Consider the following 57671-nt stretch of genomic DNA (forward strand, 5'->3'; position numbering starts at 1 on the left):
GGGGTGGGTCAGGGGGTGTCGGAGGAGTGGCCCGGGAAGAGGTGGGCCGACGGGTCGATCGCGACGGCGGCGTTGTTGACCGCCGTGGCGGCCTCCCCGAAGCCCGTGGCGATCAGCCGGACCTTGCCCGGGTACTCGGTGATGTCCCCGGCGGCGAAGACCCGGGGCAGGTTCGTCGCCATCGCGCTGTCCACAACGATGTGCCGGCGGTCCAGCCGCAGCCCCCACTCGGCGATCGGGCCGAGGTCGGCGGTGAAGCCGAGGGCCGCCACCACCGTGTCCACGGGCAGCGTCTCGGGCGGTGCCCCCTTGACGGTGATCTCCGCGCCGGTCACCGCGCTGTCGCCGTACAGGCGGGTGACCTCGGCGTTGACGACGATCCGGACGGTCGACCGCTGCACCCGGGCGACGGTGGCGGCGTGCGCGCGGAACCGTTCCCGCCGGTGCACCATGGTCACCGAGCGGGCCAGCGGTTGCAGCGCCAGCGCCCAGTCGAAGGCGGAGTCGCCGCCGCCGACGATCAGCACGTCCCGGTCGGCCAGCGCGGTCGGCTCCGGCACGAAGTAGATGATCCCCGTGCCGGTGAAGCTGTCGGCCACCGGCAGCGGGCGCGGGGTGAAGCTGCCCAGGCCACCGGTGATGATCACGGCACCGCAGGCGAGCTGCTCGCCACCGGCGAGGCCGAGCACCGGCTTCCCATCGACGTGCGACAGCTTCTCGGCCCGGGTACCGAGTAGGTACCGCGGGTGGAACGGCGCGGCCTGGGCGACCAGGTTGGCCACCAGATCGCGCCCCTTGACCGCCGGGAACCCGGCCACGTCGAGGATCAGCTTCTCCGGGTACATCGCGGTGATCTGGCCACCGGCCTCGGGCAGCGCGTCGACCACCGCGACGGAGAGCCCCCGGAACCCGGCATAGTACGCGGCGAAGAGCCCGGTCGGACCCGCCCCGACCACTGCGACATCGACCTCGGGCATGGCGTACCGTCGCTTTCCGCTCACAGATCAACGCGTGCTGATGCCGACCGTAGGCGCGCGCCGGGGCGGGATCAAGCACCGTCCCACGTCGGGCGTGGGCCGGGCGCGGCTCGGCGACGGGTGAGAGGGGCGCCCTTCTCTACCGCAGGCGTTAACAGGGGGCTCCTCCTCACACCTGCAACGAGGGGAAGTCCATGTCGTACGGATCGTCCTCGGACCGGCGTCGCCGGAAGAGGATCGCGGCGACCACTCCCCCGACCAGCCCGAACAGGTGCCCCTGCCAGGAGACCCGCTCGTCGGTGGGGAGGACGCCGAGTAGTTGCCAACCGTAGAGCAGGCCGACCAGCAGCACGACCCCGAAGTTCCACCAGCTCCGCTCGACCACGCCTCGGGTGAGCAGGACACCGAGGTAGCCGAAGATGACGCCGCTGGCCCCGACCACGACCGAGTTCGGTGAGCCGGTGAACCAGACGCCCAGCCCGCTGACCAGCACGATGACCAGGGTGGACCACAGGAACCGCCGGAAGCCGGCGGCGAGCACGAATGTGCCGAGCAGGATCAGCGGCACGCTGTTGCTGTAGAGGTGGTTGAAGTCGGCGTGCAGGAACGGCGAGAAGAGCACTCCGTCCAGCCCGTCGATGTGGCGGGGGACGATGCCGCCGGCCAGGTCGAAGTCGATGCCGAGACCGACGTCGAGAGCCTCGACCAGGAAGAGCACCGGCACGACGGCGCACATGGCGACGAAGGCGCGGCCGATCGAGGCGTAGAAGGCCTCGGTGCCGAAACGTCGCGGGTCGCCGCCCGCGCGGCCGTCGTGCAGGGTCATGCCCAAACAGCTATCAGCATTCCCGCCCGACCGCCACTCGGGAGACGGAGTCAGTACGGAAACGGTGACGGCGGGGCGGGCGCCGGAAACGCGCCCGCCCCGCCGTCACCGTGCTCAGGGGGTCAGTACCAGCCCTCGCTCTGCGACTGGCTCCACGCGGCGCACGGCGTGTTGTACCGGCCCTCGATGTAGCCGAGGCCCCACTTGATCTGGGTGGCCGGGTTGGTCTCCCAGTCGTCGCCGACCGAGGCCATCTTGCTGCCCGGCACCGCCTGCGGGATACCGTGCGCCCCGGAGGAGGAGTTGTGGGCCCTGGGGTTCCAGCCGCTCTCCTTCGTCCAGAGCTTGTCCAGGCACGGGAACTGGTCGATGCCGAAGCCGGAGTCGATCATCAGCGCGCAGCCGATCTTCCGGTTGCCGCCGTACTCGTTGCAGGACGCGGGGATCGGGCCGTCGTACGGCTTGCTCGCCTTGGCCGCCGCCTTCTCCGCGGCCTTCTTCGCCGCCGCCTCGCGCTCCCGCTTGCGGGACGCCGCCTCGGCCTCGCGGGCCCGCTCGGCGGCCTCCTTCGCAGCCTCGGTGGCGCGCTGCTCGGCCTCGTATTCGGCGGCCCGCTGCTTGGCGGAGCTGATCCGGTGCTGGGCCTGCCGCTCGCGCTGGTAGTCGAACTCGGCCTGGTCCACCTGGAGGCCGACCTGCGCGATCAGGCCCTGTTGCTGGGTTTCCCGGTCTTCGCCCAGATAGAAGCCGCCGGCAACGCCCACGGAGAGCAGTGCGACGGCGGCGGTACGGGCGCCGAACCGGCTCCACAGCCGACTCACGAAGTGATCCCTTCGTCGGGGGCAAGGACACGGCGCGACCCTGACCCGAGGAGGAACCCGGTTCGCGCCGTGAGCGCCCCGACCCTGCCGGTCGCAGCCGACGCACTCGCCGCCACCGATCCCCGCCGTCGGGTGACGAACGACGAAAGACGATCTTTGCGGTGCGTGGACGCTCGAGGGACACCATTGCGCACAGTGAGGCCGATGGGAAACCACCGGCCCCATTTGTGAGCTGGGCCACAGGCAGAATCATCCTAAAGGTGGACTAGAAAGGCATGATCTCGGTCAGAGCGGGATCTCCTCCAACAGATCCGTCACCATCGCTGCGATCGGCGACCGCTCCGACCTGGTCAGCGTGACGTGCGCGAACAGGGGGTGCCCCTTCAGGGTCTCGATCACCGCGGTCACGCCGTCGTGCCGGCCCACCCGCAGGTTGTCCCGTTGGGCGACGTCGTGGGTGAGCACCACCCGCGACCCCTGGCCGATCCGGGAGAGCACGGTGAGCAGCACGCCCCGCTCCAGCGACTGGGCCTCGTCGACGATGACGAAGGCGTCGTGCAGGCTGCGGCCCCGGATGTGGGTGAGCGGCAGGACCTCCAGGATCCCCCGGGCCATGACCTCTTCCAGCACGTTCTCGTGCACCACCGCGCCGAGGGTGTCGAAGACGGCCTGCGCCCAGGGCGACATCTTCTCCGTCTCGGAGCCGGGGAGGTAGCCCAGCTCCTGGCCGCCGACGGCGTACAGGGGGCGGAAGACGACCACCTTCTTGTGCCGGCGGCGCTCCATCACCGCCTCCAGCCCCGCGCACAGCGCCAGCGCCGACTTGCCGGTGCCGGCCCGGCCACCAAGCGAGATGATGCCGATCGACTCGTCCAGCAGCAGGTCGAGGGCGACCCGCTGCTCGGCCGAGCGGCCGTGCACACCGAACGCCTCCCGGTCGCCCCGGACCAGCCGGACCGTCTTGTCGGGCAGCACCCGGCCGAGCGCGGAGCCACGCCCGGAGTGCAGCACCAGGCCGGTGTGGCAGGGCAGCCCGGCAGCCCCCTCCAGGTCGAGGGTCTCGCCCGCGTAGAGCGCGGCGATCTCGTCGTCGGCCAGCGCCAACTCGGCCATGCCCATCCAGGTGGGGTCGCTGGCCTGGCCGTGCCGGTACTCGTCGGCGCGCAGCCCGACCGAAGCCGCCTTCACCCGCAGCGGCATGTCCTTGCTCACCAGGGTCACGTCCCGCCCCTCGGCGGCCAGGTTGAGCGCCACCGAGAGGATCCGGGCGTCGTTGGACTCGTTGCGGAATCCGGGCGGCAGCACGCCGTCGTCGGTGTGGTTCAGCTCCACCCGCAGGGTGCCGCCGGCATCGTTCGCGGGCACCGGCCGGTCCAGCCGGCCGTGGCGCACACGCAGCTCGTCCAGCATGCGTAGGGACTGTCGGGCGAACCAGCCCAGCTCCGGATGGTGCCGCTTGCCCTCCAACTCGGAGATGACCACGAGGGGCAGGACCACCTCGTGCTCGGCGAACCGGTGGAACGCCGCCGGGTCCGAGAGCAGGACCGACGTGTCCAGGACGAATGCCTGGCCGGCTGGTCGGGGCTCCTCGGACTCGACCGGGGCCGCCGCGCGGCGGCTCCGGGTGGCGCGGCGGGTCGTGGCAGTCGCGGCCGGGGTCCGGTCGGCACCGGCGGGGGTACGGCGAGTCGTCACAGGCCTGCTCCGACGGATGGGCACCCGGCCACCCGCGTTCCGCCTCGTCCGGTGCCCGGGGACACGGGGTCGGATGCGGGCCCCATGCGCGAGGTCGCAGATCCGGGCTGGCCGGCTGGCCCGGGAGAACCCCGTGCCATGACTAGACGCTAGCCGCGCCGCGGCGTCCCGGCTAGAGGCTGATCCGTGGATCTGGGGAAGACAGGCAGTGTACGGGCGGCGGACCGGCCGGGATGCATGCCCCCTGCGCGCATCCCGGCCGGCGGGGCCACCTCACCGGTCTGATGTGGCCCCGACGGTGCGCGTCCGCCGCGGACGGCGCACCGGGTTCGTGCCGCTCCGGCCCGCAGGCGAGGCCGACCGGCCGGGAACCGGGCCCACCCACCGGCCCTGGACCGCGCCCGCCGACCAACCGGGGACCGGACCCGCCGACCAACCGGGGACCTGGTACGGCGGCCGGGTCAGCTCTGCCATCGGACCAGGGCGGCGGGGTGCCGACCGTTGACCGTGGCCGTGGCGCCGACCGTGGCCGTGGCGCCGACCGCGACAGCGCCGGCCGGGCCCGCCAGGGAGGACCCCGCAGGCGGGGATGGCACGGCGCGTGGGGCGGAGGCGGCGAAGGCGGAGCCGGTGTACGTGGTGCCCTGCCGCGCGGCCGGGCCACGTGCAACGGCCGGCGGTGGGCCGGCGAGGGCCGAGGCGATGGCGGCCTGCGCCTCCCGGCGGCGGCGGTTCCAGGCGCCCCGGTCGCCGTCGAAGTAGCCCTGCCGGTACCCGAACCGGTACCCGATGCGGTAGCTGAGCTGGCCGTGCAGCCGTCCGGCGGCGTAACTGGCCGAGCCGAGGACGAGGACGAGGACGACCGCGACGAAGGGGCTCACCGCTCCTCCGGTTCGGTGCCGTTGGGGTCGGCGACCAGCAGCCGCTCCAGGTCGTCGGTGCTGATTTCCTCGACCAGTTCGACGCTGATCCGGCAGCCGTCCAGCACGATCTCGGCGAGGGAGCAGCGTCGGATCTCGCCGCCGGCGTCGTAGACCCGGACGCTGAGCTCCGGGCAGTTGAGGTGGGTACGCCAGGCGTCCCACTCCGCCCGGTCCCCCACGTTGAGCGACAAGTAACGGCAGCCCCGGGCGAGATAGAGGCGCCACGGCGCGCTCAACCCGGCGGCCACCCCCTGCGCGACCAGGCCGAACGCCTGCTCGCGGGTGGCGAGTTCGGTCACCGCGCCCCCCTCGCGACAGGGAAGGGACGCCTGCGAGCACCAGTCGTCTCGTGCACGTGACACACGGTAAACTGTCCCATGAGCGTGACAGTATCAGCTTTTCGTCCGATTACCCGACCACTCACCCACTCCTATCTTCGCCCAGGTTAGGACTACTTGAATGGCCTTCGGCCGGGCATTCGGCGGCGATTAGGTGTGTCACATTCACGTGACATGAGCGCGCCCGGCACCACCGGCGGGGCCGACTGGCCGTACCGTCACGGGGTGACCGAGAGCGCTCACGCCCGGAAAATCGCCTTCGCCGCCTTCATCCGCCGGGCCCTCGACGACGCGCGGGCCATGCGTGCCTGGAGCGGCACCGAGGTCTCCCGGCGCACCGGGGTTTCCCGGCAGACCATCAACCGTTGGGTCCGCGGCGACTGGGCCAGCGACCCCGAGGCCGAGCGGGTGGTCGCCTTCTGCGAGGGGCTCGGCCTCAATCCGACGGCCGCCTTCACGGCGTTGGGCTGGGACCGGGCCGCCACTTTCCGGGCGGCCGCCGCCCCGCCCCCGATGGACCCGGACGTCGAGGCGCTGCTGCGCCGGCTGGTCGACCCGAACGTCTCCGACGCGGAGAAGTTCCACATCCGAGAAACCATTCGTTATCTCGCGTATCGCCCAAGCCTCCCGATAGATGTCCGAAAAAGGGGTAAACGGGCTGGCTAGTTCCTCAGATGGCGAAAGAACGGAAGCACGTACCCAATCGTTTCGCTCCGGGGCCGGAACGGGCACGCTAGCGTCCTGTTCGTACTGCTTGGGCTCGTCGTCGGCGGGGGGACGGGACAAGGCCGAACCCAGCCCTGCGGGACAGAAGGAGGGGTCTGTCCATGACCCTGAAGTGGTTGGCAGTCGTGGTCGCGGTGGCGGCACTGACCTCGGCCGTGACCGGCAACGTGGTGATCGGCGTGGTCGGCGGCGGGGAACTACCCCTGGTCGCCAACCTCCTCGCCCTCACCATCGCCGGCACCGCGGTCGTCCTGGCCGTCGTCGCCGAGCTGCACGAACGGCTCAACGAGCGGATCAGCGCGCTCACCGAGTTCCTGGTGGCCCGGCTCACCGAGATCGAGACGCGCACCGGGGACCGGAACACCGGCTTCGTGGAGGGGTACCTGCTCAGCCACGGCCAGGACGCCGAGATCGTTCCGTTCGGACGCCGGGGCCGGGGAGCCGCCGAACGCTGACCCCGATCCTGGCGGTAGAGCCACGTCTCGGCCACGAATGAGTGGCCCGAGCCGGGGTACGCTGTCGCGCGTGCCGCCGTTGAATCTGGGCAACCAACCGCCGACGACCCCGCTGGACGCCGAACAGGCCTGGCGGGCGACCGCCGGCCGGGCGTCCGACACCGTTTTCTTCTTCGACTTCGACGGCACACTGGCGCCCGTCGACGACGACCCGACGGCGGTGCAGCTCGCGCCGAAGGTCCTGGCCGCGATCGAGGCCCTCGCGCCGCTGGTGCGCCGGGTCGCGATCGTCTCCGCCCGCCCGGTGGAGTTCCTCCGCGACCACCTCGGCGGGTTGGCCGGCGTCGACCTCTACGGCCTCTACGGGCTGGAGCACAGCCACTCCGGCGGCGAGACCGTCACCGAGCCGGCGGCGCTGCCCTGGGTGCCGACCATGCGGGAGCTGGCCGACCTCGCCCGCGCCGAGCTGCCGGCCGGCGCGCTGGTGGAGTTCAAGCGGCTCTCCGTGGCGCTGCACTGGCGCACCGCCCCCCAGCTCGGCGCGATCGTGCAGGAGTGGGGCCAGGCCCAGGCCGTGCGGCTCGGGCTGCGCGTGCAGGCCGGCCGGATGGTGCTGGAGATCAAGCCCCCGGTCGACCGGGACAAGGGCATGGTGATCGGCGAGGTGGTCCGGGACGCCGGCGGCGCGTGGTACTTCGGCGACGACGTCTCCGACATCAAGGCCTTCGCGGCGCTGCGCGCCCGCGCCGCGGCGGACCCGGAGTTCCTCGGGGTCTGCGTGGCCGTGGCCAACCCGGAGACCGGCCACGAGGTCGCCGAGGCCGCCGACATGACGATCGACTCCCCCGCCGCCCTCGGCGATTTCCTCACCGAGGCGGTCCCCCGCCTCAGCTGAGCCGGGGCCCGGGAGTCAGGTGCCGAAACGTCGCTGCCGGTTGGCGTACGAGCGCAGCGCGCGGAGGAAGTCGACCCGGCGGAAGTCGGGCCAGTTCAGCTCGCAGAAGTAGAACTCCGAGTGGGCCGACTGCCAGAGCATGAAACCCGACAGGCGCTGCTCGCCGCTGGTCCGGATGATCAGATCCGGGTCCGGCAGGCCCCGGGTGTAGAGGTGCTCGGAGATGTCGTCGACGTCCAGCGTCTCGGCCAGCTCCTCGATGGTGCCGCCGGCCCCCGCGTGCTCGTGCAGCAGCGAGCGGACCGCGTCGGCGATCTCGCGCCGGCCGCCGTACCCGACGGCGATGTTGACCTGGGCGCCGCCGGCACGTTCCCGGGTGCGTTCCTCGGCCGCCTTGAGCGCCGCCGCGTGGTGCGCCGGGAGCACGTCGAGCGCCCCGACCATCCGCAGCCGCCAGGGGTTGCCCTCCTCGGCCAGCTCGGTCGACAGGTCCTCGATGATCTGTAGCAGCGGGTCGAGCTCCTCCGCCGGGCGGGAGAGGTTGTCCGTGGAGAGCAGCCACAACGTCACGTGCCCGACGCCGGCGGCGTCGCACCAGCGCAGCAGTTCCTTGATCCGCTCCGCGCCCATGCGATGCCCGTCGTTGGGGTCGACGAAGCCCATCTCCCGCGCCCAGCGCCGGTTCCCGTCGCACATGACGCCCACGTGCCGGGGCACCGGCTTGCCCGCGAGCGTGGCCGTCAGCCGCCGCTCGTACACGGAGTAGAGGAGTTTCCGCAGAGTCATCACCTTGCAGAGTAGCGACCCCCCGCGCGTTTCAGTCCCGCGGTGGCCGATGCCGCGCCGAGAGACCGACGCCGATCATCGCGAGGGTGCGGGCGTCCAGCCGACCGTCACCGAGGCCCAGCTCGACGACGGTGCCGAAGACCCGGTCGTCGCGCCGGGCCGCCCGGACGGCGGCGTCGACGACCCGCCTGCGGCGCGCCAGCCAGGCCGCGACCGAACTGTGCCGCAGGTGTACGCCGAGGCGGCGGCGCAGCGCGTCGGCGTACCGCCGGGCGGCGTGGGCGGGGTCGCCGGCCGCCGCCGCGCCGGCCAGCGCGCCGGAGAGCAGTGCGTAGAAGATCCCCTCCCCGGTGAACGGGTTGATCAACGACAGCGCGTCCCCGGCGAGCACCAGCCGGCCCCGTCCGGGTGGCAGGCGGTGGGTGGACAGCGGCAGGTGGTGGGCGCGCAGCGCGGTCACCAGCGCCGGGTCTGTGCCGGGCAGCAGCGCGGCCAGCCGGTCCAGCAGGTGCGCTCGGGTCAGCGGCTCACCCTGCAACACCTCCCCGTACCCGACGTTGGCCCGCCCGTCGCCGATCGGGAACGACCAGGCGTACGCCGGCCAGCGCGACGCCGAGGTGACGATGAGCTGCTCGGGCGGAACGGGCCGGGCCGGCGCGTACCCCCGGATGGCCAGGGCGAGGTGACGGTTCGGGTTCACCGGATGGCCGAGCGCCCGCCGGACCACCGATCCCGCGCCGTCCGCGCCGACCACCGCCCGCGCGGCGACCTCGCCGTCGAGCACGACCCGCCCGTCGCGCGCCTCGACCCGCCGCACGGTGTGCCGGCGCAGCTCCGCGCCCGCCGCTACCGCCGCCGCCACCAGCCGGGCGTCGAACACCTCCCGGGGCACCGTGTACGCGGGCCGGGGCAGCGCCCGTGCCACCGTGTCACCGCCGGGGCCGACCAGTCGGATCCGGGGCAGCGGGGCGTACCCGTCGACGGCCCCGGCGACGCCCAGCCCGGCGAGGACGTCCAGCGCGTGCGCGGCGACGCCGTCCCCGCACGCCTTGTCCCGGGGGAAGTCGGCCCGGTCCAGCAGCAGCACCCGGGCCCCGGCCCGGCGGGCGGCCAGCGCAGCGGCCGACCCGGCCGGACCCGCCCCGACCACCGCCACGTCGTACTCGTCTCCCATGGCACCTCCCGTGTCCCGCACGCGTTCAGCTCGGCGTCGTCGGGGCCTGCGTCCGGCCGGCACGCCACAACCCGTACAACGCCAGGACGGCGGCGGCGAGCAACGGGGCGCCGTCGCGGACCAGGCCGTCGACGCCGAGCAGCCACCAGCACAGCGGCAGGTCCACGGCGAGCACGCCGAGGGTGGTCGCCACCAGCAGGCGGCGGGCCCAGCGCCGGCCACGCACGAGGAAGGCGGTACAGAACAGCACGACGTAGCTGGTCGCGACCCCGGCGGCGAACCAGAACAGCAGCGCGGGCACGGCGGCCGGCCGGCCGTCGAGCACGGCACCGGTGGCCACCAGCGCCGGGACGAGCATCAACGGGCTGTACGTGAACGCGGCGGCCCGGCTGGTCAGCAGCCAGCCGGCGACCGGTGGCCGCTTCGGGGCGACCTCCCGCCAGGCGATCGTCCCGCGCTCGACGACCAGGCCCTTGCGGTGCCTGACCAGGTGGCCGGCGACCGCGTCGGAACGGTACAGCAGCCAGACCACGGCCACGCAGAGCGCGGCGAGCAGGGCGAAACCGAGCAGCCCCGGCAACGGCGGCACGCCCTGCCTCGGCACGACCAGCCGGCCGACGGCGAAGACGGTGGTGACGGCGAGGATCAGCCCGAACGGCCGGGCCACGGTGCGGCCCCGGTCGACGTGCCCGATCAGCAGCAGGAAGCCCAGCGAGCGGAGCATCGCCCAGCCGGTGCGTACCGCCAGCCCGAAGCCCTGCTCCGGGGCGTACCACCAGTTGAGCAGCTCGACCACGACGGTGGCCGCCGCCGTGACGGCCAGCAGGGTGGTCAGGGCCCGGACGGCGGACGGCCGCCGGACCTCGGTGGTCGCGGCGGCCGGCCTCATGGGATCCGATGGTGCCCGGTACGGGCAACCGATACACCTACCGGCGCGGCTGTTCCTGGTCGAGCCGCGCGCGCAGCGCGTCGAGCTCGGCCCAGAGGACGCCGGGCAGCTTGTCGCCGAACTTCTCGAACCACTCGGTGACCAGCGGCAGCTCCGCGCGCCACTCGTCCGGGTCGACCTTCAGCGCGATCCGGACGTCCTCCGGGGTCATGTCGAGGCCGTCGACGTCCAGCGCGTCCTGCGCCGGGACCATGCCGATCGGGGTCTCGACGGCGTCGGCTCGACCCTCGATCCGCTCGATGATCCACTTGAGCACCCGGGCGTTCTCGCCGAAGCCCGGCCAGAGGAAGTCGCCCTCGGCGTCCTTGCGGAACCAGTTGACGTAGTAGATCTTGGGCAGCTTGGCCTCGTCGCCGTTGGCGCCCTTGCCCATCTCGATCCAGTGCCGGAAGTAGTCACCGGCGTGGTAGCCGATGAACGGCAGCATCGCCATCGGGTCGCGGCGCACCACGCCGACCGCGCCGGACGCGGCGGCCGTGGTCTCCGAAGACAGCGTCGCGCCCAGGTAGACGCCGTGCACCCAGTCCCGGGCCTCGGTGACCAGCGGAATGGTGTCCCGGCGCCGGCCGCCGAACAGGATCGCGTCGATCGGCACCCCGTTGGGGTCGTAGTAGTCGTCGGCCAGGATCGGGCACTGCGTGATCGGGGTGCAGAACCGGCTGTTCGCGTGCGAGGAGAGACTGTCGCTCTGCGGCGTCCAGTCGTTCCCCTTCCAGTCGCGCAGGTGCGCCGGCGGCTCGCCCATGCCCTCCCACCAGATGTCGCCGTCGTCGGTGAGGGCGACGTTGGTGAAGATGGAGTTGCCGCGCTCCAGCGTCCGCATCGCGTTCGCGTTGGTCTTCCAGTCAGTGCCCGGGGCGACTCCGAACAGGCCGTACTCGGGGTTGACCGCGTAGAGCCGGCCGTCCGGGCCGAAGCGCATCCAGGCGATGTCGTCGCCGATCGTCTCGACCTTCCAGCCCGGGATGGTCGGCTCCAGCATGGCCAGGTTGGTCTTGCCGCAGGCGGACGGGAACGCCCCGGCGACGTGGTAGACCCTCCCCTCCGGGGAGGTGATCTTGAGGATCAGCATGTGCTCGGCGAGCCAGCCCTCGTCCCGGCCCATCACGCTGGCGATGCGCAGCGAGTAGCACTTCTTGCCGAGCAGCGAGTTGCCGCCGTAGCCGGAGCCGAAGGACCAGATCTCCCGGGTCTCCGGGAAGTGCGAGATGTACTTCGTCTCGTTGCACGGCCAGGCGACGTCGGACTGCCCGGGGGCCAGCGGGACGCCGATGGAGTGCAGCGCGTGCACGAAGTCCGCGTCGTCGTCCATCGCCGCCAGGACCATCGCGCCCATCCGGGTCATGATGCGCATCGAGACCACCACGTACGGGCTGTCGGTGATCTCGACGCCGAACATGGGGTTCTCGGCCTCGACGGGGCCCATGCAGAACGGGATGACGTACATGGTGCGACCGCGCATGCAGCCGCGGTAGAGCTGCGTCATCGTCCGCTTCATCTCGGCCGGCGCCATCCAGTTGTTGGTGGGGCCGGCGTCCGCCGCGTCGCTGGAGCAGATGAACGTGCGCTCCTCGACCCGGGCGACGTCGGAGGGGTCGGTGCGGGAGTAGAACGAGTTGGGTCGCTTCTCCGGATTCAGCCGGATCAGGGTGCCGTTGTCCACGAGCTCGTCGGTGAGGCGGCGCCACTCCTCGTCGGACCCGTCGACCCAGACGACCCGGTCGGGAGTGGTCAGTTCCGCTACCTCTCGGACCCAGGCAAGCAGTTTGGGGTGGGATGTCGGGGCCTGATCGATACCCCGAACGGTGGCCGGAGCAACCATGACACATCTCCTTGTGGTCGACGCTGACCGGTTTGTGGGATGCACGAGTTGTGACGGCGCGAGGCGTCGTCTTCGTGGAAACCTGGGAGTGGCCTCAGCGTAAACCGGGCGACGTCGCGAGTCAGTGGGACTGGTTGTGAAGAACTGCACAAGGTGTGGTCACGCTGCGGCATCGCGATCTCATACCCGCTTTCCCGAGCACTTTCACGCAAATTCTTCCGTGGCCCTCCGTCGAACTCTTCTGCGGCCTCCGCCGAGGTCCAAGCCGCGCGGGAACGTACGGGCCAGGTGCGACGGGTGGTGCGGAAGGGCGAACGGGTGACACCGGCGAAGCGTGGGGGAACGCGCGAAGCTGTGCACGAATGCGCATTCCCGAAAGGATCCACGAACTGCCGTACGGCCGGTTAGGCTCCACCCACCAGCACCCGGCGACGGCACGAGGGCCGCAGCGGGCGACGGGCACAGCGCTCAACCGGCGGCGCTCGGCCCGGCGCGCCCGCGCGCGGCCGGTCGTTGCTTCCCGCCGCCGCAGCGCGCAACCGGTACGCTCAGCGGGTGGCCGTGACGATGACCGGGGACCAGCCAGGACCCCCGCCGACCCGCCCCGGCGTGGTCCGTGCCCTGATCGACCGCTTCGGTCACCTGGTCCGCGAGTTGAGCAAGTTCGCCACCGTGGGCAGCGTCGCGTTCCTGGTCGACTTCGCCCTGTTCAATTATCTGGCCAACGCGCGCGGCGTCGAGCAGGTCACCGCGAAGACGATCTCCACGGTGATCGCCGCGACCGTGGCCTTCCTCGGCAACCGGTTCTGGACGTGGCGGCACCGCCAGCGCTCCAACCCCGCGCGCGAGTACGCGCTCTTCTTCTTCTTCAACGGCGTGGGCCTGGGCATCGCGGTGGGCTGCCTCGCCATCAGCCGGTACGGCCTGGGCGCCATCTGGCCCGAGATCTTCCAGACCGCCCTCGCCGACAACATCGCCAGCTTCATCGTGGGCACCGGCCTCGGCACGCTGTTCCGGTTCTGGTCGTACCGACGGTTCGTCTTCGTCGAAGCGGGAACCCGGACGGTCACGGAGGCGGCTCCCGACCGGGAACCTTCGGCGTGACCCGCCGCCCATCTCGTCCGGCCGGCCGGCCCGGCCCGGCCAACTCGCCTAAGGTGTTGCGCATGCGTCTTGTCCGTCTGCTGCCTGAACGCTGGCAGAAGTTCGTCCGCGAGGCGCTCAAATTCGGCGTCGTCGGCGGCATCAACACCGCCCTCAATTACGCGGTGTTCAATGCGCTGGCACTCACGGTCTTCCGGGACGGCCAACTGAAGGCCACGGTCATCGCCACCGTCGTGGCGACGATCACGTCGTACCTGATGAATCGGCACTGGACGTACCGGGATCGCCCAAAATCGGCCATGCGTCGGGAGTATGCCCTTTTCTTCCTCTTCAACGCGACCGGCCTGCTCATCGAGCTCGGCGTCCTGGCGGCGGCCAAGTACGGCCTCGGCGTAACCAGCCTGCTCGCCCTCAACGTCGCGAAAACCGGCGGCGTGCTGCTCGGCACCCTCTTCCGCTTCTGGTCGTACCGGACATTCGTCTTCCAGCCCGCCCCCGCCCAGCCGGCGGCCGACACCTGGCACACCATCCCGCGCGACGAATGGGACACGATGGCCGGGATGGACCCTGTGGCCGAGCTGGCCGAGTCCGTCACCGAGCTGGAGGAGTCCGAGCCGAGGCCGGGCACCAGACGGGAGCCGGGACGGGACACGACACGGCCGGCGGCCCGCCGCGACGAGCCCGGCAGCGGGTACGGGGTCACGACGCCCGCACAGGGCCGGCCCGCCCCGGCCGACGCGACGCTCGGCAACGCGCTCGACGGTGAGCTGGCGGCGGAACTCGCCGAGGAACTACACGCCGGCACCCGCCGGCGCCGGCGGTGAGCGTGCAGGAGACCGGCGCGTCTTCCGCGACCGGCACGCCGGCAACCGAGGCTTCCCCGAACGGCGCACCGGCGAACGGCGCACCGGCAAGCCGGGTCCCGGCGAACGAGGCACCAGCGAACGGGGCGACTTCCGCTACCGGGGCGGCTACCGCTACCAAGGCGACCAGCGCGCCCGAAGCGGTCGGCACGGCCCAGGTCGGCACGGCCCAGGTCGGCACGGCCCAGGTCGGCACGGCGGGGTCCGGGGCCGGTGCCACGGCGCCCGGGGGCAGCGGCGGGGGCCCGGCGTCGGGCACCGGAGCGCCGGACGAGCTCTTCTTCGAGGACCTGACGCCCGGGCGCACCTTCGACCTCGGCGTGGTGCGGATCGACGGCGCAGAGATGGTCGCCTTCGCCCGCCGGTTCGACCCGCAGTGGTACCACGTCGACGCCGAGCGCGCCGCCGCGAGTCACCACGGCGGGCTGATCGCCAGCGGGTTCTACACGGTCAGCCTATTCATGCGCGCGTACGTCGACCACGTGCTGGCCCGGGCCGCGGCGGACGCCTCCCCCGGCCTGGAGGAGCTGCGCTGGCTGGCCCCGGTCCGTGCCGGCGACCACCTGGCGGCACGCCTGGACGTGATGGGCAGCCGCCCCTCCACCGCCCGCCCGGGGCTCGGCACGGTCAGCCTCACCGGCACCATGTTCCGCCTCGGCACCGACGGCCGGCCGGAACAGGAGGTGCTGCGCACCCGCTTCCGCGGCTGGTTCACCCTCCGTCCCGGCTGACCGGGTCAGACCGAGGGATCGCGCAGGGGCTTGCCCTCGCGCATGTCCGCGAGGATCTCGCGCATCTCGCCGTCACCGAGGGAGTGCCGGTCGTGGTGCGCCTCGACCAGCTCGTACAGCTTGGTCTGGACCTTGCCGACGTGCGGGACGTCGGCGAGCACCGACTGCCCCCGCTCGCCGGCCGACTCGATGGTCAGGGTGCCGCAGCCGAGCAACCGCTCGACGAAACGCTGGCTCATCGCGTGGTCGTTGATCCGGGTCAGCGGGATGTCCCGCCGGTCCCGGGAGAGGACGCCCTGCTGGAGCAGCACCCGCTCGTTGGTGAACAGGTAGTGGGTGCTGCGCCACACCAGGAACGGCCAGAGCCCGAACCAGAGCACCAGCAGCACCGCCAGCCCCGCGAGGAGGTACAGCGCGGTGGTCGCGGCACCGCCGTCCGGGAGCAGTATCCAGCCCGCCACCACCGCCGCGACGGCGAGCGCCAGCACCAGGACCGGACGCACCATGGCCTTCCAGTGCGGGTGCAGGTGCAGCACGACGTGCTCGTCCTCGGTGAGCACGTCTTCGGGGAACGCCACGGGAACCTCCTCGCCAGAACCGGACGAGCTGACCGTAGCCGGTGGGCACCCGCGCGCGGATCAACCGGTGCGGTGGTTCCCAGGTTTCCGGCCGCGCGGCCCCGACGCACCGTTCCGGCGCGCGGCCCCGACGCACCGCCCCCGGTGTGGGAAGGGAACCCCTCCCTACCGTAGGCGTTAACAGGGGGCCCTTCCTTTCACCGCAGGTGCAGCACGTCTCCTGCGGCGAGGGTGCGCGGGCCCGCCGGGGTGTCGACCAGCAGCCGGCCGTCGGCGTCCACGCCGGTCGCCACGCCGGTCACCTGCGCACCGCCGGGCAGCAGCACCCGCACCGATCTGCCGACCGTCGCGCAGGCCGCCAGGTACGCGTCGCGCAGCCCGCTGGCCACCGCGTCGCCGCCGGCGTGGCGCCAGCGGTCGTACCAGTCGGCGACGGAGCGGAGCAGTGCACGCAGCAGCGGATCCCGGTCGGTGGCGGCGGCCCCGGCGAGCTGGAGCGAGGTGGCCGGCAGGCCGGTCGGGTTCGCCGGCAGCTCGTCGGCGCGCAGGGTGACGTTGAGGCCGATGCCGAGGACGATCGCCGGGGGCTGGTCCGGGGCCGGGCCGGGCACCGCCTCGGCCAGGATGCCCGCGCACTTGGCGTCGCCGATCAGCACGTCGTTGGGCCACTTGAGGGCGGCGTCCAGCTCGGCCAGCCGGACCACCGCCTCGACCAGCGCGAGGCCGGCGAGCAGGGGCAGCCAGCCGTACCCGGTGGCGGGGGCCGGCGGCCAGTCGCGCTCCGCGACAGCCTCGCCCGGCCGCAGCAGCACGCTGGTCGCGATTCCGGCGCGGGGCGGCGACTGCCAGACCCGGCCGCGCCGGCCCCGGCCGGCGGTCTGCCGCTCGGCGATCACCACGAGGCCCTCCGGCTCGCCGGATCGGGCCGCCTCCGCCACGTCCGCGTTGGTCGATCCGGTCTCGGCGCGTAGCTCCAGCCGGGCCCAGGGGCCGTGCGGGGCGGTCAGCGCCCGGCGCAGCCGGGCCGCCGACAGCGGCGGGCGATCCAGGTCGGTGTACGGCGAGCCGGGCATCCCGCCAGCCTACGGCCCGCCCGGACGCGGCGGCAGGTGCCGGCGGTGCCCCGGCCCGGTGAGGTTGCTGAGGCGTACTGCACACCGTCGGCCACCTGAACCATCGTTATATTCCGTGGGTGACTACCGAGACCGGGATCAACATCCACAGCACGGCGGGCAAGCTGGCGGACCTGGAGCGACGGGTCGACGAGGCGGTGCACGCCGGGTCGGCGCGTGCGGTGTCCAAACAGCACGCCCGGGGCAAGAAGACGGCGCGGGAGCGGATCGGACTGCTGCTCGACGAGGGGTCCTTCGTCGAACTGGACGGGTTCGCCCGGCACCGGTCCACCAACTTCGGCCTGGACCGCACCCGCCCGTACGGCGACGGGGTGATCACCGGCTACGGCACGGTCGACGGGCGGCAGGTCTGCGTCTTCGCGCAGGACTTCACGGTCTTCGGCGGCTCCCTCGGCGAGGTGTTCGGCGAGAAGATCGTCAAGGTGATGGACCTGGCCATGAAGATCGGCTGCCCGGTCGTCGGCATCAACGACTCCGGCGGCGCCCGCATCCAGGAGGGCGTGGCGTCCCTCGGGCTCTACGGCGAGATCTTCTTCCGCAACGTGCGGGCCAGCGGCGTCATCCCGCAGATCTCCCTGATCATGGGCCCGTGCGCGGGCGGCGCGGTCTATTCTCCGGCGGTCACCGACTTCACCGTGATGGTCGACCAGACCTCGCACATGTTCATCACCGGCCCCGACGTGATCAAGACGGTCACCGGCGAGGACGTCGGGATGGAGGAACTGGGCGGTGCCCGCACCCACAACGCGCTCAGCGGCAACGCGCACTACCTCGGCATCGACGAGGACGACGCGATCGAGTACGTCAAGGCGCTGCTGTCGTACCTGCCGTCGAACAACCTGGACGAGCCGCCGGTCTTCGACGCCCCGGCCGACGTGGCGATCAGCGACGCCGACCGGGAGCTGGACAGTCTCGTCCCGGACTCGGCGAACCAGCCGTACGACATGCACCGGGTCATCGAGCACGTGCTGGACGACGGGGAGTTCCTGGAGGTCCAGCCGCTGTACGCGCAGAATATGGTGATCGGCTTCGGCCGGGTCGAGGGACGCCCGGTCGGCGTGGTGGCCAACCAGCCGATGCACCTCGCCGGCACGCTGGACATCGCCGCGTCGGAGAAGGCCGCCCGGTTCGTGCGCACCTGCGACGCGTTCAACATCCCCGTGCTGACCTTCGTGGACGTGCCCGGGTTCCTGCCCGGCACCGGCCAGGAGTGGGACGGCATCATCCGGCGCGGCGCGAAGCTCATCTACGCGTACGCCGAGGCGACCGTACCGAAGGTCACCGTGATCACGCGCAAGGCGTACGGCGGGGCGTACGACGTGATGGGCTCCAAGCACCTGGGCGCGGATCTGAACTTCGCCTGGCCGACCGCGCAGATCGCGGTGATGGGCGCGCAGGGCGCGGTGAACATCCTGTACCGGCAGGAGCTGGCCGCCGCCGAGGACCCGGCCGCCGTGCGCGCCGAGAAGATCGCCGAGTACGAGGACACCCTGGCCAACCCGTACGTCGCCGCCGAGCGCGGGTACGTCGACTCGGTGATCCCGCCGCACGAGACGCGTACCCAGATCGTCCGGGCGCTGCGGGTGCTGCGCACCAAGCGCGAGACGCTCCCGGCGAAGAAGCACGGCAACATCCCGCTCTAGGCACGGTGCAAGGAGGTGCCCCTGTCAACGCGATCCGTGTAGCAGGGCCCCCTCCCGATGCCCCGACGCCGGAGGAGCCGGCGGGCCCGGCAGCCGGGCGCCGGTCAGCACGCCGGGTTGGCGGCGAGGCACATCCGCCGGGCGGCCGTGCGGCCCAGTTCGAGCAGCTCCGCGTCGCTGGTCTCGCGGGGGCCGTCCGGCCCGTCGACGCCCAACCCGCGCTCGGGCACGATGACGGTGACCAGGTCGCCGACCCGGACGATCATCCGGGTCTCCGGCGGGTGTTCCACGTCGAGGGGCTTGCCCGTCGTGGCGTCCACCGGGGACGTCACGGTGTGCCGCAACACGACCGCCTCGTCGCCGGCGAAGTCGCGGGCGACCGTCTGCCAGGTGTGCGCCACCGGAACCGTGCCATGGCCGTCGTCCAGGGGCCGAACCGCCGTGTCGCTCCAGCGGGCGCAGGTGGTCGCCGCCCGGTCCAGGTCGGCGAGCAGCCTGCCGGCCGGGGCGGGGTCGAGGCGGTAGACGTCCTGGGTGAGGACGGGGACGGCCATCGGCCCGTCCTGGCCCGACGTGTCGTCCAGGAGCAGCGTCTGGGATCGCGAGTAGCGAGACACCGGCGGCCCCGCCCCCGGCTCCTTGCTGACGGCGCACGACTGGAGCAGCGGGTCCACCCGGACCTGTTCCTGCAGCCCAGAGTCCCCCAGTCGTACGTTGCTCGGCACGCCCAGGTCGGCCGGGTCCAGCAGGGCCTCCTGGCCGATCTCGGTCCGGCCGGACGGCTCCGGCTCGGTAGACGCGCGCCACCCGTCGACCCAGGACATCGGCGGCGCGAGGTGCCCGCCGGCCCGGCCGCCGACCGCCACGGCGAAGACCGAGAGCACGGCCAGCACGGCCGCGGCCGCCGCCATCGCCGTACGCCGGCTGCGGCGGCGGGCCCGGGCACGGATGTCCGCCGGCTCGGGCCAACGGACGTTCCGCAGGTCCCGGTGCATCCGTTCGGCGAACGTCAGGTCGTCACGCATCGGCGGCCTCCTCCAGGTCAGAGACGGCGAGCAGCCCGGCGAGCACGGCACGCCCCCGGGAGAGACGGGCTTTCACGGTGCCGACCGGGGCGGCGGTCTCCCGTGCCACCTCGGCCACCGGCATGCCGAGCAGGTAGTGCAGGGCGATGGCGGTGCGCTGCGCCTCGGGCAGCCGGCGTAGCGCCGCCACCACCTCCAGCGTCGCGGTGCTCGGCGCGGGGACGCTCTCCGGCGCACCGTGCCGCAGGTACGCCCGCGCCCGGCTACGCATGCTGCGCCACCGGCTCACCGCGATCCGGCTCGCCACCACGCGCAGCCAGCCTTCCGGATCGTCGTACCCGCGTACGGTCGGCCAGCGCTGCCATGCGCGGATGTACGCCTCCTGCACGGCGTCCTGCGCCTCGGCCAGGTTCCCGGTGATCATGTACACGAAACCCAGCAATCGTTGCCGGCTGCCCCGGTAGAACTCGTCGAACCCCTCGGCGTCCGGCATCCGCCACCTCCCCGTGTCGCAGGGGACACGCCTGGCGGGTGGTCCCCGGTTGCCCGACCGGCCGGCTACTTCCTCCCCGGGAGCCCCCGACGGGTTCCTCCCGGGGTGTCCCGGCGGGCTCGTCACGTCACGGCCGGCTTGGCGGGCTCGTCACGTCACGGCCGGCTTGGCGGGCCTTCGGCAGCGAACAGCGACCGGCCGAGAATCGGGTGCCTGTTGGAGTGGTCGAGGGCGCGGGTGGGCGGTGGTCAGACCGTGAGCCCGGCGTCGGTGAGGATCGGGCCGGCGAGCAGCAGGGCGCCGACGGCGAGGCCGGCCAGGCAGACGACCAGGAAGACACCGACCCAGAACAGGGGCGGGAACGGCGTCAACCGGGCGAGCTGGTCGGCGTCGGACTCCGGCATCCGGCCACGGCTGCGCAGCCGCTGCAACTCGATCACCGGGCGCACGCCGCCGAACAGCAGGAACCAGACCGAGGTCCAGGCGAACGCGGCCTGCACCTGCGGCGGGGCGTACCAGGAGACGGCGAAGACCAGACCGCCGGTGGCGAGCAGCGACAGTGCCCCGTAGACGTTGCGGATCATCGCCAGCATGGCCAGCAGCAGCACCACCGTGACCGAGAGCAGCATGGTGATCCGGTTCCCGGCGAGCAGCCACGCCCCGGCCAGCCCGAGCAGGGTCGGGGCGACGTACCCGGCGAACAGGGTGAGGATCATGCCCAGCCCGGTGGGGCGGCCGGCCGACAGGGTGAGCCCGGAGGTGTCCGAGTGCAGCCGGATGCCGCGCAGCTTCCGCCCGGTGAGCAGGGCGGCCAGCGCATGACCGCCCTCGTGGGCGATGGTCACCGCGTTACGCGCGACCCGCCAGGGCACCCGGGTGGCGACCACCGCCAGCGCGACGGCGGCGGTGGCCAGGACCAGCAGCGGTGGCGGGTCGGGTTGCGCGCCGACAAGTTCGTTCCAGACGACGCTGAGGCCGTCGATCAGGTCCACGGGGCCGCAGCCTAGCGGCCCCGGCCCGGTTCGCGCGCCGCGCCCGCCACGGCCGCGGTGCCCGGCCGGGCCCGGTCGACCAGCGCCGGGACGCACGCCCGCCGCTGACCGGCACCCCGGTCAGGTCGCGGGCACCCCGATCAGACCGTTGGCAGCCCGGTCAGACCCGGTCAGAGTGTCGGCACCGCGGTCGGGTCGCGGACACCCCGCTCAGAGCGCCGACACCCCGGTCAGGTCGCCTGCGACGAAGAAGGCCGCCGCTCTGGTGCCCACCCGCAACCGCCGCCGAGGGCGGACCTCACCAACCGGCGGCACCTTGCGTCCACGTAGGACCACGGCGAGCACCCCGGTCGGCGGTAGCACGGAAGCGACCCCGGTCAGCATCCCGGGCAGGCCCTCGCCGGCCCGCTCCCCCTGCCAGCTCGTCTGCTCCCCGTACGGCAGGTCGGTCACGACCAGGTCGGGGGTCATGCCCGCGACGGCCTCGGTGAGGGCCACGCGGTCGAACACGTCGGCCCGCCGCACCGCGTACGGCAGCGGACCGCCTGCCGCGTCCAGGCGGGCGCGGAGCCGGTGGGCGGCGGCGGCCGCCTCCGCGTAGTGCGGCTTGTCGAACGCCTCGGCGCGTTGCGCCAGCTCGCGGGCCCGCGTGTCGAGCCCGGCGCCGGTCAGCAGGCCGAGGTTGGCCCGAGCCAGGTCGAGGGCCGCCTCGTCGACGTCGGAGGCGAGCAGCCCGGCAAGGCTCGGCCGATGCAGCAGCCCGAGCACGGTCAGCAGGTAACCGCTGCCGCAGCACGGGTCCCAGACGGTGGCCGGGGCGGACGTCGGGCGCAACTCCAGCGCGGTTTGCAGGACCTCGGAGGCGAGCCGCACCGGGAACGCCGGGAAGCCCGGCGCCGAGCGCAACACGGCACCACTGGCCAGGTCGCCGTACGCACCGCGTACGGTTTCGTGCCGGTAAGTCACATGCCCTCCCCGGCGCACCCTACCAATCCGGCACCGCCGGGCCGGGTCAGGCAGGCCGGGACTCGATCCAGTGGAAGTCGGTGGGAGGCAGCGGCGTGACGCCCTCCAGGGACAGCCCCGCCTTGCCGCACAGCCGCTCCAGGTCGCCTCGGGTCCGCTCCAGGCCCTGCCCGTTGACCAGCATGCCCACGTCGGTCAGGTACGCCAGCGCGTTGGCCGCCGGGCCGACCACGTCCGGCAGCACGTGGTCGATCATGACGATCCGGCCGCCCGGGGCGACCGCCTCGGCGCAGTGCCGGAGGATTCCCGTCGCCCGGCCGTCGCCCCAGCCGTGGATCACGCTTTTGAGCAGGTAAAGGTCGGCGTCGGCGGGGACCCTCTCGAAGAAGTCGCCCACCTCGATCCAGCACCGGTCGCCGACCCCGGCGCGGCGCAGGTTCCCCGCCGCCTCCGCGCTGCCGCTGGCGCTGTCGTAGAGCACGCCCCGCACGCCGGGGTTCGCGGCGAGCACGGCGGCCAGCAGGGTGCCGTCTCCGCCGCCCACGTCGACCACCGTCCGCACGCCGGCCAGGTCGGTACGCTCGGCAACGGCCGCCGCGACGCTGTGGGTGACCTGGCTCATCGCCGCGTTGTACAGCTCGGACAGGTCGGGTCGCCCGCCCACGTAGCTGAAGAAGTCGGTGCCGAAGATGCCGTCGAAGGCCGGCTCGCAGGTGCGGACGCTGTGCGCCAGGCCGTCCCAGGCCGTGGTCATGGCCGGATCGGTCAGCATCCGGGCCAGCGGGCGCAGCGTGCCGGGTCGGTCCCCACGCAGCAGCGCCCCCATCGGGGCGAGCGCGAACCGGCCGGGCGCGGTCTCGGTGAGCACCCGCAGCGCGGCCAGGGCGCGCAGCACCCGGAACATGGTGTCCGCTCGGGCGTCGAACCGCAGCGCCAACTCCTGCGGAGTGCGCTCGTCGTCGCCGATCGCGTCGGGCAGCCCCAGCCGGACGCAGTAGCCGACCAGCCGGCTGGCCATCCCGCCGAACACCAACCGCATCAGCTCCGGCCAGGCGGCGTCCGCGCCGGTCTGCGCCCGGCCGGGCTCGTCGGCCGTCGTGGCCCGCTCGTCCGTGTCCGGGACCGTCATCGGACCGGCTCGGCGGCCGGCAGGCCCAACCCGATGCGCACGGCCCGTTCGACCGGCGAGTAGTCGCCGTCCGGGCGGTCCAGGTCCAGCTCGCCCACCGGCTGCAGGCTCGGTTGGGCCATGAACCGGGGCCGCGTGCCCGTGTTGGCCACCGGGGTGTGCACCAGGAACGGGTGGCACAGGTAGACGTCACCGGCGCGTCCGGTGGCGGAGGCGAGCGGGCGGTCCCGGCCGACGTCGCCCACGTCGAGGTAGGTGCCCTCCGGGCCGTACGGTTCGAGCAGCGGCGGCACGTCCAGGTGGGAGCCGACCCGGACCAGCGTCGGCGCCTCCCGCTCGTCGGTGTCGGAGAAGAGGAACAGCAGCAGCAGGGCCCGCCCTCGCGACCGGAGGTTGCAGCGGAAGACCTCCGCGTAGTTGGGCGGGACCAGGTCCAGCTCGCCCTCCCAGTTCTGGGGGCCCAGCCGCTGCGCGTCGTCGGCCAGGAAGCTGGCGTCGATGTGCCAGCCGTAGTCCTCGGTCTGCTCCGGGCGCTTGCGCACCGGGAACCGGACCGGGAAGGTGCCGATCCGGTCCAGCGGCTTCCAGCGCCCCACCCCGACGAGCTGGTCGAAGGCGGCGTGCAGCCGGGGCGTGGTGGCGCTGCGCACGAAGGGCTCGGCGTCCTGGAGGCCCAGGCGGACCACCTCGCGGGACCAGGTGCTTCGGTCCTCGGGGTCCATGCCGAGCTGCCGCCACAGCAGTTCGCGACCCTGCTGCGCGAGCTCGGCCGGGAACGCCGCCTCCAACTTCACGAACCCGTCGGAGACGAACCGCTCGACCTGCTCGTCGCTGAGGACCTGGGCGCTCATCGCACTCCTTCCCGCCGGTTCCCGCCGAGGCGGAGCGAGACGGTCGCACCCGCGCTGACCGGACCGGGCGACGCGCCTCGTCAAGATTCGCCAGGTTGAATGGTAGACAAGCCGCCTCCGTCAGGGACTAACGTTTTCCTCAGCATCGTCCGGGCCGCCGCGAGACCGCCGCACCCCCCGCTCCACCACCCGCAACCAGCGGCTCTCCCCGGGCGCGGCGATGCCGTCGAGCCGGGCGCGGGCCTCGTCCGGCAGCGGCCGGTCGGCCGCCGCCAGCGCCGCCCGGGCCTGGTCCAGCGTGCGGGGGCCGACGACCGTGCTGGTCACCCCCGGCGCGTCGTAGACCCAGGCGTGCGCCAGGTCCGGCAGGGACAGGCCCAGCTCGACGGCCACCTTCGCCAACCGGCCCAGGGTCCGCCACACCGGCTGCCAGTGCGGGCCCGATGGGGCGTACCAGGCGGTGAACCGGGCGTCGCGGGGCGGCTCGCCGTCGGCGAACCGGTCGGAGAGCAGACCCATCGCCAGCGGGCTGTAGGTGAACAGGCCGAGGCCGTACTCCGCGCACAGCGGCAGCACGTCCCGCTCGATCTCGCGTTCCAGCAGGTTGTACGGCGACTGCTCGGCCACCACCGGGGCGGCGCCCCGGGACTGCGCCGTGCGCAGCAGGTCGACGATCCGCCAGCTGGGCACCGTGCCCAGCCGGGGCTGGTCGGCCAGCTCGTAGGCCGTGGGCACGGTGGAGGTGCCCACGTAGCGGACCTTGCCCGAGCGGACCAGGTCGTCGAGGGCGGACACCGTCTCCTCCACCGGAGTGTCCGGGTCGTGACGGTGCAGGTAGAGCAGGTCGATGTGGTCGGTGCTGAGCCGGCGCAGCGACCGCTCGCACTCCCGCTTCAGGGCGTACGCCGAGGTGCCCCGGTCGTTCGGTCCCGGGCCGACCGGATTGAAGATCTTGGTGGCCAGCAGGACGTCGTCCCGGCAGCTCCGCACGGCCGCGCCGACGATCTCCTCGCTGCGGCCGTCCTGGTAGACGTTGGCCGTGTCGACGAGGTTGACTCCCGCTTCGACGGCCGTGGCGACGATCCTGGCGGCCTCCTCCGGCCCGGTCGGGCCGCCGAAGTTGAACGCTCCCAGGGACACCTTGGACACCCGCAGCCCACACCGGCCCAACTGTCGGTACTCCACGCTGCCCTCCCCTGCGGTGGTGGTCGCCGGCCACCCCGTCGTGCGGCCGGTGCTCGCCGGAGCCGGGGAGTGGTCGATCTCGATGGGGGAGCCTAGTACCGCGCGGGTGCCTCGGCCGTGGTACTAGCAGAACTGCTAGAGCATCCGTCGAGCCGCCGGGCGGCCGGGCGGCAGCCGGTACGGTGTGCCTGAACCCACCACGGGCCGGTGCCGGACGACCGGTCGACGAGCGATCGAGCTGATCGGCGGGGAGCGGATGAGCGACAAGTACGGCCGCAGTGCGCTGTGGGAGCGGTACAACAGCACACAGGTGACCGAGGAGGCGGCGGACGACCTCACCTCCTTCAAGTCGAGCGACGTCAACTACAAGCTCGCCCTCTGGGATCCCCGGGTCAGCGGGGTCCGCTACCTGAAGACGCTCATCTTCAACCTGGCCGAGAACCTGGGCGAGGCGAACCGGGCCCGGTTGCGCCGGATCGCCAACCGGGACGTCGGCGACCCCATCTCCGTCGTCTGGGACGGCGACCGGATCTGCATGGACTATCTCCAGGCGGTGCTGGAGCTGGAGTTCTTCTCCCGCCACGTGCCGTTGGACGGCGCGACGGTGCTGGAGATCGGCGCGGGCTACGGACGCACCTGTCACGCCGTGGTCTCCAACCACGACGTCGCCGCTTACCACGTGGTCGACCTGCCGAACTCCCTCGCTCTGGCCCGCCGCTACCTGGGCACGGTGCTCACCGCGGAGCAGTTGGCGAGGGTCCACTTCCACGGCGTCGGCGAGGTGGACGGGCCGCTGAGCGAGCTGCGCTACGATCTCGTGATCAACATCGACTCGTTCGCGGAGATGACGGCGGAGACGGTGCGCGCGTACCTCGCCTTCGTCGCCACCAGGGCCCGCCACCTGTACGTCAACAACCCCGTCGGGAAGTACCTCGACAAGAGCCTGGACGGGCACTTCCAGGGCGAGGCCGTGGTCAACCTGGCGCTGAGCACCGGCCTGCTGCGCGACGTCATCGACATCCACGACAACCAGGCCGTGCGGCGGCAGTCCCGGGCGTTCCTCGACGCGTACCGGCCGGGGCCGGGCTGGGCCTGCGTGGCGGAGAGCCGGACGATCCCGTGGAGCTACTACTGGCAGGCGCTCTACCGGGCCGGCGAGGCGGCCCCGGCACCCGGGCGGGATTGAGGTGACCGGCCGAGAGGGCGAGCCCGCCGACCGGCCCGTCGTCGCCGTCCTCGGCGCCTCCGGCCTGGTCGGCACCGCCGTGCTGGCCGCGCTCGCCGGCCGGGCGGTCACCGTCCGGGCCGTCGCGCGCCGGGCTGCCGTGCCGCCCGCCGCGCCGGGCCGCGCGGCGGTTGAGGTGGTACGGGCCGACCTGACCGACCGGGGAGCCCTGGCGGCGGCGGTACGCGACGCGACGGCCGTGGTCAACCTCACCCTGGACAGTTCCGGCTGGCGGGGCGCCGCCGACGACGACCGCAGCGCGCGGGTCAACGTCGAGCTGACCCGGGAACTCGTCGGGCTGCTCCGCCCCGGGCCGGGCGGCACGCCCACCACACTGGTCTTCGCCGGCTCCGCCTCCCAGGTGGGCCGGCCGCCCCGGATCCCGATCGACGGCACCGAGCCGGACCACCCCGCCACCCCGTACGACCGGCAGAAGCAGGCCGCGGAGTCGCTGGTCCTGGCGGCCACCGGGGCCGGCGTCGTGAACGGAGTGTCGCTGCGGCTGCCCACCGTGTTCGGCCCGGTGCCGCCGGGTGCCGGGCCCGACCGGGGCGTGGTGTCCACGATGATCCGCCGGGCGCTGTCCGGAGCGCCACTGACCATGTGGCACGACGGCCGGGTGCAACGGCAACTGCTGTACGTGGCCGACGCCGCCGACGCCTTCTTGGCGGCGCTGGACCATCCCGGGGCGCTGGCCGGCCGGCACTGGCCGCTCGGCGACGGCCGGGGTGAACGGCTCGGGGACCTGTTCCGTGCCATCGCCGCCCTGGTGGCCGAGCGGACCGGTCGGTCACCGGTGCCGGTGCTGGCCGTGCCCCCGCCCGACGAGGCCCGGGTCAGCGACTTCCACGACATGGTCGTTGACGCCTCGGCCTTCCAGACGGTCACCGGGTGGGCGCCCCGGGTGCCGTTGCGCCTCGCGCTGGACCGGACCGTCGCGGCGCTCGCCCGCGACGGCAGCGGCCCCGAGGCCCCGGGCGGCGTCGGCCCGGCGCGGGCGGATCAGTCCCGGAAGCCGGACTCGATCTCCAGGCAGGTCCGGTAGTCGGGCAGCAACCCACGGGCGAGCGCCTGGTCGAAGGTGATCGCGGTGCGGTCCCGCTCCGACAGGATCGGTTCGACGTCCTCGGGGATGGGCAGGCCCAGCTCGGGGTCGAGCGCGTCGAGCGCCAGTTCGTTCTCGAAGACGTACTCCTGGGACAGGACGTACGACATGACGGTGTCGTCGGCCAGGGCGACGAACATGTGCGCGACCCCGACCGGCAGGTAGACCGCCTGGAACTCCTCGCTGTCGAGCACCACGCTGTCCCACTTGCCGAACGTCGGTGAGCCCACCCGCACGTCGAGGACCAGGTCGAGCACCCGGCCGTGCGGGCAGGAGACGAACTTCGCGGTGCCGGGCGGGGTACGGGTGAAGTGCAGCCCCCGCAGCGTCCCCCGGCGGGAGACGCTGTAGCTGGTTTGCCGCACGGGGAACAGCGGGTACCCGACCGTGTCCCGGAACAACGAGTCGAGGTACGGCGAGAGGAACACCCCCCGGTAGTCCGGGTAGACGGTGGGCGCGAAGGCGTACGCGCCTTCGACGGTCAGCGGGCGGGCGGACACCGGCGGGTCAGCTCGTCACGTGTACGCGGGGGACGTACAGGATCCACTGTCCGCCAGCCCGGCGGAACTCCTGCTCCTTCGCCATGATCTCGTCGGCGTGGTTCCAGGCGAAGAGCAGCGCGTAGTCCACCGCGTCGGGCGTGAACGCGTCCGGGGTGCGCACCGGGATGTGCGTGCCGGGGGTGAGCCGGCCCTGCTTGGCCGGCGTCGTGTCGCACACCCAGGAAACCAGGTCCGGACCGATGCCGCAGAAGTTCGTCACGGTGGCGCTTTTCGCCGTCGCGCCGTACGCCACCACCCGCTTGCCCTCGGCCTTGAGCGAGTTCAGCAGGGCGAGCAGGTCGGTGCGGATGCCCTCGACGTCGGCGGCGAACCTGTCGAGCCGGGTGCGGTCGGCGACCCTTCGAGCGTCCTCCTCGCCGATCAGCGCGGCCACCCGCTCGGCCGGCTGCCGCGCGCCGGCACGGGCGATGGTGTAGCGGACCTCCCCGCCGTGCACCGGAAGGCGTTCCACGTCGACGAGCGCGAAGCCGAAGCGGGCCGCCAGCGCCTGCACCGACCGCGCCGAGAAGAAGAAGAAATGCTCGTCGTAGATCTGGTCGAAGGACGTCTTGTCCAGGATGTCGCCGAGGTACGGGTCCTCGAAGACGAAGACCCCGTCCGGTGCCAGCAGCGCGTCAACGCCCCGGAGGATGGAGTCGAGGTAGGGGATGTGGCAGATGGTGTTGGCCGCGAAGATCACATCGGCGGGGCCGTCTGTCTCCCGGACCCGGCGGGCGGTGGACTCCTCGAAGAACTCGGTGACCACCCGCACCCCGTGCCCACGGGCCACATCGGCCACCCCACCCGACGGTTCGAAGCCCAGGTGCCGCACCCCCGCCTCGTGGACGGTACGCAGCATCACCCCGTCGTTGCAGCCGATCTCCACCACGAACGGGTCCGGGCCGGTGGCCTCGTGCTCCAGCAGGTGCCGCGCGGTGTCGGCGAAGTGCTTCTGCATCACGGAGGAGCCCGACGAGTGGTACGGGTAGTCCTGGTGGAACATCTCCTCCCGGGGCACCTCCTCCATGAGCTGCACCATCGTGCAGCCCGCGCAGACCCCCACCGCCAGGTGGAAGAAGAACTCGTCCGCGAGCTGGTCCTCGGTGAGGAACCGGTCGGAGAGCGGCTGCCGACCCAGGTCGAGGAACTGGGCGGTGGTGCCGCCACACGCCCGGCAGGTGCCGCGCCGGGGCGTGCCGTCGGCTGAATCGGTCATCGCATTCCTTCCGTGGACACCCCTGCCTCCAGGCAGGGGAGGATGTCAACGACGTCTCCTTGTCGGGATGGGTCGTCCAGCTCTCGGCTGCGGCTTGCCGGCCGGCGACTCAGAGCGCCGCGAGCACGTCGCGCAGCGCGTCGATCACCCGGTCCTGCGTCTCCGGCGGCAACGAGGGATACATGGGTAGGGAGAAGATCTCGCCGGCCAACCGTTCCGTGGTGGGGAGGGAGCCGGTCTGGTAGCCGAGCTTGGCGAAGCCGGTCATGGTGTGCACCGGCCAGGGGTAGCTGATGTTGAGCGCGATGTCCCGCGCCGCCAACTGTTCGAGGATGCGGTCGCGGGCGGGGTGGCGGACAACGTAGACGTACCAGACGTGTTCGTTGTCGGCCGCCGTCACCGGCAGGGTCAGGCCGACCTGGTCGGCGATGTCAGCCAGGCCCTCCTCGTAGCGCCGGGCCACGGCGCGGCGCCCGGCTATATAGTCGTCGAGCCGGCACAGCTTGCGGCGCAGGATCTCGGCCTGCACCTCGTCGAGGCGGCAGTTGTGCCCCGGCGTCTCGACGACGTAGTAGACCTGCTCCATGCCGTAGTAGCGCAGCCGCCGCAGCCGCTCGTCGGTCACGGCGTCCGCGGTGACCACGCCGCCGCCGTCGCCGTACGCGCCCAGCACCTTCGTCGGATAGAACGAGAAGGCAGCGGCGTCGCCCATCGTGCCGGCCAGCCGTCCGCCCCGACGCGCGCCGTGCGACTGCGCGCAGTCCTCCAGGACCTTGAGGCCGTGTTCCCGGGCCACCCGCAGCACCGGGTCCATGTCGACGCACTGGCCGTAGAGGTGCACCGGCAGCAGCGCCTTCGTCCGGGGGGTGACCGCCTCGGCCAGCAGCTCGGTGTCCATCAGGTAGTCGTCGGCGCGGACGTCCACGAAGACCGGCGTCGCGCCGACCGCGTCGATGGCGAGCACCGTCGGCGCGGCCGTGTTGGAGACGGTGATCACCTCGTCGCCCGGCCCGACGTCGAGCGCCTGGAGCGCGAGCTTGATGGCGTTGGTGCCGTTGTCCACCGTGACGCAGTGCGGCATGTCGTGATAAGCGGCGAACTCCTGCTCGAAGCCGCGCACGCTCGCGCCGAGGATGAGGTTCCCGGACTCGAAGACCGTCTGCACGGCGTCGAGGAGGTCGTCCCGTTCCTTCTCGTACTCCGGCAGGTAGCCCCACACTCGGATGGTCATCTTCGCCCTTCTACGCCGAGGTCCGGGAGCGGAGCGCGCGCACGCTCATGTAGTCGTTGTCCCGGTCGAGTCCAAGTGCCTGACCGCTCAGGTAGTCGACGGCGTCCACGTAGCTGTAGGGCTGCATGAACCCGCCGGCCCGCACGTCGCGATAGAGCCGGGAGAGTGGGTGCCCGGCCGTGTAGGCGAGGCCGCCGACCAGGCTGAGGCAGTCGTCCACCACCGCCGGGGCCAGCTCGTTGACGGTCATCTTCGCGTACTGGAACGGGGTCATCATCCGTCGGCCGCGCTCGTCCGGGTCGCCGGACAGGTCGACCGACGCCGCGTCGGCGTTGGTCAACGCCGCGCCGACCGTGGCGCGTAGCGCGTAGAGCCGGGTGTCCAGCCCGGCGACCAGCGCCCGGGCACCGGCCCGTGGCTCGCCGCCGCGCCCCGCGCAGAATCCGACCGCGATGTCCCGGGCCGCCTGGGCGACGCCGGCGTAGATGCCGAGCATGGTGATCGAGCTGACCGTCTGCCCGGCCAGCACGGCGTCCCGCCGGGCCCCGACCGGGCCACGCTTTAGCAGTTCGTCGGCCCGGACCGGGCACCGGTCGAAGACCACCTCCAGCGTCCCCGAGGCCCGCATTCCCAGGCCGTCCCAGTTGTCCAGCACCGTGAGCCCGGGGGCGTCGCGGTGCACGACCGGCACGGCGAGGAACACCGAGCCGTCGTCGTCGCGCCGCTGGGCGTGCACGAAGAAGTGGGTCGCGATGGGCGCCATGCTGACCAGCACCTTGCGGCCCGACAGCAGCCAGCCGCCGGCGCCGTCGGAGTGCAGCTCGGTGACCACGCCGGGGGCGTCCTTGAGCGCGCCGCAGACGGCGGCCTCGCCCTCCGCCATCGCCCGCAGCAACCGCTTTGCCATCGCGCGCACCGGCGGCGTGCCGTGCTGCCACTCGTAGGTGAGGGTGAGGCCCCGGCTGAGCTGCACGTGCCAGGCCAGCGCGGTGGACGCGTCGGCCTCGGCCAGCCGCATCAGCGCGGTCGCCACGTCGTACAGCCGGGTCAGCCCCAGGCCGCCCAGCTCGGCGGGAACGGTGGCGCCCATCAACCCGAGCTTCGCGAACTGCTCGAACGCCTCCACCGGGAAGGTGCCGGTGCGGTCCCGGTCGGCGGCCTCCGCACTGATTCTCGGGATCACGCCGGCAAGCAGATCGACCACCGTGCGCCCCGCCGGTGTGAGCGGCGCGCGGAGATCCGCCGCCACCCATCTCTCCTCGGTCAGATTAGACATCGCCTGCTTCCGTTCGCGCTGTGCCGAACCTGTCGCGATCAGGGTGTACGGCGATCACCAATTGCTGGCTGATTGTCCACCGACGATGCTCGACAGGGATACCCAGAATAGGCGGCAACGGCTTGGCGAAACCCCTGTCGTACGCCGGAGTTCGCCAAGTCTAGTTGGATCACTCGAGCTTTCCCCGCAGACGCCGTGAACCATGGGCCAGCGGTTGACGTCGCTATATATTCGGCCGACACGTGCGGAGGACTCGTGAAGATACTGTTCATCGCAGGACCGACGAAGTCCAGCCTATTCGGCCTGGCCCCACTGGCAATCGCCGCCCGGATGAGCGGGCACGAGGTCGTGATGGCTTCCACGCAGGAGGTCGTACCGGCGACGATGTCCGTCGGGCTGCCGGCCTTCCCGCTGGCGGCGCTGACCCTCGCCGAGCTCATGACCACCGACCGGGCCGGCGATCCGCTGCGCATCCCGGCCGAGGACGCCGCCTTCGTCCCCTTCGTCGGCCGGATGTTCGGCCGGCTGGCGGCGATCAGCCTGGGTCCGCTGCGCGACCTGGTCGGCGGGTGGCGGCCCGATCTGATCGTCGGCGGCCCGCACGCCTACGCCGCGCCGATCCTGGCCACCGAACTTGGGGTGCCCTGCGTGCGGCACCTGCTCACCGGCAACCCGGTGGACCGCGAGGGCACCCATCCGGGGGTCGACGAGGAGCTGCGGCCGGAGCTGGCCGCGCTCGGCCTGGCCCGGGTGCCGCCGTTCCACCTGGCCCTGGACATCTTCCCGGCCAGCACCCGGATCGACGACGCCCCGTCGGCGCAGCCGGTGCGACCGCTGCGCTGGATTCCGACCAACCAGCAGCAGCCGGTGGAGCCGTGGATGCTCTCGTGCGGGCCGCGTCGCCGTGTCCTGGTCACCGCCGGCAGCCTGGTCACCACCACCCACAACTTCGACTTCCTCCACGGACTGGCCGGCACCCTGGCCGAGCAGGACGTCGAGGTCGTGGTCGCGGCGCCGCCGGAGGTGGGTCGGGCCCTGCACGACGTGCCGGGTGTGCGGCACGCAGGCTGGCTCCCGCTGGACGTGGTGCTGCCCCACTGTGACCTGATCGTGCACCACTCCGGCACGATGACCGCGCTGACCGCCCTGAACGCGGGGGTGCCCCAGCTGATCGTGCCGCAGGAGAGCCGGTTCATCGAGTGGGCGCGCAACCTGTCGACCCTGGGCGTGGCGCAGACCCTCGCGCCGGGCGAAGACACGCCGGAGGCCGTGGGCAAGGTCGCCCGCCTGCTGCTGGAGGATCCGGTCCACGCCACCAGCGCCGCCGCGATCGCCCGCGAGATCGCCGAGATGCCCGGCCCCACGGAGGTCGTGGGCCAGCTCACCGAGTTCGCCTTCCGGGGCCTGACATGCGCGTCCTCGTGACCGGCGGAGCCGGGTTCATCGGCTCCCACCTCACCGACGCGCTGCTCGAACGCGGCGACAGCGTCACCGTGCTCGACGACCTGTCCACCGGGCGGCCCGAGCGGCTGCCCGCCGGGGTGCCGCTGCACCACGGGTCGATCACCGATCGGGCCGGGTTGACCCGGCTGGCCGAGCAGTGTCGCCCGGAGGTCATCTGCCACCTGGCCGCCCAGGCGGACGTGCGCAACTCGGTGGCCGACGCCACCTCGGACACCGGGGTCAACGTGGTCGGCACCGTCAACGTCCTGGAGGCCGCCCGGGCCACCGACGCCCGGGTCGTCTTCGCCTCCAGCGGCGGCGCCCTCTACGGGGAGGTCGACGAACTGCCCTCCCCCGAGGACGTCCGGCCGGCGCCGTGGGCGCCGTACGGGGCCGCCAAGTACTGCGCGGAGCAGTACCTGGCGCTCTACAACCGGCTCTACGGCTCGACGCACGCGGCGCTGCGGCTCGGCAACGTGTACGGGCCACGCCAGGACCCGACCGGCGAGGCCGGGGTCGTCTCGATCTTCTGCGGCTGCCTGGTGGCCGGGCGCCGGCCGACGGTGTTCGGCGACGGCGAGCAGACCCGGGACTACATCTACGTGGCCGACGTGGTGGAGGCGTTCCTGCTCGCGGTCGGGCACGGTGGCCCCGGCCTGTGGAACATCGGCACCGGGACCTCCACCAGCATCCGCAAGCTGCTGGACCTGGTCGGCCGCACCGCTGGGCGCGTCCCGGACCCCCGCTTCGAGCCACCCCGCCTGGGCGAGCTGAAGCACTCCGCGCTGGTGGTGACCCGCGCGGCCCGGGAGCTGCGCTGGGCGGCCCGAACGAGGCTCGCCGACGGCATCGCGAAGGTCTACAAGTGGGTCGAGGCGGACGAGCCGGTCCGGGGGGAGCGATGACCCGCGAGGGGTCAGCGCCGCCGGTTCGGGTCGCCACCATCACGGTCGGCACCAACGAGATCCGTTGGCTGGACCGCGCGCTCGGCTCGCTGCTCGCCAGCGACACGACCGGCTTCGAGCTGACGGTCTTCTACGTGGACAACGCCTCGGCCGACGGCAGCGTGGCGCACGTCATCTCGGCGTTCCCCGGCGTCCGGGTCATCCGAAACCCCCGCAACCTCGGCTTCACCGGCGCGAACAACGTCGGCATGCGGGCCGCCCTGGCGGAGGGCTTCGACCACATCTTCCTGGTCAACCCGGACACCTGGACACCGCCGGGGTTGGTCCGCGGGCTGGTCGAGTTCGCGCAGCGGTGGCCGCAGTACGGCGTCATCGGCCCGTTGCAGTACCGCTACGACCCGGCGTCGACCGAGTTGACCGACTTCAACGACTGGACGCAGGTCGCCCTCTACCTGGGCGAGCAGCACACCTTCGCCGGCGACCTGCTGGATCATCCCTCGCACGTCTCCGCGACGGTCCGCGACCGCGCGCCGCGCACCCTGGAGCACGCGTACGTACAGGGCTCGGCGCTGTTCGTCCGGGCCGCCGTGCTATGCGAGGTCGGCCTGCTCGACGAGGTGTTCCACACCTACTACGAGGAGGTCGACCTGTGCCGGCGGGCCCGGTGGGCGGGCTGGCGGGTGGCGCTCCTACTCGACCTCGGCATCCAGCACAAGGGCGGCGGTGGCACCGCCGCGAGCGCGTACAGCCGGATACACATGCGCCGCAACCGCTACTACTATCTGCTGACCGATGTGGACTGGCCCCCGGCCAAGGCCGCCCGGCTCGCCGCCCGCTGGCTGTTCTCCGACGTCCGTGGGCGGGGCGTGACGGGTCGGACGAGCGCGGGCGTCGGGGCGCGGGAGACCTTCGTGGCGCTCGGGTGGCTGGCCCGCCAGGCCCCGGTGATCCGGGAACGTCGTCGGCGGCACCGGCTGCTGCGGGCACGGGGGACGGGCGTGGACCGCGCACGAGAGCGGAAGGAAACCGTGCGGGGATGAGCAGGCCACGGATTCTCGTCGCGGGCAACTTCCACTGGCAGGCCGGGTTCAGCCAGACCGTCGCCGCGTACGTGCGGGCGGCCCGGGAGGCCGACTGCGAGGTGCGGCTCTGCGGCCCGCTGTCCCGGGTCGACGCCGAGACGGCACGGCACCTGCCGGTCGAGCCGAACCTCCGCTGGGGCACCCACCTGGTGATCATGTTCGAGGCCAAGCAGTTCCTCACCGAGGCGCAACTGGACCTCGTCGCGGCGTTCCCCCGACAGCGCCGGGCCATCGTCGACTTCGACGGGCACTGGGGCGCAGAGGAGGGCGGGGACGGCGACAGTGCTTCGGGCCGGTACTCCGCGGAGAGTTGGCGGCGGTTGTACTCGACCCTGAGCGACCTGATCCTGCAACCCCGGCTGGGTCCGCTCCCGGCCGGAGCCCGGTTCTTCAAGTGCTTCGGCCTGGCGGCGCCGGTGCGGCACCCGCTGGAACTGGGCACCGGCGCGCAGTCGCGCCCGTACGACCTCCAGTACATCGGCAGCAACTGGTGGCGGTGGGAGCCGATGACCGAGATGGTCGAGGCCGCGGCGGCGGCCCGGCCGCCGCTGCGCCGGCTGCGGGTGTGCGGACGCTGGTGGGACGGTGGCAGTTGCGCGGGCTTCGAGGAGGCGACGCCCAGCGAGCCGGGCTGGCTGCGGGCGCGCGGCGTCGAGGTGCATCCGCCCGTGCCGTTCGGCCACGTGGTCGAGCAGATGGGCCGGTCGCTGATCTCACCGGTCCTGGTGCGGCCGCTGGTCACCAGCACCGGCCTGTTGACCCCCCGGATGTTCGAGACGCTGGCCTCGGGCAGCCTGCCCGTGCTCCCGGTCGCCGCGAAGTTCCTCGCGCCGGTCTACGGCGACGAGGCGGAACACCTGATGCTCGGCGACGACCCGGCCGGAACGCTGAGCCGGCTCTCGGCCGAGCACGAACGGTACGGACGACTGGTCGGTGAGATTCAGGACCGGCTCCGCGTCGAGTACGGCTACCCTCGCGTCCTGCGGGACCTGCTCGATCTGCTGGCCTGAGGAATGAGGAGCAGATGACCCCCCTGCGGATCGCGATGGTCAACATACCGTTCCGGTTGCCGAGCGACGAGCGACAGTGGATCACGGTCCCGCCGCAGGGGTATGGCGGTATCCAGTGGATCGTGGCCAACAAGATCAAGGGCCTGCTCGAACTCGGGCACGAGGTGTTCCTGCTCGGTGCCCCGGGCAGTCCGCGTACGCATCCACGCCTGACCGTGGTGCCGGCGGGCGAGCCCGAGGACATCCGGGCGTGGTTGAAGTCCGCGCCGGTGGACGTCGTCAACGACTACAGCTGCGGCAAGGTCGATCCGATCGAGCTGCCCCCCGGGGTCGGCCTGGTGGCCTCGCACCACATGACCACCCGCCCGTCCTATCCGGCCGGCTGCGTGTACGCCTCGAAGGCGCAGCGGGAGCAGTGCGGCGGCGGCGCGGACGCCCCGGTCATTCCGATCGGGGTGGATCCGTCGCTCTACCGCCCCGGCGACCGCAAGGACGACTTCCTGCTCTTCATGGGCCGGATCTCCCCGTTCAAGGGCGCGCTGGAGGCGGCCGCGTTCGCCCGGGCCGCCGGCCGCCGGCTGCTGATGGCCGGTCCGGCCTGGGAGCCGGAGTACCTCGACCGGATCATGGGCGAGTACGGCGACCACGTCACCCTCGTCGGCGAGGTGGGGGGCCAGGAACGTATGGACCTGCTCGCCACGGCGGCTGCCATCCTGGTGCTCTCCCAGCCGGTGCCCGGCCCGTGGGGAGGCACGTGGTGCGAGCCGGGCGCGACTGTGGTGTCCGAGGCCGCGGCCAGCGGCACCCCGGTGGTCGGCACGAGCAACGGCTGCCTGGCGGAGATCGTGCCGGCCGTCGGCGAGGTGGTGGGCTTCGGCACCGGCTTCGACGAGCGGGAGGCCCGGGCGGTGCTGTCCCGGCTGCCGTCGCCCGCTCAGGCGCGCACGGCCGCGATCCGGTGCTGGGGGCACGTGGAGATCGCCCGGCGCTACGAGGCGGTGTACCGCGACGTACTGGCTGGCGCGCGCTGGTCCTGAGCCGCCCTGGGCGGCGGCCACGGTCGCGGCCGTAGGGGTGCCCGCCGCACGCGGAAGCGCCGGTGTCGGCGGTCCGACACCGGCGCGCCCGGCAGGTCAGCTCCGGTCGTGCAGCCAGGGTCGCGGCTCGGGGTCGGTCACCTCGACCGGCTGGCTCATGAACACCAGGACGTACGCCCGGCGCGGCTGGTCCGTCTCGTTCGGGCCGGCGTAGTGCGGCGCGCGGAAGTCGTGCATGACCGCCTCGCCCGGCCGCAGCGGGCAGGCGACGCTGTCCGTGTCGTCGACCTCGTCCGTCATCAGGCCTTCGATGCGGTCGTCGTGGTTGATGTGATGGTGCGGGAGCACCCCGCCCCGGTGCAGGCCCGGCAGGTACTGGAGGCAGCCGCTGGACACCGTCGCCTCGTCGAGCGGGGTCCAGATGCTCAGGCCGCGACGGGACCAGCGCGGGTCCATGTACGCCTCGTCCTGGTGCCATGGAGTGGGTGCGCCGTAGCGCGGCGGCTTGAGGATCGCGTGGCCGTAGAAGTCGAGTTCGTCCTCGGGGATGTCGAGGAAAGCGGAGGCGATGGCCCGGCATCGCGCGAAGTGCGCGGTCCCCACCAACTCCGGCAGGTATTTCTCCGGCCGGACGATCTGCGGGAGACGGGCAGGCGCGGCGTCGTCGCCACGGCCGGCGATGTCCCGGTAGTCGCCGGTGCCGGGCGACGCGTGATCGGCGAAGAGCCGGTCGTACGCGGCCCGGAGCCAGGCGACCTCGGCGTCGTCGGCGAGCTGCGGGAGAGTCACGAAGCCGTCGCGCCGGTAAGCCTCCAGCCGACGGTCGACGACCTCCGCACCAACAGTCCCCACGGCCATTTGACCACCTCTCGGAATAGCCTGTCCGCGAATAGACCATACGGTAGGAACAGCGCGGCGATACCGCTCCCGAGCGGGAAATAGGGATTCGACTAGTATTCGGTCCGCGCCGCTGCCAGAACGGCACGCGCTCTCGATTGTCCATTCATCCCCGTGCGAGACTCGCCTCGATGTCCTCGATGTCGGTGGGGGGTTTGGGATGACCGGGCACAGCGCCGTCGCGCTGGACGTCGGCGGGGTCGTCTACTACGACGAGCCGTTCGAGCTGGCCTGGCTCCAGGACACCTTCGACCGCCTCCAGGCCACCGACCCGACGCTCGACCTGCGTGCGTTTCTGGAGCACGTCGAGCGGTTCTACCACTACGGCGAGGGCGACCCGACCGGCCGGACCTGGCTCCACTCGGAGATTGCCGCGCTGAGCTGGTCGCGGGTCCGGCAGTCCTGGGGCGAGCTGGCCCAGGAGATTCCCGGTGCCGTTCGCGCGGTCACCAGGCTGGCCAGGGAACTGCCCGTCGTGATCGTCGCCAACCAGCCTCCCGAGTGCGCGGACGTGCTGGCCCGGTGGCAGGTCAGCCAGGTCTGCCGGGAGGTGCTCCTCGACTCCCTCGTCGGGGTGGCCAAGCCCGACCCGGCCCTGCTCGGGCTCGCCCTGCGGCGGCTGGCGATCCCGCCCGCCGAGTTGCTGGTGGTGGGCAACCGGACAGATCACGACGTCCTGCCCGCGCTCGGGCTCGGTTGCCCGGTGGCGTTCGTGCTGCCCGATCCGGCGTACCGCCGGCCGCCGGGCGTCCATCCGGACCTGGTCCGGGTCTACACGGAGCTGAGGGCGTTCCGCACCGGCTCCCCGCCCGCGGACGCCCGGGTCACCACCGTGGCGTCCCTGGCGGCCCTGGCCGACTCTCCCCTGACGAGTGCCACCCCGCGTTCGAACGCCGGCACCGGCGGACTTTGACGAAGGAGTGCAGTTGCGACGCCCCGCAGCGGTGGTCGGCGCCACCGGCTTCATCGGCTCCCGCCTCGTCTCCCGCCTGGCCGAGGCCGGGCATCCGGTGGCGCGCTTCAGCCGTGCCGCCCCACCCGTCGTCGACGGCCGGCCCGCACCGGGGCTCCGCGAGGCGCAGGTCGTCTACTTCCTCGCCGCCCGGCTGAGCCCGGCGCTGGCGGAGCAGCAACCGGAACGGGTCGTCCGGGAACGCGAGTTGTTGCTGGACGTGCTCAGGGCGCTGGCGGGGGTGGACCACCGGCCGGTGTTCGTCCTGGCCAGCTCGGGCGGGGCGGTGTACACGCCGACGGTGTGGCCGCCCTACCACGAGCGGTCGGCCACCGGGCCCGCCTCGGCGTACGGCCGGGCGAAGCTGCGGCTGGAGCAGGAGCTGCTGCGCCACACCGACCGGGTGCAGCCGGTGGTGACCCGGCTGAGCAACGTCTACGGTCCCGGGCAGCGGCCGACCCCCGGGTACGGTGTCCTGTCACACTGGCTGGAGGCCGCCGTGCGCGGGGAGCCGATCCGGCTCTTCGGCGATCCGGCCGTGGTGCGGGACTACGTACACGTCGACGACGTCACCGCGATCATGGAGGTCATCGCGCAGCGGGCCGGTGGCGGCGACCGGGACCGGCTGCCCACGGTCGTGAACGTCGGCTCGGGCCTGCCCACCTCCCTCGCCGAGTTGCTCCAGACGATGTCCACGGTGGCCGGTCGTGAGCTGGAGGTCATCCGGGACGTCCGCCGGCAGTTCGACCATCGGGGCAACTGGCTCGACACCACCCTCGCCCGGCAGACCCTGGGCTGGCAGGCGAGGATCAGCCTGCCCGACGGCGTCCGCCAGTGCTGGGAGGCCGTCCTCACCCGGGCGGGCGGCCCGGGGGGTTCCCCGGCCCGGCCGTCAGCCCGGCTCGGGAGAGCGTCTCGGGGGCGGGAACCGCCGCAACCGTGCCCTCCGCAGCAGTTCGTGGCTCAACCCGGCGGCGGTCGCCGCGGTGTAGCCGAGGGCCAGTGGCAGGGCGAGCCGGGACTCCGGGGCCGTACGGTGCCGGTCCCATTCCTTGCGCAGGCCGGCCCGTGCCTGGTTCCGTCCGGCCTCGCACCGCCCCTGCCAGTACGCCCGCCGCAACAGGTACCGGGGGGTCAGCCGACCCGGGTCGATGTCATGGGTGACCGCGTGGTCCGGGAGTAGTTGCTCGCGGGCGCCGGCGGCCTTCATGGCGCTGATGAAGGAGGTGTCCTCCCCTGACTGGAGGTTGCCCCCGGTACGGCTGAGGGCCAGGTCGAAATCCAACCCGTGGGCGTGCGCGAACGCGGAGTCCACCCCCATGCACGCGCCCCAGATCTTGATGTTTCCCTGGTCGCGGTGCCAGCCGACCAGGTGGAACTGGCCGGAGGTGACGTACCACGGCAGGCGCAGCGCGGGGCGGGCCAGCCGGGTGCCGACCACGTGCGCGCCGTCGCGCAGGCTCTTGCGGACGGCGTCGACGGCAGCGGCGTCGAGCCGCACGTCGTCGTCGACGAACATCAGATGGTGGTGCGGCCAGCGGGCGAGCATCGCGTTGCGGGAGGCCGACAGGCCGTTGGTGGCACCGAGGATGCGCATGGTGCCACCGGCGGCCCGGACCTCCTCGGCGACCTCCTCCGCCTCGGCCGTGACGGGCCGGTCCAGCAGGACGCAGTACTCGTCGCCGGAGAGCTGGGCCATGTTGTGAGCGAGGTGTTTCCTGACGTTCTCCACACGGAACGCGCAGATGGCCACGACCATCGGGTGGTCGGACGGATCGCGGCTGGCCACGGAGGCGTTGTTCGGCATCGTCCCTCGACATGAGCGTTGTGGGGCCGGCGGGGAGAGGCGGCCCACCGGATCGCGCTCCGCGGCAGCGTGCCGCGGCCCCGGCCGCCCCACGGGCACGTGGCTCACCTCAGCGCGGCGGGCCGTCCGGTGAGCGGCCGGGGGCGGAGCTCAGGCCGCTTCGTCCTTGCTGACGGTCGGCGGCCAGGTGCCCGCCGCGAGGATGCCCATCGCGTACGCCTTCGCGATCAGGGCCGGCCGGTTGGGCACTCGCATGTTCTGCAACAGCTTGCTGACGTGGTACTCGACGCCCTGACGGCTGAGGTAGACCTTGTTGGCGATATGCACCGTCCGTTCGCCTGCGGCGATGCTTTCGATGATGCGCGCGTCCAGATCAGACAGTGAGATCTTGAGATTCACAACGCCCCCTTGATTGTGGATCTGTTGGCTCGTACGCGGCCAGCCGTCATCGCCCGGACACCCCCTGAGGTGCCGGTGGACGAGTGGTCGCTGCCGCTGGAAGACCGTCAGCGGCGGGAGGCCGGGTGCCCGCCACTCGTGGTCCTGCGCTTGCGGAGCTGTCTCAGTGTGCGGCGACGCCCCCGGCACGTAGCCCGTCTGACGGGCCTGTCGGCTTGGGCTCCAACTTCGGCAACCCATCGGTTCGCGCTGCACAGAACCAGCGGAGGAACATTGAGTTTCGAAGCCCTTCGCTACAGTCGATCGACATCACTGGCAGTTTTCCGGGCGAAATGGAACCGGCCGAATTCGAGCCAATAGTTACGGAAAGTGACAATCGGCTGACCCTGTCGCTCGCGCTGAACTCACCAATACGCCAAAAGCGTAGCCGGCCCACTGCGGAGCGTCCACCCCCCGAGAATATCGCCGGACTTCCATGCAGAACTGGCAGGATCTTTCATCTCGACCGCACCTGGCGACAAAATCCCTGCTCAAGACCATACTTGAGCAGGCGCGGGAAACCCATGCAGTGATATGTGTCACTTTAGACAACCCAACTCCAGCCAGGCCCACCACCTCGACAAAAGGGGTGGAATCGCGACCAGACCGACACCAGCGCACTCCTAGGGGATTCCTTAGTCTGACGGGCGTCGATCCCTCTCCCGTCAACCAATTGCCCGGACAAATTGTTTACCCGTCAAGATCAACCACTCCGTACCGTGAGCAGGCCGACCGCCCGTGGGTGGTGGACCTGCGCAACCGCAAAGGCAATGCGAACAACGACGTTCACCCCGTCCCGGTAGCCTCACCGCCGCTGCGGGCAGGGGCCCGGACACCGTCCGGCGTCGTGATCAGCGGGTCGCTCGCCGGCTGTCGCCCCGCGCGGAGACCGGCATCGCGCGCGGGGCCGGCACGAAGATCTCCGGCGACCTGACAGCCCTGCGGGCGGACCGGCATCGCGCGCGGGGGAAGCACCACCCGACGGTTCAGCGCCGGGACCGATCGGGAAGCCGACTCACGGCCTCGTCCCAGAGCCCGCCCACCGCGTCCCGCAGCGATCGTCGGGGCCGCCACCCGAGCAGGTCACGCGCGGGCCCCGGGTCGACGCGGGCCCAGTCGACGACCTCCACCGAGCCGGGTCGATCCGGCAACTCCACCACCTCGGTCGGCACCCCGCTCACCTCGATCAACATCTCCACGAGGGAGCGGACCGGAACGGCCTCCCCCCGCCCCACGCCGATCACCCGCCCGGTGACGGACTCCCGCGTGGCCGACACCACCGCCTCGGCCACGTCCCGCACGTCGACGTAGTCCCGGTGGGCGCGCAACGGGGACAGCTCCACCCTGGCCGACCGGTCGCGGCCCGCCGCGTCGACCAGGCGAACGACGACCCGCCCCAACAGGCTGTCGGGCGGCACGCCCGGACCCACCACGTTCGCGAGCCGCAGCACCGTCGCGTCCACCGAGCCGGCCCGCGTCGCCGCGAGCACGGCCTGGGTGGCGGCCAGCTTCGCCCTGCCGTACATGCTCTCCGGTTGGGTGGGCACCGTGGCACCGGCGGGAGCCCCGGGTGGCTCCTGGACGCGTTCCAGGACCGAGCCGAGATGCACCAGCCTGGGCCGGCAACGGGTGCGCTCCAGCGCCGCGGTGACGCTCCACGTCGGAATCGTGCAGCTCGACGGCAGCTCGGCGTCCGTCAGGTTCCACTTGCCGCCGGTGGCGTTGACCACCGCGTCGGGCTGCTCGGCGTCGAACACGGCGGCCAGCGCGGCGGGCTCCAGGGTGGCGACGTCCAGCGCCCGGGCCCGGTACGGCAGCCCCGCCGACGGGACGCGACGGGCCAACACGAGGACGTCGTCGCCCCGGGCGGCAAGCGCGGCGCTCACGTGACGCCCGACGAAGCCCGTACCACCGACGACCACGACACGCCGCGCGCCCATCCGTACCTCCTGGGGATCAGTCTCGTGCGCCGGCGGCGTCCAGGCGACCGCCCGGCCCCTGACAGGTCACGGGAGCGCGCAACACCCTGGCCCGGTCGCGGACCTCGTCCAGCAGCCGGGCCCGGGCGCGGATCGCCGTCACCTCCTCCGCCGGCTGACCGGCGGTGACGGCGCGGACGAACTCTCGCATCGTGTTGACGAACTGGTCCTCGGCCGGGAAGGTCAGCTCCCGCGTCTCGTCCTGCCGCTCCACCCGCACCACCGGGTGCCAGGCCGGCGGTGGGGTGTACGCCCGGTCGACGACGATCCGGCCGGCGCTTCCCCAGAGCTGGTACTCGCACCGGTAGGAGTGCTCGAAACCGAAGGCGATCTGTGCGGTCCGCCCGTCCGGCGTACACAACAGCGCGGCACCCGAAACGTCCACGCCGCGATCGGGGTCCTCCCGGAGGGTGGCCGCCACCACCTCCGGCTCCTCCGGCAGGAAGAACCGGGCCGCGCTCAACGGGTAGACGCCCAGATCCAGCAGCGCTCCGCCACCCAGCTCGGGTCGGTAACGGATGTCGCCCGCCGGCAGCGGCGGAAACCCGAAGACGCCGGAGACCATCCGCAGCTCGCCGATCTCGCCGGCCGCGACCATCCGGCGCACGAAGTGGTGCACCCCGTGTCGGAGGAAGGTGAGGTTGTCCATCAGCACGAGCCCACGCGACCGGGCCTGGGCCATCACCGCCGCGGTGTCGACCAGCCGGGTGGTCAGCGGCTTCTCCACCAGCACGTGTTTGCCCGCGGCCAGGGCGCGCTCGATCCAGGTGTGGTGCAGCCCGGTCGGCAGCGGAATGTAGACGGCACCGATGTCCGGGCGGTCGAGAACGGACTGGTAGCCCTCGGCGGCGGCGCACCCGAACTCTGCGGCGAAGGCGCGCGCCTTGGACAGTTCCCGCGCCGCGACCACCACGAGCTCCGCCTCCGGGACCCGCTTGATCGCCGGCAGGGCACGGCGGCGCGCGATGTCGGCGCAGCCGAGAACCCCGATGCGGACCGTCATCTCCGCCATCGGGTCACCACAGGCTGCGCAGGCAGGCCAGCAAGCTGCGGGCCTCGATGTTGAGGTAGTAGCCGTGCCGGAGCAGGGCCTCCAGCTGGCGCACCGTCACCCAGCAGAACTCGTCCGGCACCTCGGTCGGGAAGTCGTCGCCGGCGTCGACCAGGAGGTAACGGTTCTCCGACCGGTAGAATCGCCCGCCCTCCTCGGTGAGCACGGTGTCGTAGAGGACACGCTCGGGGACGGCTTCCAGCACCTCGGTCAGGAACAGTGGCCGGGGGCCGGGCTGGTTGTCCGGGATGCACTGCACCGTTGGGCCCATCTCCATCGCGTCGAGCAGCCCCGCCTGGTAGCGCGCGTGCACCAGCAGGTGCGCCACTCCGTCGATTTCCTTGACCAGGAAGGCGACCACGCCCCGATGCCGCGGATACAGCAGCGGCTGGCTCCACCCGGTCACCTCGCGGTTGTCGATGCGCACCGTGACGCCGACCACGGAGAAGTGCCGGCCGTCGTCCCGCGCGATCCCGTCCGCGGTGTGCCGCCAGTCCGGCAGCCCTCGTAGCGGCACCCGCCGCACGGTCATCTCGTGCCGGCCCTTGGCCCCGGTGAACCAGCTCAACACCGACACCAGGTCGTGCCGGCCGGGGGCGCCCGCCGCCGAGCGCACGATCGCCGCCACCGCCGGCGACGACGGCGCCTCGGTCGCCTGGGCCGCGGCGTAGAAGGCCGAGGGCAGACATGACAGCACCGTACGCGTGTCCATGTTGACCAGGCCGTCCACCCGCAGCAGCGCGAGCAGTTCGCGCAGCGGGAGCCACCGGTGGTAGTCGCCGGCCGGCACGTCCTCGTCGACCTGGACCACCATGTTCCGGTTGCGCTTGCGCAGGAACCAGGAGCCCTGCTCCGACTGCAGGACGTCAACCAGCACCCGACCGGCCCCCGGGCGGGTGAAGTAGTCGAGGTACTTCGTACCGCCGCCACGGTGCACCCGGGTGTAGTTGCTCCGGGTTGCCTGCACCGTCGGCGAGAGCTGCATGACATTGATGTTGCCGGGCTCCACCTTGGCCTGGAGCAGGCAGTACGGTGTCCCGTCGACGACCTTGACGAGCATACCGAGGATGCCGATCTCCGGCTGGTTGATGATCGGTTGGTGCCATTCGCGCACCGCGCCGTAGGTGGTCTGGACGTGCAGCCCCTCGATCACGAAGAACCGGCCGCTCTCGTGCCCGAGGTTGCCGGTCACCGGGTCGAACGCCCACCCGGGCAGCCGGTCCAGCGACACGCGGTCCACCCGGCAGTAGGTCGACCGGGTCCGCTCGGCGAACCAGGAGAGGAAGTCCGGCCGGACCCCCTCGGCGTGCAACGCCGACCACGAGCCGCCATCGGTTGGGCCGGGCCGGTGCGGGCCCGCGTTCCGGGTCAGCAACGGTCCGTCGGCGCGAACCTGCGGGTCGGGCGACGAATCGCTCACCACAGCTCGGCCAGCTCGGCGGAAAAGGCGTGGGAAGACCCGTCCGTGTCCGCCAACAGGCGCAGATCGCTGTCGACCATCATGGCGACCATTTCCTCGAAGGAGACGGAGGGTTTCCAGCCGAGCCGCTGGCGAGCCTTCGTCGGATCCGCGCAGAGCAACTCGACCTCGGCGGGCCGGATGAGCGACTCGTCCACCACCACGTGGTCCCGCCAGTTGAGGCCCACGTGGGCGAAGGCCGCCTCGACCAGCTGGCGGACGCTGTACGTGACCCCCGTGCCGAGGACGTAGTCCTCCGGCTCGTCCTGGGCCAGCATCAGGACCATGCCCCGCACGTAGTCGCCCGCGAAGCCCCAGTCCCGCTCGGCCGAGAGGTTGCCCAGGCGAAGCGAGCTGCGAATGCCCAGCTTCACCGCCGCCACGCCCAGCGACACCTTGCGGGTGACGAACTCGGGACCGCGCACCGGTGATTCGTGGTTGAACAGAATGCCGGAGACGGCATACATGCCGTACGACTCACGGTAGTTCTGCACCATGTAATGCCCGAACGCCTTGGCCGCGCCGTACGGGCTACGCGGATGGAACGGGGTCAGCTCATTTTGGACAGGCTCCCGCACCTTACCGAACATCTCCGACGAAGACGCCTGATAAAAGCGCGGCTGACCGGCTGCGGGACCGCGGCAATCCGACAGGCCTCCCACGATCCGCAAGGCTTCGAGCATGCGGAGCACACCCATGCCGGTGACCTCCGCCGTCGTGGTGGACTGCCGCCACGACACCGGCACGTACGACAGCGCGCCGAGGTTGTAGACCTCGTCCGGCACCGCGCGTTCGATCGCCGCCACCAGGCTCGTCTGATCCAGAAGATCGCCGCTGATCAGCTTGACCGCTGGGTCAGGTTGCCGAAGGCTGCGGACCGAGGGCGCGGTCTGCCCGCGCACCAATCCAAATACCTCGTATCCGGACTGAAGCAGGTGCTCCGCGAGATACGTGCCGTCCTGGCCGGTAATTCCAGTGATCAGCGCCCGCCGTGTCAGGGTAGTCTCCAGCCGTGAAGCCACCTGGCCGAGGCGTGACCTCGCGCCGATGGCGGACCAAAGATCCGCCCGTTCGAAATGGGGCCGGATCTCCCGCTACCGCGCTCACGGTACGCGAATCTCCAAGCGGATTCAGCGACCCGGAAAGCAATATAGGGAGGTTACTAGTAGTACTTTCCGGCGGGCCGGCGACGACGCCCGGCCCGGACCGACCAGGATCGCCCCGTTCGGCCGGCGGACCCATCCCGGACACCTTCCACCGAAGCTCTTCGGGATCGTCGCGCGCCGATGCGAACTGCTTGACTCCACCGTTTTGTCCCCCTAACGTCGGCGAGGCTGCCAGCCGGCCCGCGAGCCGGGCCGGGTCCACGAAGGCGCCAACTTCCGGTGAGAGAGCAGGGCTCATGTCACAGGGCCGGCCCGCGGCCGAAGCACCCCCAGCCCGCCTGCCACGTCGCCGCGCCATGGTCGCGTTGGTCGCGGTGATGATCCCGATGGTGCTGGCCACCCTCGACAACACCATCATCGGCACCGCGCTGCCCACCGTGGTCGGCGAGCTGGGCGGCCTCAGCACGCTGTCCTGGGTGATCACCTCGTACACGCTGGCCACGGCCGCCTCCACGCCGGTCTGGGGCAAGCTCGCCGACATGTACGGCGGCAAGGTGGTCTTCGTGGCCACGCTGGTCGTGTTCCTGGCCGGGTCGCTGCTGTCCGGCATGGCGCAGAGCATCACCCAGCTGACCGTCTTCCGGGCCGTGCACGGGCTCGGCGCGGGCGGCCTGATGGTCTGCGCGTTCGCCATCATGGTGGAGGTTCTCGCCGGCCCGGACCTGCCCAAGTACCAGGGCATCATGTCGGCGACCATGGGCCTGACCATGGTGGCGGGCCCGCTCGTCGGCGGCCTGATCACCGATGAGCTCGGCTGGCGCTGGTGCTTCTACATCAACCTGCCGATCGGGGCGGTCGCGCTGCTCATCGTGGTGCTGATGATGCACCTGCCGCGCCGGCACACCAAGGCCCGGGTCGACTACGCGGGCGCCGCCCTGCTCACCGTGGTCAGTTCGTGCGTCGTGCTGGTGACCACCTGGGGCGGCATCACCTACCCCTGGGCGTCGCCGATGATCCTGGGGCTGGTCGCGCTCGGGGTGCTGACCTGCGCGCTCTTCGTGGTGGTCGAGCGACGGGTGGCCGAGCCGCTGGTGCCCCTGGCCATGTTCCGCAGCCTGAACTTCACCCTGAGCACCCTCATCGCCTTCCTGGTCGGCTTCGCCCTCATCGCGGGGCTGACCTTCCTGGCCCTGTTCCAGCAGGCGGTGCAGGGTGCCTCCGCGTCCGACTCCGGCCTGTTGCTGCTGCCCTTGCTGCTGTCCATGGCGGCGGTCAACGTGGTCGGGGGTCGCCTGATGAGCGGCGGGCGTTCCTACCGGCTGCTGATGCTCGCCGGTGCGGCGCTGATGACCCTGAGCCTGCTGCTCTTCGCCCTGATGGACGTGGGCACCAGCCGGACGGTCACCGCGATCCCCATGGTCGGCTTCGGCGCCGGGCTGGGGCTGCTCATGCAGACCAGCCTGATGGTGGCGCTGAGCAGCGTGGAGATGAGGAACCTCGGGGTGGCCGCCTCCACGTCGACGCTCTTTCGCACCATCGGTGGCGCGGTGGGGGCGTCGGCGACGGTCTCGCTGTTCTCCGTGCGGGTGCAGTCGGCGCTGGCCGATCGGGGGGTCGCCGACGCGGCTGACCTCCTCGGCCACTCCGCCCGGCTGGACGCCGCGGGGCTAGCCCAACTCCCCCGGGCCGTCCGTGTCCACTTCACGCACGCGGTGGCCTCCGGCACCCGGTGGGCCTTCCTGATGACCGTGCTGGCGGGGCTGATCTGCGTCGCGGCGGCGTGGTTCCTGCGCCGGGTCACCCCGTTGACGTCGACGCCGGTGGCACCCGAACCGGCGCGCGACGTCGCCGCGCCCACCGCCGGCAGCGGGCGCGCGCCGAACTACTAGCGGATTTCCTAGGGTTTCTCGTCGACGGTAGAGCTGAATTCACCGGCGACCTAACATTCTTTTCGCGATCCGGAATCCGTCCATTCCCCTGTCTGGCGATGGTCGACGGGCCGGCCCGTGCCGAGCGGACAGACACAGATTCTCGGATTGGAGCTCGATGTCCAGCAAGATCCTAGTCATCGGTGGAGGTCCGGCCGGATCCACGGCCGCCGCGCTGCTCGCCCGATCGGGGCTGTCGGTGACGCTCCTGGAGAAGGAGACCTTCCCGCGATACCACATCGGCGAGTCGATCGCGTCCTCGTGCCGCACCATCGTCGATTTCGTGGGCGCTCTCGACGAGGTCGACTCGCGGGGCTACCCGCAGAAGAACGGGGTGCTGCTGCGCTGGGGCAACGAGGACTGGGCCATCGACTGGGCCAAGATCTTCGGTCCGGGCGTGCGGTCCTGGCAGGTCGACCGGGACGACTTCGACCACGTCCTGCTCAACAACGCCGGCAAGCAGGGCGCCAAGATCATCCAAGGTGCGGCTGTCAAGCGAGTGTTGTTCGACGGTGAGCGGGCCACCGCCGCCGAGTGGTTCGACCCCGAGTCGGGTGAGGTCCGCACCACCGGTTTCGACTACGTGGTCGACGCGTCCGGCCGGGCCGGGCTGATCCCGTCCCAGCACTTCAAGCACCGGCGCCCCACCGAGACGTTCAAGAACGTGGCCATCTGGGGCTACTGGCAGGGTGGCTCACTGCTGCCGAACTCTCCCTCCGGCGGGATCAACGTCATCTCGGCGCCCGACGGCTGGTACTGGGTCATTCCGCTGCGCGGCGACCGGTACAGCATCGGCTTCGTCTGCCACCAGAGCCGCTTCCTGCAGCGGCGCAAGGAGCACGCCTCGCTGGAGGACATGCTCGCCGCGCTGGTGCAGGAGTCCCCGACCATGCGCGGCCTGACGGCGAACGGGACGTACCAGCCGGGCGTGCGGGTGGAGCAGGACTTCTCGTACATCTCCGACAGCTTCTGCGGGCCCGGCTACTTCGCGGCCGGCGACTCCGCCTGCTTCCTGGACCCACTGCTGTCCACCGGCGTGCACCTCGCCCTCTACAGCGGCATGCTCGCCTCGGCGTCCATCCTGGCCACCATCCACGGTGACGTCACCGAGGAGGAGGCGCGGGCGTTCTACGAGTCCCTCTACCGCAACGCCTACCAGCGCCTGTTCACCCTCGTCGCCGGCGTCTACCAGCAGCAGGCCGGCAAGAGGGCATACTTCGGCCTGGCCGACGCGCTGGTGCACGACAGCGGAGAACCCGAGTACGAGAAGGTGGACGGGGCCCGCGCCTTCGCCCAACTCGTCGCCGGCCTCGCCGACCTGGACGACGCGGCGGAGGGACGGCACGACAGCACCGCGGCGGCGGCACCGGCGGAGCAGGACAACTCCGTCCGGCAGCTCTTCCTGGCCGCCGAGGAGGCCCGCCGGATGGCCGACGCGCGCACGCCGAGCGCCCCGGTCAGCGAGGCGCCGGGCAAGCTCGACAGCCACGACCTCTTCGACTCGGCGACCGGCCTCTACCTGGTCACCACCCCGCGACTGGGGATCCGCCGGGCCAAGCCGGCCGACACGCGGGCGGCGGCACAGCAGTCTGCCTGAGGTTCCGCCCCTGGTGGCCCCCGGCCCGGACCGCGCCGGTCCGGGGGCTGCTCATCCCTCCCACCAACATCCGGCATCCGGTGCCGGCGGCTGAGCCGGGGCAGCGCCACCGACTCCGGCCCGTCACATGGACAAGGTCACCCCTCCCGTGCTGAACAGACGACAGTTGCTCGCCCTCGGCAGCGTGGCCGCCGGAGGCACCGTCATGTCACGCTCCCTCAGACGGGACGCGCAGGCCGCCCAGGCAGCACCGGCGGCGCCCGCCGACCCGCACGCCGGGCATGCCGCCCCGGTGCCCAGCCGGGTCAGCACGACCACGGTCGCGGTCACCCCGTTCACCGAGCCGATGCCCGTCCCGCCGCGGCTGACCCCGGTCTCCCGCCGCGACGGCATCGACGTCTACGAGATCCCCATCCGGCCGACGCAGGTGCAGATCCTGCCCGGCCTGCTCACCCCCGCCTACACCTACGCCGGTTCCTTCGTCGGCCCCACCATCCGGGCCCGCACGGGCCGGCCCGTGCGGATCACCTACACCAACGGGCTCGACACCCACGCCAACGTGCACCTGCACGGCGGGCACGTGCCGGCCACCAGCGACGGTCACCCGATGGACCTGATCCCGCCGGGCGGCTCGAAGGTCTACGACTACCCGAACCTCCAGCGCGGCGCGACGCTCTGGTACCACGACCACACCCACGCCTACGAGGCCGACCACGTCTACCGCGGACTGCACGGCTTCTATCTGATCGACGACCCGGCCGAGCACCACCTGCGCCTGCCCGCCGGCAAGTACGACGTGCCGATCATGCTGCGCAACGCCCAGTTCGACGACTCCGGCGCCCTCGTCTTCGGCCACCCGGACGACCGGGTCACCATCCTGGCGAACGGCAAGGCCCAGCCCTACTTCGAGGTGGCCCCGCGCAGGTACCGGTTCCGCCTGCTCAACGCGGCGCTCAAGCACGTCTTCCGGCTCAACCTGGGCGGCGAACCGCTCACCCGCATCGCCACGGACGGCGGGCTGCTGCCCGCCCCCACCAGCCACACCGAGTTGGCGCTCTCCTCCGGGGAGCGGGTCGAGGTTGTGATCGACTTCGCCGAGCACGCGGGCGGCGGGCCGGTCTACCTCTACGACGGGGACAACCCGATCCTGCGCTTCGACGTGTCGTCCCGGGCGGTCACCGACCCCAGCCGGGTGCCGGTCACCCTGCGCGCACTGCCCCCGATGGGCACGCCGACCGTGGAGCGCACCGTGTCGATGAGCTTCGACATGTCGGCCCGGCCCCCGATCGCGCTCATGGACGGCAAACCGTTCGACCCCCGCCGGGTGGACGTACAGGTCAAGCGGGGCAGCACCGAGATCTGGAACGTGGTCAACGCGGACACCGATCCGTTCCCCTTCGACCATCCGTTCCACCTGCACCTGGTGACGTTCCGGGTGCTCGGCCGCGACGGCGGGCCGCCCGCGCCGGAGGACGCCGGACTCAAGGACACCGTCTACGTCTCACCCAAGGGGTCTGTCAAGATCCAGGTCACCTTCGCCACGCCGTACCTCGGGCAGTACGTCTACCACTGCCACTACCTGGAGCACTCGTCGCTGGGGATGATGGCCCAGCTGGAGGTCGTGCCCTGAGGGCTCAGCCCTGCAGGTCGACGATCGAGGGGTGGGCGCCGAACAGGCTGACCGGCCGCACGTCGCCCACCCCGAACCCGGCGGCGCGGGCCAGGTCGGCCTGGTCGGCGAACTCGTGCAGCAGCAGCACCGCCCGCCCGCCGTCGACCGTCACCCGGCGCAGCTCCGCGAAGAGGCGGCCGGAATCACCGGCGAGCACGCCCCGCGCCTGCACCTGCCGGTCCCACGGGGGATTGCTGACCACCCGGTCCACCCGACCGGTCCGCAGCGGCAACCGCCCGGCGTCGGCGACCGCCCAGGTGACGCGGGCCCCCGACGCCGCCGAGTTGGCGACGGCCGCGCCGACCGTCTCCGGGTCGTGGTCCGAGCCGAACAGCACCGCCCCCGGCGCCAGCCCGGCTGCCTCCACGGGGATCGTGCCGGTGCCGCAGCACGGATCGGCCACCAGCATCCCGGGGCGGATGCCGGCCAGCCAGGCCAGCGCCGCGGCGAGCGGCGGATGCAGGGTCCCCGGCGTGGACGACCGCTTGTAGGCCCGCCGGTGCAGCGGCCGGTCGGCCACCCGTACCGCCAGCGTCGCCTGGGTGCCCTCGACGGTGACCCGCAGCGACAGCCCGCCCTCCGGCGGGGCCTCGCCGCTGCGGCGGGAGTGGTAGCGCAACCCGAGCGCGGCCACCGCGTGCCGCCCCACGGCGTCCTCGATGTCGTACCGGTTGTAGTTGCGGCGGCCGAGGAAGGAGGCGGCGACGTCCACGGTCGCCGGCCGTCCGGGTACGCCGCAGGCGGCGCGGGCCGGCAGCGCCGCCGGCAGCGCCGCCGCCCGGGCCAGCCGCGTGAAGGCCGCCAGGTCCGCCTTGGTGTGGCCGACGCCGTCGGCGACGGCGACGAGCAGGAACAGGTCGTCGACGGTACGCAGATCCAGCAGGCGCGGCTCCGCGCTAGCGGCGGAGAACCACACCTCGCGGTGCCGGCGGTGCTCGACCCGGCCGAGGCCCCGCTCCTCGATCTCCTGGGCGGCCACCTCCTCCAGCCCTCGCAGGGTCCGTGCCATGAAGCGCACTGTCACCGTCCGCCGATCCTCTCCCCGCCGGGTCGTCCCGCCGCCGTGTCGGCGGCGTCCGCGAGCCTACCCACCGCACCCGCCGACGGGACGCAGCCGACGCCGACCGGACCCGCCGACGGGAGAGCCGACGCCGACCGGACCCGCCAAGACTAGGTGAACCTCTATAGGAATTCGCGTGCCCCCTTCATAGGGTCCGAAAGGGGTAATGGAACCGTCCGGCACCGGACGGCTCGTTTTCTTCCCCCATTCCGTCCGTCCGACCTGAGCCGTCGCAGGGAAGGCGAGGCCGAGCAGTCGAGCAGTTGATCGGTCGATGCCGCACGGGCCCGTGCGCCGATATCGTGGAGATTGCGCAGTGCGTACACCGGATCTGTTCATCGGCGCCGTCGGCGCCTTCGTCCCGCCGACGGTGAGTGTCGAGTGGGCGATCGACCGCGGTCTTTACTCCCGCGAGCAGGTGGAGCTGCACGAGCTGGCGGGCACGGCCATCGCCGGCGACCTGCCCGCGCCGGAGATGGCGCTGCGCGCCGCCCAACAGGCGGTCAAGCGCTGGGGCGGCTCGCCGACGGAGTTCGACCTGCTGCTCTACGCCAGCACCTGGCACCAGGGGCCCGACGGCTGGCCGCCGCACTCCTATCTCCAGCGGCACCTGGTCGGCGGCGACCTGCTGGCGTTGGAGATCCGGCAGGGCTGCAACGGGATGTTCAGCGCGTTCGAGCTGGCCGCCAGCCACCTCCAGGCGGTGCCCGAGCGCACCAGCGCCCTGCTGGTCGCCGCCGACAACTACGGCACCCCGATGGTCGACCGCTGGCGGATGGGCCCCGGCTTCATCGGCGGCGACGCCGGCAGCGCCCTCATCCTCACCAAGCGGCCCGGCTTCGCCCGGCTCCGCTCGGTCTGCACCAAGTCGGTCCCGGAGGCCGAGCGGCTGCACCGGGGCGACGAGCCGTTGTTCCCCCCGAGCGTCCTGACGGGCCGGGAGCTGAACTTCACCGCCCGGATCGACCAGCAGTTCGCCGCCCGCAGCCCCGCCTCGATCGCCATGGCGGACGTCGGCGACCACATCGAGGAGGTCGTGGGGCGCGCCCTCGCCGAGGCGGAGATCGAGGTCGGCGACCTCACCAGGGTCGCCTTCATGAACTTCTCCCGGGAGATCATGGAGCAGCGCTGCCTGGCCAACTGGGGCCTGCCCATGAGCCGGTCCACCTTCGACTTCGGTCGCAGGATCGGGCACTGCGGGGCGAGCGACCCCCTGCTGGCCCTGGAACACCTGGCCAGGACGGGGGGCCTCGGCCCCGGCGATCACCTGCTGACCCTCGGCACCGCGCCGGGCGTGGTGGTGTCGTGCGCGATCGTCCAGGTGATCGAGTCGCCGACGTGGCGGGAGTGACCCGCCGGACACCTGCGGCGGCCCGCCCAGCCCAGCAAACCGACAGCAGGGGATGATTGTGGAAGCAGAGAAGGACCGGTCACGTCCGGTGGCGTCCGAGGCGGTCGCCGTGGTGGGGATCGGCTGCCGGTTCCCGGGCGACGTCAACTCGCCCGACGAGTTCTGGGACCTGCTCACCGGGGGTCGCAACACCACGGGAACGGTGCCCGAGGAGCGCTGGAGCGCGTACCGCGACCTGGGTCCGGCGTTCGAGTCCGCGCTCCGGTCGGCCACCCGGGCGGGCAACTTCCTGGCCGACATCTCCGGCTTCGACGCGGACTTCTTCGGCATCTCCCCGCGCGAGGCCGAGCTGATGGACCCGCAGCAGCGGCTCATGCTGGAGGTGACCTGGCAGGCGCTGGAGGACGCCGGGATCCCGCCCCGCACCCTGGCCGGCACCGACGTCGGCGTCTTCGCCGGCGTGTGCACCTACGACTACGGCGGCCACCAACTGGAGGACCTGCCGCACATCGACGCCTGGACGGGCATCGGCGCCGCCACCTGCGCCGTCGCCAACCGGGTCTCCCACGTGCTCGACCTGCGCGGGCCGAGCCTGTCGATCGACACCGCCTGCTCGGCGTCGCTGGTCGCGTTGCACCTCGCCGCGCAGAGCCTGCGGCTGGGCGAGAGCACGCTGGCCCTCGCCGGCGGGGTCAACCTGATCGTCACGCCCGGGCAGTCGATCACCCTCGGCTCGGCCGGTGCCCTGGCGCCGGACGGGCGCAGCAAGTCCTTCGACGCCACCGCCGACGGCTACGGTCGTGGCGAGGGGTGCGGCGTCCTCGTGCTCAAGCTGCTCTCCGACGCCCAGCGGGACGGGGACCGGGTGCTGGCCGTGCTGCGGGGCAGCGCCGTCAACCAGGACGGCCGGACCAACGGGATCATGGCACCGTGCGGCCAGGCCCAGGAGCACGTGATGGCCCGCGCCCTGCGCTCGGCCGGAATCGAGGCCGGCAGCGTCGACTACATCGAGGCGCACGGCACCGGCACCCCGCTCGGCGACCCGATGGAGGCCGCGGCGATCGGCTCGGTCTACGGGCAGGACCGCCCGGACGACGAGCCCTGCCTGATCGGCTCGGTCAAGTCCAACATCGGCCACCTGGAGGGCGCGGCCGGCGTCGCAGGCGTCATCAAGGCGGTCCTGGCGCTGGACCGGGCCGAGGTGCCCGCCACCCTGCTGGTCACCGAGGTCAACCCGGACATCGAGTGGAAGCGGCTGCGGCTGCGCCTGGTCACCCGCAACCAGCCCTGGCCGGACCGGCCGGGGCCGCGCCGGGCCGGCGTCTCCGGCTTCGGCTACGGCGGCACGGTGGCGCACGTGGTGCTGGAACAGGCCCCGCCGGTCGTCGCCGAGCCGGCCCCGGCGCTGACCGGCGAGACGCTGTTCCCGATCTCCGCCGGCTCCGCGCACTCCCTTCGCGAGCGGGCCCGCGCCCTGGCCGGGATCGACCCGGATGTCGACCTCGCCGCGCTCGGGCACACCCTGGCCCGGCGGCGTTCGCACCTGACCCACCGGGCGGTGGCGGTGGCCGCCGGCCGGGACGACCTGGTCGCGGCGTTCGCGGCGCTCGCCGACGACAGGCCGCACGACCGGGTGCGTACCGGAAGCCCGGTGGCGGAGCCGCCCCGCACGGTGTGGGTGTTCTCCGGGCACGGGTCGCAGTGGACGGGCATGGGGCGGGAACTGCTGGCCACGGAGCCGGACTTCGCGGACGCGATCGACCGCATCGAGCAGATCTTCCTCGACGAGATCGGTTTCTCACCCCGCCAGGCGATCCTCGACGGCGACTACGAGGCCGTCGACCGGACCCAGACGATGATCTTCGCGATGCAGCTCGGCCTGGCCGAGATGTGGCGAGCGAGGGGAGTCGAGCCGGACGCGGTGATCGGCCACTCGGTCGGGGAGATCGCCGCGGCGGTGACCGCCGGCATCCTGACCGTGGCCGACGGCGCACGGCTGATCTGCCGTCGTTCCCTGCTGCTGCGCGAGGTCGCCGGTCAGGGGGCGATGGCCCTGGTGACGCTGCCCTTCGAGGAGGTCGCGGCCAGACTGGCCGGCCGCGTCGACGTGGTCGCCGCGATCGCCTCCTCCCCCTCGTCGACCGTGGTCTCCGGCGACCCGGCCGCGCTGGACGCGCTGGTCGCCGAGTGGACCGAGGAGGGCCTGGGCATCCGCCGGGTCGCCTCCGACGTGGCCTTCCACAGCCCGCACATGGATCCGCTGCTCGACCGGCTGCGCGCCGCCGTCGACTTCACCGCCCGCGCACCCCGGGTGCCGATCTACAGCACGGCGCTGGCCGACCCGCGGGCACTTATCACCGCCGACGGCGAGTACTGGGCCGCGAATCTGCGCAACCCGGTCCGGCTCGCCGCAGCGGTGGCCGCCGCCGTCTCCGACGGACACCGCGCCTTCATCGAGGTCTCCCCGCACCCGGTGGTGACCCACTCGATCCACGAGACGCTGGCCGGAAGCCTCGACGACGAGGTCTTCGTCGGCGGCACCCTGCGCCGCGACACCCCGGAGGCGCAGGCCTTCCTGTCCAGCCTGGGGGCCGCGCACTGCCACGGGGTCGCGGTCGACTGGGGCCGGGTGCATCCGTCGGGGCCGCTGGTCACCCTGCCCGGCTACCCCTGGCGGCACCGGAGTCACTGGCACTGGCCGACGCCGGCCGCCGCCACGGGCCGGGGCCACGACCCCGCGTCGCACACCCTGCTCGGCGCGGTCGACAACGTGGCGGGCAGCGACGTGCGGGTGTGGCGCACCGCACTCGACGACGCCAGCCGCCCGTACCCGGGCAGCCACGCCCTCAACGGCGTGGAGATCGTTCCGGCGGCCGTGCTGGTGGAGACCCTGATGGCTGCCGCCGGGCCGGGCGACGGCCGGCCGCTGCTGACCGGCTTGTCGATGCGGTACCCGTTGATGACCGCCGGGATGCACGAGGTCCAGGTGGTGCGGGACGGTGCCGAGGTACGGCTGGCGTCCCGTTCAGTCGACGCGGAGGCCGACCCGAGCCGGGACTGGCTGATCCACACCGACGCCACGGTGGCCGACGCCGACGCCGCAGTGCTCGCCGCGCGGGCGTTGGCCGACCCCGACGACCACCGGATGGAACCGGGCGACCCGGGCTCCATCCACCGCCGGCTCGCCGAGGTCGGGGTGCCGTCGACGGGATTCGACTGGTC

At 72.2% G+C, this 57671-nt stretch carries 51 protein-coding genes and 1 pseudogene (1 of these 52 running past the window's edge); 21 read left to right on the forward strand and 31 right to left on the reverse strand.

The genetic code is table 11. From position 1 onward, the window contains the following. Positions 1-8 precede the first annotated feature (8 nt). The 6 genes from E1258_RS00005 to E1258_RS00030 all read right to left on the reverse strand — a co-directional run bounded on the left by E1258_RS00005 (position 9) and on the right by E1258_RS00030 (position 5541). Positions 9-977, reverse strand: coding sequence for an NAD(P)/FAD-dependent oxidoreductase (locus E1258_RS00005; RefSeq protein WP_132395563.1), 969 nt, complete (start codon positions 975-977; stop codon positions 9-11). Positions 978-1146: 169 nt separating this feature from the next. Continuing rightward, positions 1147-1803, reverse strand: coding sequence for a rhomboid family intramembrane serine protease (locus E1258_RS00010; RefSeq protein WP_132395565.1), 657 nt, complete (start codon positions 1801-1803; stop codon positions 1147-1149). 122 nt (positions 1804-1925) lie between these two features. Further along, entirely contained in the window at positions 1926-2624 is a 699-nt protein-coding gene (locus tag E1258_RS00015; protein WP_132395567.1) for a lytic transglycosylase domain-containing protein, read from the reverse strand. Positions 2625-2909: 285 nt separating this feature from the next. Then, positions 2910-4319 (reverse strand): PhoH family protein, encoded by a 1410-nt coding sequence (locus tag E1258_RS00020; RefSeq protein WP_132395569.1) that lies wholly within the window; start codon positions 4317-4319, stop codon positions 2910-2912. Between the two features lie 461 nt (positions 4320-4780). Further along, a complete protein-coding gene (locus tag E1258_RS00025) occupies positions 4781-5200 on the reverse strand; it encodes a hypothetical protein (RefSeq protein ID WP_132395571.1) in 420 nt (139 codons plus the stop codon). Then, positions 5197-5541: a hypothetical protein gene (locus E1258_RS00030; protein ID WP_132395573.1), complete on the reverse strand. Its 345-nt coding sequence runs from the start codon at positions 5539-5541 to the stop codon at positions 5197-5199. Before E1258_RS00030 ends, E1258_RS00025 begins: the two co-directional genes overlap by 4 nt. 264 nt (positions 5542-5805) lie before the next feature. Between E1258_RS00030 and E1258_RS00035 the strand changes: the two genes are divergently transcribed. The 3 genes from E1258_RS00035 (at position 5806) to otsB (ending at position 7656) form a co-directional block, all read left to right on the forward strand. Next, positions 5806-6246 carry a helix-turn-helix transcriptional regulator gene (locus E1258_RS00035; protein WP_132395575.1) on the forward strand — a complete coding sequence of 147 codons (441 nt, stop codon included), beginning with the start codon at positions 5806-5808 and terminating at the stop codon, positions 6244-6246. A 161-nt stretch (positions 6247-6407) separates the two neighbouring features. After that, a complete protein-coding gene (locus E1258_RS00040) occupies positions 6408-6761 on the forward strand; it encodes a hypothetical protein (protein ID WP_007074632.1) in 354 nt (117 codons plus the stop codon). A gap of 70 nt (positions 6762-6831) precedes the next feature. After that, positions 6832-7656, forward strand: a complete 825-nt coding sequence (gene otsB / locus E1258_RS00045; protein WP_132395577.1) for a trehalose-phosphatase — start codon at positions 6832-6834, stop codon at positions 7654-7656. Between the two features lie 15 nt (positions 7657-7671). Here the strand turns inward: otsB and E1258_RS00050 are convergent, their stop codons facing one another. Genes E1258_RS00050 through E1258_RS00065 form a run of 4 tightly spaced genes read right to left on the reverse strand, consistent with a single transcriptional unit; the run spans position 7672 to position 12387 of the window. Continuing rightward, entirely contained in the window at positions 7672-8442 is a 771-nt protein-coding gene (locus E1258_RS00050) for an isoprenyl transferase (RefSeq protein ID WP_132395579.1), read from the reverse strand. 31 nt (positions 8443-8473) lie between these two features. Further along, positions 8474-9616: a geranylgeranyl reductase family protein gene (locus tag E1258_RS00055; RefSeq protein ID WP_132395581.1), complete on the reverse strand. Its 1143-nt coding sequence runs from the start codon at positions 9614-9616 to the stop codon at positions 8474-8476. Positions 9617-9641: 25 nt separating this feature from the next. After that, positions 9642-10505 (reverse strand): hypothetical protein, encoded by an 864-nt coding sequence (locus E1258_RS00060; protein ID WP_132395583.1) that lies wholly within the window; start codon positions 10503-10505, stop codon positions 9642-9644. A gap of 37 nt (positions 10506-10542) precedes the next feature. Continuing rightward, complete coding sequence (locus E1258_RS00065) at positions 10543-12387, reverse strand: phosphoenolpyruvate carboxykinase (GTP) (protein WP_132395585.1); 1845 nt, start codon at positions 12385-12387, stop codon at positions 10543-10545. Positions 12388-12954: 567 nt separating this feature from the next. Here E1258_RS00065 and E1258_RS00070 point away from each other — a divergent pair. The 3 genes from E1258_RS00070 to E1258_RS33800 all read left to right on the forward strand — a co-directional run bounded on the left by E1258_RS00070 (position 12955) and on the right by E1258_RS33800 (position 15085). Then, positions 12955-13491, forward strand: a complete 537-nt coding sequence (locus tag E1258_RS00070; RefSeq protein ID WP_132395684.1) for a GtrA family protein — start codon at positions 12955-12957, stop codon at positions 13489-13491. Positions 13492-13553: 62 nt separating this feature from the next. Beyond that, positions 13554-14315 (forward strand): GtrA family protein, encoded by a 762-nt coding sequence (locus E1258_RS00075; protein ID WP_132395588.1) that lies wholly within the window; start codon positions 13554-13556, stop codon positions 14313-14315. After that, positions 14312-15085: a MaoC/PaaZ C-terminal domain-containing protein gene (locus E1258_RS33800; protein ID WP_207919341.1), complete on the forward strand. Its 774-nt coding sequence runs from the start codon at positions 14312-14314 to the stop codon at positions 15083-15085. The genes E1258_RS00075 and E1258_RS33800 overlap by 4 nt, the downstream gene beginning before the upstream one ends. Positions 15086-15090: 5 nt before the next feature. On the opposite strand, the gene E1258_RS00085 is transcribed toward E1258_RS33800, so the two are convergent. Both E1258_RS00085 and E1258_RS00090 read right to left on the reverse strand, forming a co-directional pair. Further along, positions 15091-15663: a PH domain-containing protein gene (locus E1258_RS00085; protein WP_007074623.1), complete on the reverse strand. Its 573-nt coding sequence runs from the start codon at positions 15661-15663 to the stop codon at positions 15091-15093. Between the two features lie 197 nt (positions 15664-15860). Continuing rightward, positions 15861-16736 carry a biotin--[acetyl-CoA-carboxylase] ligase gene (locus E1258_RS00090; protein ID WP_132395590.1) on the reverse strand — a complete coding sequence of 292 codons (876 nt, stop codon included), beginning with the start codon at positions 16734-16736 and terminating at the stop codon, positions 15861-15863. A 119-nt stretch (positions 16737-16855) separates the two neighbouring features. On the opposite strand from E1258_RS00090, the gene E1258_RS00095 reads away from it, so the two are divergent. Beyond that, complete coding sequence (locus tag E1258_RS00095) at positions 16856-18439, forward strand: acyl-CoA carboxylase subunit beta (RefSeq protein WP_132395592.1); 1584 nt, start codon at positions 16856-16858, stop codon at positions 18437-18439. 104 nt (positions 18440-18543) lie between these two features. On the opposite strand, the gene E1258_RS00100 is transcribed toward E1258_RS00095, so the two are convergent. The 7 genes from E1258_RS00100 to E1258_RS00130 all read right to left on the reverse strand — a co-directional run bounded on the left by E1258_RS00100 (position 18544) and on the right by E1258_RS00130 (position 25080). Beyond that, the gene (locus tag E1258_RS00100; RefSeq protein WP_132395594.1) at positions 18544-19464 is read right to left on the reverse strand and encodes a hypothetical protein; all 921 of its coding nucleotides are present in this window, start codon (positions 19462-19464) and stop codon (positions 18544-18546) included. Then, positions 19457-19957: an RNA polymerase sigma factor gene (locus E1258_RS00105; protein ID WP_132395596.1), complete on the reverse strand. Its 501-nt coding sequence runs from the start codon at positions 19955-19957 to the stop codon at positions 19457-19459. The genes E1258_RS00100 and E1258_RS00105 overlap by 8 nt, the downstream gene beginning before the upstream one ends. Before the next feature lie 248 nt (positions 19958-20205). After that, complete coding sequence (locus E1258_RS00110) at positions 20206-20949, reverse strand: M50 family metallopeptidase (RefSeq protein WP_036374226.1); 744 nt, start codon at positions 20947-20949, stop codon at positions 20206-20208. A gap of 210 nt (positions 20950-21159) precedes the next feature. Further along, positions 21160-21915 (reverse strand): rRNA methyltransferase, encoded by a 756-nt coding sequence (locus tag E1258_RS00115; RefSeq protein ID WP_132395598.1) that lies wholly within the window; start codon positions 21913-21915, stop codon positions 21160-21162. A gap of 46 nt (positions 21916-21961) precedes the next feature. Further along, positions 21962-23044: a methyltransferase gene (locus tag E1258_RS00120; protein WP_132395600.1), complete on the reverse strand. Its 1083-nt coding sequence runs from the start codon at positions 23042-23044 to the stop codon at positions 21962-21964. Further along, positions 23041-23895 (reverse strand): phytanoyl-CoA dioxygenase, encoded by an 855-nt coding sequence (locus E1258_RS00125; RefSeq protein WP_132395602.1) that lies wholly within the window; start codon positions 23893-23895, stop codon positions 23041-23043. Before E1258_RS00125 ends, E1258_RS00120 begins: the two co-directional genes overlap by 4 nt. A gap of 120 nt (positions 23896-24015) precedes the next feature. Then, positions 24016-25080, reverse strand: a complete 1065-nt coding sequence (locus E1258_RS00130; RefSeq protein ID WP_165949580.1) for an aldo/keto reductase — start codon at positions 25078-25080, stop codon at positions 24016-24018. A gap of 256 nt (positions 25081-25336) precedes the next feature. On the opposite strand from E1258_RS00130, the gene E1258_RS00135 reads away from it, so the two are divergent. Next, positions 25337-26266 carry a putative sugar O-methyltransferase gene (locus tag E1258_RS00135; protein ID WP_132395606.1) on the forward strand — a complete coding sequence of 310 codons (930 nt, stop codon included), beginning with the start codon at positions 25337-25339 and terminating at the stop codon, positions 26264-26266. 1 nt (position 26267) lies between these two features. Then, positions 26268-27350: an NAD(P)-dependent oxidoreductase gene (locus E1258_RS00140; RefSeq protein WP_132395608.1), complete on the forward strand. Its 1083-nt coding sequence runs from the start codon at positions 26268-26270 to the stop codon at positions 27348-27350. Here the strand turns inward: E1258_RS00140 and E1258_RS00145 are convergent. From E1258_RS00145 to E1258_RS00160, 4 genes are all read right to left on the reverse strand, one after another. Then, the gene (locus E1258_RS00145) at positions 27308-27910 is read right to left on the reverse strand and encodes a dTDP-4-dehydrorhamnose 3,5-epimerase family protein (RefSeq protein ID WP_132395611.1); all 603 of its coding nucleotides are present in this window, start codon (positions 27908-27910) and stop codon (positions 27308-27310) included. The genes E1258_RS00140 and E1258_RS00145 overlap by 43 nt on opposite strands. A 7-nt stretch (positions 27911-27917) precedes the next feature. Continuing rightward, complete coding sequence (locus tag E1258_RS00150) at positions 27918-29168, reverse strand: class I SAM-dependent methyltransferase (protein ID WP_132395613.1); 1251 nt, start codon at positions 29166-29168, stop codon at positions 27918-27920. Positions 29169-29277: 109 nt separating this feature from the next. Continuing rightward, positions 29278-30399 carry a DegT/DnrJ/EryC1/StrS aminotransferase family protein gene (locus tag E1258_RS00155; RefSeq protein WP_132395615.1) on the reverse strand — a complete coding sequence of 374 codons (1122 nt, stop codon included), beginning with the start codon at positions 30397-30399 and terminating at the stop codon, positions 29278-29280. Between the two features lie 10 nt (positions 30400-30409). Beyond that, complete coding sequence (locus tag E1258_RS00160; RefSeq protein WP_243715066.1) at positions 30410-31648, reverse strand: acyl-CoA dehydrogenase family protein; 1239 nt, start codon at positions 31646-31648, stop codon at positions 30410-30412. A gap of 282 nt (positions 31649-31930) precedes the next feature. Here E1258_RS00160 and E1258_RS00165 point away from each other — a divergent pair, with 282 nt between their 5' ends. Genes E1258_RS00165 through E1258_RS00185 form a run of 5 tightly spaced genes read left to right on the forward strand, consistent with a single transcriptional unit; the run spans position 31931 to position 37152 of the window. Beyond that, a complete protein-coding gene (locus E1258_RS00165) occupies positions 31931-33100 on the forward strand; it encodes a glycosyltransferase (RefSeq protein WP_132395619.1) in 1170 nt (389 codons plus the stop codon). Then, a complete protein-coding gene (locus E1258_RS00170) occupies positions 33085-34023 on the forward strand; it encodes an NAD-dependent epimerase/dehydratase family protein (protein WP_132395621.1) in 939 nt (312 codons plus the stop codon). Before E1258_RS00165 ends, E1258_RS00170 begins: the two co-directional genes overlap by 16 nt. Next, positions 34020-35063 (forward strand): glycosyltransferase family 2 protein, encoded by a 1044-nt coding sequence (locus tag E1258_RS00175; RefSeq protein WP_132395623.1) that lies wholly within the window; start codon positions 34020-34022, stop codon positions 35061-35063. Before E1258_RS00170 ends, E1258_RS00175 begins: the two co-directional genes overlap by 4 nt. Then, positions 35060-36115, forward strand: coding sequence for a hypothetical protein (locus E1258_RS00180; RefSeq protein ID WP_132395625.1), 1056 nt, complete (start codon positions 35060-35062; stop codon positions 36113-36115). The genes E1258_RS00175 and E1258_RS00180 overlap by 4 nt, the downstream gene beginning before the upstream one ends. Positions 36116-36129: 14 nt before the next feature. After that, positions 36130-37152 (forward strand): glycosyltransferase, encoded by a 1023-nt coding sequence (locus tag E1258_RS00185; protein ID WP_132395628.1) that lies wholly within the window; start codon positions 36130-36132, stop codon positions 37150-37152. Positions 37153-37248: 96 nt separating this feature from the next. Here E1258_RS00185 and E1258_RS00190 read toward each other — a convergent pair whose 3' ends face one another. After that, on the reverse strand, positions 37249-38010 hold the full coding sequence (locus tag E1258_RS00190) for a phytanoyl-CoA dioxygenase family protein (RefSeq protein WP_132395630.1): 762 nt from the start codon (positions 38008-38010) through the stop codon (positions 37249-37251). A 199-nt stretch (positions 38011-38209) separates the two neighbouring features. Between E1258_RS00190 and E1258_RS00195 the strand changes: the two genes are divergently transcribed. After that, positions 38210-38962, forward strand: coding sequence for an HAD family hydrolase (locus E1258_RS00195; protein ID WP_132395632.1), 753 nt, complete (start codon positions 38210-38212; stop codon positions 38960-38962). A 31-nt stretch (positions 38963-38993) separates the two neighbouring features. Next, positions 38994-39824: pseudogene (locus E1258_RS34195) on the forward strand (NAD-dependent epimerase/dehydratase family protein); the annotation flags it as partial. A 69-nt stretch (positions 39825-39893) separates the two neighbouring features. Here E1258_RS34195 and E1258_RS00205 read toward each other — a convergent pair. From E1258_RS00205 to E1258_RS00230, 6 genes are all read right to left on the reverse strand, one after another. After that, positions 39894-40808, reverse strand: a complete 915-nt coding sequence (locus E1258_RS00205; RefSeq protein ID WP_243715067.1) for a glycosyl hydrolase — start codon at positions 40806-40808, stop codon at positions 39894-39896. Positions 40809-40958: 150 nt separating this feature from the next. Next, a complete protein-coding gene (locus E1258_RS00210) occupies positions 40959-41207 on the reverse strand; it encodes a LuxR C-terminal-related transcriptional regulator (RefSeq protein WP_132395634.1) in 249 nt (82 codons plus the stop codon). Positions 41208-42232: 1025 nt separating this feature from the next. Continuing rightward, positions 42233-43186, reverse strand: coding sequence for an NAD(P)-dependent oxidoreductase (locus E1258_RS00215; protein WP_132395636.1), 954 nt, complete (start codon positions 43184-43186; stop codon positions 42233-42235). Between the two features lie 16 nt (positions 43187-43202). Next, positions 43203-44228 carry a Gfo/Idh/MocA family protein gene (locus E1258_RS00220; RefSeq protein WP_132395690.1) on the reverse strand — a complete coding sequence of 342 codons (1026 nt, stop codon included), beginning with the start codon at positions 44226-44228 and terminating at the stop codon, positions 43203-43205. Between the two features lie 13 nt (positions 44229-44241). Beyond that, positions 44242-45696 carry an NDP-hexose 2,3-dehydratase family protein gene (locus E1258_RS00225; RefSeq protein WP_243715069.1) on the reverse strand — a complete coding sequence of 485 codons (1455 nt, stop codon included), beginning with the start codon at positions 45694-45696 and terminating at the stop codon, positions 44242-44244. Then, entirely contained in the window at positions 45693-46757 is a 1065-nt protein-coding gene (locus tag E1258_RS00230; protein WP_243715071.1) for a GDP-mannose 4,6-dehydratase, read from the reverse strand. The genes E1258_RS00225 and E1258_RS00230 overlap by 4 nt, the downstream gene beginning before the upstream one ends. A gap of 380 nt (positions 46758-47137) precedes the next feature. Between E1258_RS00230 and E1258_RS00235 the strand changes: the two genes are divergently transcribed. The 3 genes from E1258_RS00235 (at position 47138) to E1258_RS00245 (ending at position 51996) form a co-directional block, all read left to right on the forward strand. Continuing rightward, the gene (locus E1258_RS00235; RefSeq protein WP_132395638.1) at positions 47138-48730 is read left to right on the forward strand and encodes an MDR family MFS transporter; all 1593 of its coding nucleotides are present in this window, start codon (positions 47138-47140) and stop codon (positions 48728-48730) included. 157 nt (positions 48731-48887) lie between these two features. Beyond that, positions 48888-50366, forward strand: coding sequence for an NAD(P)/FAD-dependent oxidoreductase (locus tag E1258_RS00240; RefSeq protein WP_132395640.1), 1479 nt, complete (start codon positions 48888-48890; stop codon positions 50364-50366). A 148-nt stretch (positions 50367-50514) separates the two neighbouring features. Continuing rightward, on the forward strand, positions 50515-51996 hold the full coding sequence (locus E1258_RS00245) for a multicopper oxidase family protein (RefSeq protein WP_243715073.1): 1482 nt from the start codon (positions 50515-50517) through the stop codon (positions 51994-51996). 4 nt (positions 51997-52000) lie between these two features. Here the strand turns inward: E1258_RS00245 and E1258_RS00250 are convergent, their stop codons facing one another. Further along, the gene (locus tag E1258_RS00250) at positions 52001-53047 is read right to left on the reverse strand and encodes a methyltransferase domain-containing protein (RefSeq protein ID WP_165949581.1); all 1047 of its coding nucleotides are present in this window, start codon (positions 53045-53047) and stop codon (positions 52001-52003) included. 367 nt (positions 53048-53414) lie between these two features. Here E1258_RS00250 and E1258_RS00255 point away from each other — a divergent pair, with 367 nt between their 5' ends. Both E1258_RS00255 and E1258_RS00260 read left to right on the forward strand, forming a co-directional pair. Next, entirely contained in the window at positions 53415-54449 is a 1035-nt protein-coding gene (locus tag E1258_RS00255; RefSeq protein ID WP_132395646.1) for a ketoacyl-ACP synthase III family protein, read from the forward strand. An 88-nt stretch (positions 54450-54537) separates the two neighbouring features. After that, positions 54538-57671 carry the 5' portion of a type I polyketide synthase gene (locus E1258_RS00260; RefSeq protein WP_243715075.1) on the forward strand. The gene runs 631 nt beyond the window's last position, so only the first 3134 of its 3765 coding nucleotides appear in the window; its start codon is at positions 54538-54540; the stop codon falls past the right edge of the window.

It is taken from the genome of Micromonospora sp. KC207 (assembly GCF_004348615.1).
Lineage (GTDB): Bacteria > Actinomycetota > Actinomycetes > Mycobacteriales > Micromonosporaceae > Micromonospora.

Coding starts and splice junctions, on each gene's coding strand:
- E1258_RS00005 (WP_132395563.1), bottom strand. CDS start 977: ATGCCCGAGGTCGATGTCGCAGTGGTCGGGGCGGGTCCGACCGGGCTC.
- E1258_RS00010 (WP_132395565.1), bottom strand. CDS start 1,803: ATGACCCTGCACGACGGCCGCGCGGGCGGCGACCCGCGACGTTTCGGC.
- E1258_RS00040 (WP_007074632.1), top strand. CDS start 6,408: ATGACCCTGAAGTGGTTGGCAGTCGTGGTCGCGGTGGCGGCACTGACC.
- E1258_RS00050 (WP_132395579.1), bottom strand. CDS start 8,442: ATGACTCTGCGGAAACTCCTCTACTCCGTGTACGAGCGGCGGCTGACG.
- E1258_RS00055 (WP_132395581.1), bottom strand. CDS start 9,616: ATGGGAGACGAGTACGACGTGGCGGTGGTCGGGGCGGGTCCGGCCGGG.
- E1258_RS00060 (WP_132395583.1), bottom strand. CDS start 10,505: ATGAGGCCGGCCGCCGCGACCACCGAGGTCCGGCGGCCGTCCGCCGTC.
- E1258_RS00065 (WP_132395585.1), bottom strand. CDS start 12,387: ATGGTTGCTCCGGCCACCGTTCGGGGTATCGATCAGGCCCCGACATCC.
- E1258_RS00070 (WP_132395684.1), top strand. CDS start 12,955: ATGACCGGGGACCAGCCAGGACCCCCGCCGACCCGCCCCGGCGTGGTC.
- E1258_RS00075 (WP_132395588.1), top strand. CDS start 13,554: ATGCGTCTTGTCCGTCTGCTGCCTGAACGCTGGCAGAAGTTCGTCCGC.
- E1258_RS00090 (WP_132395590.1), bottom strand. CDS start 16,736: ATGCCCGGCTCGCCGTACACCGACCTGGATCGCCCGCCGCTGTCGGCG.
- E1258_RS00100 (WP_132395594.1), bottom strand. CDS start 19,464: ATGCGTGACGACCTGACGTTCGCCGAACGGATGCACCGGGACCTGCGG.
- E1258_RS00105 (WP_132395596.1), bottom strand. CDS start 19,957: ATGCCGGACGCCGAGGGGTTCGACGAGTTCTACCGGGGCAGCCGGCAA.
- E1258_RS00120 (WP_132395600.1), bottom strand. CDS start 23,044: ATGACGGTCCCGGACACGGACGAGCGGGCCACGACGGCCGACGAGCCC.
- E1258_RS00125 (WP_132395602.1), bottom strand. CDS start 23,895: ATGAGCGCCCAGGTCCTCAGCGACGAGCAGGTCGAGCGGTTCGTCTCC.
- E1258_RS00135 (WP_132395606.1), top strand. CDS start 25,337: ATGAGCGACAAGTACGGCCGCAGTGCGCTGTGGGAGCGGTACAACAGC.
- E1258_RS00150 (WP_132395613.1), bottom strand. CDS start 29,168: ATGACCGATTCAGCCGACGGCACGCCCCGGCGCGGCACCTGCCGGGCG.
- E1258_RS00155 (WP_132395615.1), bottom strand. CDS start 30,399: ATGACCATCCGAGTGTGGGGCTACCTGCCGGAGTACGAGAAGGAACGG.
- E1258_RS00170 (WP_132395621.1), top strand. CDS start 33,085: ATGCGCGTCCTCGTGACCGGCGGAGCCGGGTTCATCGGCTCCCACCTC.
- E1258_RS00175 (WP_132395623.1), top strand. CDS start 34,020: ATGACCCGCGAGGGGTCAGCGCCGCCGGTTCGGGTCGCCACCATCACG.
- E1258_RS00180 (WP_132395625.1), top strand. CDS start 35,060: ATGAGCAGGCCACGGATTCTCGTCGCGGGCAACTTCCACTGGCAGGCC.
- E1258_RS00185 (WP_132395628.1), top strand. CDS start 36,130: ATGACCCCCCTGCGGATCGCGATGGTCAACATACCGTTCCGGTTGCCG.
- E1258_RS00190 (WP_132395630.1), bottom strand. CDS start 38,010: ATGGCCGTGGGGACTGTTGGTGCGGAGGTCGTCGACCGTCGGCTGGAG.
- E1258_RS00195 (WP_132395632.1), top strand. CDS start 38,210: ATGACCGGGCACAGCGCCGTCGCGCTGGACGTCGGCGGGGTCGTCTAC.
- E1258_RS00205 (WP_243715067.1), bottom strand. CDS start 40,808: ATGCCGAACAACGCCTCCGTGGCCAGCCGCGATCCGTCCGACCACCCG.
- E1258_RS00215 (WP_132395636.1), bottom strand. CDS start 43,186: ATGGGCGCGCGGCGTGTCGTGGTCGTCGGTGGTACGGGCTTCGTCGGG.
- E1258_RS00220 (WP_132395690.1), bottom strand. CDS start 44,228: ATGACGGTCCGCATCGGGGTTCTCGGCTGCGCCGACATCGCGCGCCGC.
- E1258_RS00235 (WP_132395638.1), top strand. CDS start 47,138: ATGTCACAGGGCCGGCCCGCGGCCGAAGCACCCCCAGCCCGCCTGCCA.
- E1258_RS00240 (WP_132395640.1), top strand. CDS start 48,888: ATGTCCAGCAAGATCCTAGTCATCGGTGGAGGTCCGGCCGGATCCACG.
- E1258_RS00250 (WP_165949581.1), bottom strand. CDS start 53,047: ATGGCACGGACCCTGCGAGGGCTGGAGGAGGTGGCCGCCCAGGAGATC.